Source organism: Shimia sp., assembly GCF_049116215.1.
Classification (GTDB): Bacteria; Pseudomonadota; Alphaproteobacteria; order Rhodobacterales; family Rhodobacteraceae; genus Shimia.
Window position 1 is genome coordinate 163235 of sequence record NZ_JAGDZB010000006.1, and the last position, 54336, is coordinate 217570.

At 58.5% G+C, this 54336-nt stretch carries 59 protein-coding genes (2 of these 59 only partly in view); 38 read left to right on the top strand and 21 right to left on the bottom strand.

The genetic code is table 11. The features are described from left to right. The 3 genes from JXR15_RS17350 to JXR15_RS17360 form a co-directional block, all read left to right on the top strand. Nucleotides 1–44 carry the 3' portion of a F0F1 ATP synthase subunit epsilon gene (locus JXR15_RS17350; RefSeq protein ID WP_422054457.1) on the top strand. It extends 352 nt beyond the left edge of the window, so only the last 44 of its 396 coding nucleotides appear in the window; the start codon falls outside the window, past its left edge; its stop codon occupies nt 42–44. Nucleotides 45–159: 115 nt separating this feature from the next. Beyond that, nucleotides 160–513 carry an H-type lectin domain-containing protein gene (locus tag JXR15_RS17355; protein WP_422054458.1) on the top strand — a complete coding sequence of 118 codons (354 nt, stop codon included), beginning with the start codon at nt 160–162 and terminating at the stop codon, nt 511–513. An 80-nt stretch (nt 514–593) separates the two neighbouring features. After that, complete coding sequence (locus JXR15_RS17360) at nt 594–986, top strand: hypothetical protein (RefSeq protein WP_422054459.1); 393 nt, start codon at nt 594–596, stop codon at nt 984–986. A 68-nt stretch (nt 987–1054) separates the two neighbouring features. On the opposite strand, the gene JXR15_RS17365 is transcribed toward JXR15_RS17360, so the two are convergent. Both JXR15_RS17365 and JXR15_RS17370 read right to left on the bottom strand, forming a co-directional pair. Continuing rightward, on the bottom strand, nt 1055–2113 hold the full coding sequence (locus tag JXR15_RS17365; RefSeq protein WP_422054460.1) for an ABC transporter ATP-binding protein: 1059 nt from the start codon (nt 2111–2113) through the stop codon (nt 1055–1057). Continuing rightward, nucleotides 2110–2904, bottom strand: coding sequence for an IclR family transcriptional regulator (locus JXR15_RS17370; protein ID WP_422054461.1), 795 nt, complete (start codon nt 2902–2904; stop codon nt 2110–2112). Before JXR15_RS17370 ends, JXR15_RS17365 begins: the two co-directional genes overlap by 4 nt. A gap of 147 nt (nt 2905–3051) precedes the next feature. Here JXR15_RS17370 and JXR15_RS17375 point away from each other — a divergent pair, with 147 nt between their 5' ends. The 13 genes from JXR15_RS17375 to JXR15_RS17435 all read left to right on the top strand — a co-directional run bounded on the left by JXR15_RS17375 (nt 3052) and on the right by JXR15_RS17435 (nt 17165). Further along, nucleotides 3052–4308: an ABC transporter substrate-binding protein gene (locus JXR15_RS17375; protein WP_422054462.1), complete on the top strand. Its 1257-nt coding sequence runs from the start codon at nt 3052–3054 to the stop codon at nt 4306–4308. A 95-nt stretch (nt 4309–4403) separates the two neighbouring features. Further along, entirely contained in the window at nt 4404–5330 is a 927-nt protein-coding gene (locus tag JXR15_RS17380) for a carbohydrate ABC transporter permease (protein WP_422054463.1), read from the top strand. A gap of 1 nt (nt 5331) precedes the next feature. After that, nucleotides 5332–6180, top strand: coding sequence for a carbohydrate ABC transporter permease (locus tag JXR15_RS17385; RefSeq protein WP_422054464.1), 849 nt, complete (start codon nt 5332–5334; stop codon nt 6178–6180). 8 nt (nt 6181–6188) lie between these two features. Further along, nucleotides 6189–8243, top strand: coding sequence for an alpha-galactosidase (locus tag JXR15_RS17390; protein ID WP_422054722.1), 2055 nt, complete (start codon nt 6189–6191; stop codon nt 8241–8243). Continuing rightward, entirely contained in the window at nt 8240–9949 is a 1710-nt protein-coding gene (locus JXR15_RS17395; RefSeq protein ID WP_422054465.1) for an IlvD/Edd family dehydratase, read from the top strand. The genes JXR15_RS17390 and JXR15_RS17395 overlap by 4 nt, the downstream gene beginning before the upstream one ends. Beyond that, nucleotides 9949–10710, top strand: coding sequence for an SDR family NAD(P)-dependent oxidoreductase (locus JXR15_RS17400; protein ID WP_422054466.1), 762 nt, complete (start codon nt 9949–9951; stop codon nt 10708–10710). Before JXR15_RS17395 ends, JXR15_RS17400 begins: the two co-directional genes overlap by 1 nt. Nucleotides 10711–10713: 3 nt before the next feature. Next, nucleotides 10714–11604 carry a 2-dehydro-3-deoxygalactonokinase gene (locus tag JXR15_RS17405; protein WP_422054467.1) on the top strand — a complete coding sequence of 297 codons (891 nt, stop codon included), beginning with the start codon at nt 10714–10716 and terminating at the stop codon, nt 11602–11604. 4 nt (nt 11605–11608) lie between these two features. Then, nucleotides 11609–12214, top strand: coding sequence for a 2-dehydro-3-deoxy-6-phosphogalactonate aldolase (locus JXR15_RS17410; protein ID WP_422054468.1), 606 nt, complete (start codon nt 11609–11611; stop codon nt 12212–12214). Then, entirely contained in the window at nt 12211–13071 is an 861-nt protein-coding gene (locus tag JXR15_RS17415) for an SMP-30/gluconolactonase/LRE family protein (RefSeq protein ID WP_422054469.1), read from the top strand. The genes JXR15_RS17410 and JXR15_RS17415 overlap by 4 nt, the downstream gene beginning before the upstream one ends. Then, nucleotides 13068–15005 (top strand): beta-galactosidase, encoded by a 1938-nt coding sequence (locus tag JXR15_RS17420; protein WP_422054470.1) that lies wholly within the window; start codon nt 13068–13070, stop codon nt 15003–15005. Before JXR15_RS17415 ends, JXR15_RS17420 begins: the two co-directional genes overlap by 4 nt. 150 nt (nt 15006–15155) lie before the next feature. Further along, on the top strand, nt 15156–15617 hold the full coding sequence (locus JXR15_RS17425) for a MarR family winged helix-turn-helix transcriptional regulator (RefSeq protein WP_422054471.1): 462 nt from the start codon (nt 15156–15158) through the stop codon (nt 15615–15617). Beyond that, nucleotides 15617–16513, top strand: a complete 897-nt coding sequence (locus JXR15_RS17430; protein WP_422054472.1) for a serine aminopeptidase domain-containing protein — start codon at nt 15617–15619, stop codon at nt 16511–16513. Before JXR15_RS17425 ends, JXR15_RS17430 begins: the two co-directional genes overlap by 1 nt. Nucleotides 16514–16649: 136 nt before the next feature. Further along, complete coding sequence (locus tag JXR15_RS17435; RefSeq protein ID WP_422054473.1) at nt 16650–17165, top strand: hypothetical protein; 516 nt, start codon at nt 16650–16652, stop codon at nt 17163–17165. 113 nt (nt 17166–17278) lie between these two features. On the opposite strand, the gene JXR15_RS17440 is transcribed toward JXR15_RS17435, so the two are convergent. Both JXR15_RS17440 and JXR15_RS17445 read right to left on the bottom strand, forming a co-directional pair. Then, nucleotides 17279–18193: a manganese-dependent inorganic pyrophosphatase gene (locus tag JXR15_RS17440; protein ID WP_422054474.1), complete on the bottom strand. Its 915-nt coding sequence runs from the start codon at nt 18191–18193 to the stop codon at nt 17279–17281. 118 nt (nt 18194–18311) lie between these two features. Continuing rightward, the gene (locus tag JXR15_RS17445) at nt 18312–19322 is read right to left on the bottom strand and encodes a TraB/GumN family protein (protein ID WP_422054475.1); all 1011 of its coding nucleotides are present in this window, start codon (nt 19320–19322) and stop codon (nt 18312–18314) included. A gap of 101 nt (nt 19323–19423) precedes the next feature. Here JXR15_RS17445 and JXR15_RS17450 point away from each other — a divergent pair, with 101 nt between their 5' ends. Both JXR15_RS17450 and JXR15_RS17455 read left to right on the top strand, forming a co-directional pair. Next, nucleotides 19424–20104, top strand: coding sequence for a DUF2161 domain-containing phosphodiesterase (locus JXR15_RS17450; protein ID WP_422054476.1), 681 nt, complete (start codon nt 19424–19426; stop codon nt 20102–20104). Nucleotides 20105–20277: 173 nt separating this feature from the next. Further along, nucleotides 20278–21030 (top strand): NAD(P)H-dependent oxidoreductase, encoded by a 753-nt coding sequence (locus JXR15_RS17455; protein ID WP_422054477.1) that lies wholly within the window; start codon nt 20278–20280, stop codon nt 21028–21030. A gap of 37 nt (nt 21031–21067) precedes the next feature. On the opposite strand, the gene JXR15_RS17460 is transcribed toward JXR15_RS17455, so the two are convergent. The 4 genes from JXR15_RS17460 to JXR15_RS17475 all read right to left on the bottom strand — a co-directional run bounded on the left by JXR15_RS17460 (nt 21068) and on the right by JXR15_RS17475 (nt 25339). Then, entirely contained in the window at nt 21068–21379 is a 312-nt protein-coding gene (locus JXR15_RS17460; protein ID WP_422054478.1) for a phage tail protein, read from the bottom strand. 861 nt (nt 21380–22240) lie between these two features. Further along, nucleotides 22241–23893 carry a chaperonin GroEL gene (gene groL / locus JXR15_RS17465; RefSeq protein WP_422054723.1) on the bottom strand — a complete coding sequence of 551 codons (1653 nt, stop codon included), beginning with the start codon at nt 23891–23893 and terminating at the stop codon, nt 22241–22243. A 35-nt stretch (nt 23894–23928) separates the two neighbouring features. Further along, nucleotides 23929–24216: a co-chaperone GroES gene (locus tag JXR15_RS17470; protein ID WP_422054479.1), complete on the bottom strand. Its 288-nt coding sequence runs from the start codon at nt 24214–24216 to the stop codon at nt 23929–23931. Between the two features lie 199 nt (nt 24217–24415). Further along, entirely contained in the window at nt 24416–25339 is a 924-nt protein-coding gene (locus JXR15_RS17475; protein ID WP_422054480.1) for a homocysteine S-methyltransferase family protein, read from the bottom strand. A gap of 129 nt (nt 25340–25468) precedes the next feature. Here JXR15_RS17475 and JXR15_RS17480 point away from each other — a divergent pair, with 129 nt between their 5' ends. From JXR15_RS17480 to JXR15_RS17495, 4 genes are all read left to right on the top strand, one after another. Next, the gene (locus JXR15_RS17480; protein ID WP_422054481.1) at nt 25469–26353 is read left to right on the top strand and encodes an alpha/beta fold hydrolase; all 885 of its coding nucleotides are present in this window, start codon (nt 25469–25471) and stop codon (nt 26351–26353) included. A 239-nt stretch (nt 26354–26592) separates the two neighbouring features. After that, a complete protein-coding gene (gene rsgA / locus JXR15_RS17485) occupies nt 26593–27684 on the top strand; it encodes a ribosome small subunit-dependent GTPase A (RefSeq protein ID WP_422054482.1) in 1092 nt (363 codons plus the stop codon). A gap of 120 nt (nt 27685–27804) precedes the next feature. Next, entirely contained in the window at nt 27805–28362 is a 558-nt protein-coding gene (locus JXR15_RS17490) for a chalcone isomerase family protein (protein WP_422054483.1), read from the top strand. A gap of 184 nt (nt 28363–28546) precedes the next feature. Beyond that, on the top strand, nt 28547–29380 hold the full coding sequence (locus tag JXR15_RS17495) for a DMT family transporter (RefSeq protein WP_422054484.1): 834 nt from the start codon (nt 28547–28549) through the stop codon (nt 29378–29380). A gap of 31 nt (nt 29381–29411) precedes the next feature. On the opposite strand, the gene JXR15_RS17500 is transcribed toward JXR15_RS17495, so the two are convergent. Then, on the bottom strand, nt 29412–29879 hold the full coding sequence (locus JXR15_RS17500) for an NUDIX domain-containing protein (protein WP_422054485.1): 468 nt from the start codon (nt 29877–29879) through the stop codon (nt 29412–29414). 73 nt (nt 29880–29952) lie between these two features. Between JXR15_RS17500 and JXR15_RS17505 the strand changes: the two genes are divergently transcribed. The 3 genes from JXR15_RS17505 to JXR15_RS17515 all read left to right on the top strand — a co-directional run bounded on the left by JXR15_RS17505 (nt 29953) and on the right by JXR15_RS17515 (nt 32494). After that, nucleotides 29953–30825, top strand: coding sequence for an esterase/lipase family protein (locus JXR15_RS17505; protein WP_422054486.1), 873 nt, complete (start codon nt 29953–29955; stop codon nt 30823–30825). Next, nucleotides 30822–31961, top strand: a complete 1140-nt coding sequence (locus JXR15_RS17510) for an alpha-D-ribose 1-methylphosphonate 5-triphosphate diphosphatase (RefSeq protein WP_422054487.1) — start codon at nt 30822–30824, stop codon at nt 31959–31961. Before JXR15_RS17505 ends, JXR15_RS17510 begins: the two co-directional genes overlap by 4 nt. Nucleotides 31962–32029: 68 nt before the next feature. Further along, nucleotides 32030–32494 carry a GNAT family N-acetyltransferase gene (locus JXR15_RS17515; protein WP_422054488.1) on the top strand — a complete coding sequence of 155 codons (465 nt, stop codon included), beginning with the start codon at nt 32030–32032 and terminating at the stop codon, nt 32492–32494. Here the strand turns inward: JXR15_RS17515 and JXR15_RS17520 are convergent. From JXR15_RS17520 to lgt, 6 genes are all read right to left on the bottom strand, one after another. Continuing rightward, nucleotides 32491–33561 (bottom strand): 5-(carboxyamino)imidazole ribonucleotide synthase, encoded by a 1071-nt coding sequence (locus tag JXR15_RS17520; protein WP_422054489.1) that lies wholly within the window; start codon nt 33559–33561, stop codon nt 32491–32493. The two genes, JXR15_RS17515 and JXR15_RS17520, sit on opposite strands and share 4 nt — an antisense overlap. Then, nucleotides 33554–34045 (bottom strand): 5-(carboxyamino)imidazole ribonucleotide mutase, encoded by a 492-nt coding sequence (gene purE, locus JXR15_RS17525; RefSeq protein ID WP_422054490.1) that lies wholly within the window; start codon nt 34043–34045, stop codon nt 33554–33556. The genes JXR15_RS17520 and purE overlap by 8 nt, the downstream gene beginning before the upstream one ends. A gap of 220 nt (nt 34046–34265) precedes the next feature. Further along, nucleotides 34266–34406: a hypothetical protein gene (locus JXR15_RS17530; protein WP_422054491.1), complete on the bottom strand. Its 141-nt coding sequence runs from the start codon at nt 34404–34406 to the stop codon at nt 34266–34268. Between the two features lie 153 nt (nt 34407–34559). Further along, nucleotides 34560–35318 (bottom strand): peptidoglycan editing factor PgeF, encoded by a 759-nt coding sequence (gene pgeF / locus JXR15_RS17535; RefSeq protein ID WP_422054492.1) that lies wholly within the window; start codon nt 35316–35318, stop codon nt 34560–34562. Beyond that, nucleotides 35315–36373, bottom strand: coding sequence for a class I SAM-dependent methyltransferase (locus JXR15_RS17540; protein ID WP_422054493.1), 1059 nt, complete (start codon nt 36371–36373; stop codon nt 35315–35317). The genes pgeF and JXR15_RS17540 overlap by 4 nt, the downstream gene beginning before the upstream one ends. After that, entirely contained in the window at nt 36370–37275 is a 906-nt protein-coding gene (gene lgt, locus JXR15_RS17545; protein WP_422054494.1) for a prolipoprotein diacylglyceryl transferase, read from the bottom strand. Before lgt ends, JXR15_RS17540 begins: the two co-directional genes overlap by 4 nt. A gap of 90 nt (nt 37276–37365) precedes the next feature. Between lgt and JXR15_RS17550 the strand changes: the two genes are divergently transcribed. Further along, a complete protein-coding gene (locus tag JXR15_RS17550) occupies nt 37366–37611 on the top strand; it encodes an accessory factor UbiK family protein (RefSeq protein WP_299425247.1) in 246 nt (81 codons plus the stop codon). 67 nt (nt 37612–37678) lie between these two features. Here JXR15_RS17550 and JXR15_RS17555 read toward each other — a convergent pair whose 3' ends face one another. Next, nucleotides 37679–38512, bottom strand: a complete 834-nt coding sequence (locus JXR15_RS17555) for a PhzF family phenazine biosynthesis protein (protein WP_422054495.1) — start codon at nt 38510–38512, stop codon at nt 37679–37681. A 252-nt stretch (nt 38513–38764) separates the two neighbouring features. Between JXR15_RS17555 and JXR15_RS17560 the strand changes: the two genes are divergently transcribed. Genes JXR15_RS17560 through JXR15_RS17575 form a run of 4 tightly spaced genes read left to right on the top strand, consistent with a single transcriptional unit; the run spans nt 38765 to nt 41398 of the window. After that, complete coding sequence (locus tag JXR15_RS17560) at nt 38765–39265, top strand: YbjN domain-containing protein (protein WP_422054496.1); 501 nt, start codon at nt 38765–38767, stop codon at nt 39263–39265. A gap of 33 nt (nt 39266–39298) precedes the next feature. Further along, nucleotides 39299–40114 carry a pyrroline-5-carboxylate reductase gene (gene proC / locus JXR15_RS17565; protein ID WP_422054497.1) on the top strand — a complete coding sequence of 272 codons (816 nt, stop codon included), beginning with the start codon at nt 39299–39301 and terminating at the stop codon, nt 40112–40114. Beyond that, complete coding sequence (locus JXR15_RS17570; RefSeq protein ID WP_422054498.1) at nt 40107–40448, top strand: tRNA-binding protein; 342 nt, start codon at nt 40107–40109, stop codon at nt 40446–40448. Before proC ends, JXR15_RS17570 begins: the two co-directional genes overlap by 8 nt. Further along, the gene (locus JXR15_RS17575) at nt 40445–41398 is read left to right on the top strand and encodes a 2-hydroxyacid dehydrogenase (protein WP_422054499.1); all 954 of its coding nucleotides are present in this window, start codon (nt 40445–40447) and stop codon (nt 41396–41398) included. The genes JXR15_RS17570 and JXR15_RS17575 overlap by 4 nt, the downstream gene beginning before the upstream one ends. Nucleotides 41399–41469: 71 nt before the next feature. On the opposite strand, the gene JXR15_RS17580 is transcribed toward JXR15_RS17575, so the two are convergent. Beyond that, nucleotides 41470–42060, bottom strand: a complete 591-nt coding sequence (locus tag JXR15_RS17580; RefSeq protein ID WP_422054724.1) for a thymidine kinase — start codon at nt 42058–42060, stop codon at nt 41470–41472. Nucleotides 42061–42479: 419 nt separating this feature from the next. Here JXR15_RS17580 and JXR15_RS17585 point away from each other — a divergent pair, with 419 nt between their 5' ends. Both JXR15_RS17585 and JXR15_RS17590 read left to right on the top strand, forming a co-directional pair. Continuing rightward, nucleotides 42480–42938 (top strand): hypothetical protein, encoded by a 459-nt coding sequence (locus JXR15_RS17585; RefSeq protein WP_299425238.1) that lies wholly within the window; start codon nt 42480–42482, stop codon nt 42936–42938. A gap of 3 nt (nt 42939–42941) precedes the next feature. Next, a complete protein-coding gene (locus tag JXR15_RS17590; RefSeq protein ID WP_422054500.1) occupies nt 42942–43817 on the top strand; it encodes a helix-turn-helix transcriptional regulator in 876 nt (291 codons plus the stop codon). A 366-nt stretch (nt 43818–44183) separates the two neighbouring features. On the opposite strand, the gene JXR15_RS17595 is transcribed toward JXR15_RS17590, so the two are convergent. Both JXR15_RS17595 and JXR15_RS17600 read right to left on the bottom strand, forming a co-directional pair. Next, nucleotides 44184–45305 (bottom strand): beta-ketoacyl-ACP synthase III, encoded by a 1122-nt coding sequence (locus JXR15_RS17595; RefSeq protein WP_422054501.1) that lies wholly within the window; start codon nt 45303–45305, stop codon nt 44184–44186. Between the two features lie 186 nt (nt 45306–45491). Then, nucleotides 45492–46037 carry a TetR/AcrR family transcriptional regulator gene (locus JXR15_RS17600; RefSeq protein WP_422054502.1) on the bottom strand — a complete coding sequence of 182 codons (546 nt, stop codon included), beginning with the start codon at nt 46035–46037 and terminating at the stop codon, nt 45492–45494. Between the two features lie 161 nt (nt 46038–46198). Between JXR15_RS17600 and JXR15_RS17605 the strand changes: the two genes are divergently transcribed. Further along, a complete protein-coding gene (locus tag JXR15_RS17605; RefSeq protein WP_422054503.1) occupies nt 46199–46612 on the top strand; it encodes a hypothetical protein in 414 nt (137 codons plus the stop codon). Here the strand turns inward: JXR15_RS17605 and truA are convergent. Continuing rightward, nucleotides 46609–47373 (bottom strand): tRNA pseudouridine(38-40) synthase TruA, encoded by a 765-nt coding sequence (gene truA / locus JXR15_RS17610; protein WP_422054504.1) that lies wholly within the window; start codon nt 47371–47373, stop codon nt 46609–46611. The two genes, JXR15_RS17605 and truA, sit on opposite strands and share 4 nt — an antisense overlap. Before the next feature lie 109 nt (nt 47374–47482). On the opposite strand from truA, the gene JXR15_RS17615 reads away from it, so the two are divergent. From JXR15_RS17615 to JXR15_RS17625, 3 genes are read left to right on the top strand one after another with little or no spacing between them, the layout of a single operon-like run. Beyond that, the gene (locus JXR15_RS17615) at nt 47483–48895 is read left to right on the top strand and encodes a YcjX family protein (protein ID WP_422054505.1); all 1413 of its coding nucleotides are present in this window, start codon (nt 47483–47485) and stop codon (nt 48893–48895) included. Next, nucleotides 48892–49347: a GNAT family N-acetyltransferase gene (locus tag JXR15_RS17620; RefSeq protein ID WP_422054506.1), complete on the top strand. Its 456-nt coding sequence runs from the start codon at nt 48892–48894 to the stop codon at nt 49345–49347. Before JXR15_RS17615 ends, JXR15_RS17620 begins: the two co-directional genes overlap by 4 nt. Then, nucleotides 49344–50339: a YcjF family protein gene (locus JXR15_RS17625; protein WP_422054507.1), complete on the top strand. Its 996-nt coding sequence runs from the start codon at nt 49344–49346 to the stop codon at nt 50337–50339. Before JXR15_RS17620 ends, JXR15_RS17625 begins: the two co-directional genes overlap by 4 nt. A 6-nt stretch (nt 50340–50345) precedes the next feature. Here JXR15_RS17625 and JXR15_RS17630 read toward each other — a convergent pair whose 3' ends face one another. Then, a complete protein-coding gene (locus JXR15_RS17630) occupies nt 50346–50753 on the bottom strand; it encodes a group III truncated hemoglobin (protein WP_422054508.1) in 408 nt (135 codons plus the stop codon). Nucleotides 50754–51056: 303 nt separating this feature from the next. On the opposite strand from JXR15_RS17630, the gene JXR15_RS17635 reads away from it, so the two are divergent. Together JXR15_RS17635 and ileS are read left to right on the top strand one after the other, a co-directional pair. Continuing rightward, nucleotides 51057–51254 (top strand): hypothetical protein, encoded by a 198-nt coding sequence (locus JXR15_RS17635; RefSeq protein ID WP_422054509.1) that lies wholly within the window; start codon nt 51057–51059, stop codon nt 51252–51254. 312 nt (nt 51255–51566) lie between these two features. Then, on the top strand, nt 51567–54336 hold the 5' portion of the coding sequence (gene ileS / locus JXR15_RS17640; protein ID WP_422054510.1) for an isoleucine--tRNA ligase. The gene runs 137 nt beyond the window's last position; the window shows 2770 of its 2907 coding nt (coding positions 1–2770); its start codon is at nt 51567–51569; its stop codon lies beyond the right edge, outside the window.

The window sequence follows — 54336 nt, forward strand, 5'->3', positions numbered from 1 at the left end:
AATTTGTCGCAGACCTTGAGCAGCTGATGCACGACATGGTCTGATCCCGACACGGATCGCAAGGATAAAGAGGCCCCGCCGACACAGGCGGGGCCTTTTGCGTTTGAGGCGAAGAAAAGGCCTTGAAAGCGGCGTATTTGAATTACAGATTGGCCAGCGATGAAACGGATACGAAATAACTTTGTTGGTGTGGATCAGGGCGACGAAGCGCTGTTTTCGGACTTTGAAACAGACGGCGACATGTGGACCGGCAGCGGTACCCGGGAGCGCCGTAAGCTGGTCAAATTCTCTTCCAAATACCGCGTCCCCCCCACCGTTCAGGTGAGCCTGTCGCTGTGGGATATGGATCCGCAGGCCAATATTCGGGCTGAAGTGGTTGCCGAAGAGGTGACCAATCTTGGCTTTCATCTGGTGTTCCGCACCTGGGGTGACAGCCGCGTCGCGCGGGTGCGTATGTCCTGGCTTGCGATTGGCGAGCTGGCCTTTGCCGATGACTGGGTGATCGAGGACTAAGGCGTTTTACCAGTATCCCTTTGCGGCACAGATTGCGGCAGTTAGTCTTTCGGTTAACGGTTTCTCACATGGAGGGGCTTATGTCTGATCCGAAGGTTGGCACGTTTGAAGATCTCGTTGAGTTGACGCCAAAGTCAACGCGTCCCATCACAAATCGGTTAAATGAGCTGCTGTTGTCAGTGGATGAAAATGCTTGCTTCGTGGTGCGGTTGGGGGATCGCGCGGAGACTTATGGTGTTGGTCCTAAGAAAATGAGCGAAGGCTATTGTTATATCTTACTCCATTCGGACTGGGTTAATCTGGGGTTCTACAAGGGGGCTGAACTCCCGGATCCCACAGGCTTATTGCAAGGGACCGGCGCAAAAATGCGGCATATCAAAATGCGGGTCCTAGCGGACTGTCACAACCCACATGTGCACGACCTGATTGTGGTGGCTCTCAAAGAACGCAAGGCGGCCTTGGGTCAGTCGTAAGAAAAAGAACGCCCTGCGGGAAGACCGCAGGGCGTTATGTGTTTGATCTGGCGTGAGTGGTGATTGGATCAGCGCAAACGCAATCCGGTTTCAGGATCAAACAAATAAAGGCGTTCGGTGGGGATGGAGAGGCCAGCGCTGGTGCCTTCAGCGCTTCGGGAGTCCCCACGCTCTTCGACGATAAGGCGACTTCCGTCTGGCCCTGCGAGATAACAGTAGGACACGCCGCCCAGTGCTTCAGTGAGATCAATTGTGAGCTGATCTTGTGAGGGATCGAGCTCGATGTGTTCTGGTCGGGCACCTACGGTGACCTTTGTTAGGTCGGATGGCAGTGCAATTGGACAGTCTTGAGGTGCGGAAAACGCGGGGTGCGCCAACTTCCCATCGACGATGTCACATTCCAGGAAGTTCATGGCAGGGGAGCCGATGAATCCTGCAACAAAGCGGTTGTCCGGGTTGCGGTAGAGCTCCAGCGGGGCGCCAACTTGCTCGACGCGCCCATCTCGCAGCACCACAATCTTGTCCGCCATGGTCATCGCTTCAACCTGATCGTGGGTCACATAGATCATGGTCGCGCCAATTTCCTGATGCAGGCGGGCGATTTCGACCCGCATGTCAACGCGCAGTTCGGCATCGAGGTTGGAAAGTGGTTCGTCAAACAAGAAAACTTCTGGGCCACGGACAATGGCGCGGCCGATGGCGACACGCTGACGCTGGCCACCGGAGAGCGCTTTTGGTTTGCGCTTGAGATATTGGTCGAGCTTCAGAATCGAAGAAGCTTTTTGTACTTTCTCTTCGATCTCCGCTTTGGGGTGTCCGTTCATTCGCAGGCCAAAACCCATGTTCTCCGCCACAGTCATGTGCGGGTAAAGCGCATAGGTCTGAAACACCATCGCCACGCCACGTTTGGCGGGGTCCATATGGGTCACATCGCGTTGGCCGATGTTGATTTGCCCGTCGGTGGTTTCTTCAAGGCCTGCAATCATGCGCAACAGTGTGGATTTGCCGCAGCCCGAGGGGCCGACAAACACGCAAAATTCGCCGTCTTCGATCTCCAGGTCAATGCCATGAATGACCTGCGTTTCGCCGTATTTCTTGATGGCGCCTTGAAGGGTTACACCCGTCATGTTGTCTCTACCTTTTGTTGTCGCGTTTCCGGGAAGCGCCAGGCTTCCGCCTCTTCGCCGATGCGTTTTGAAGTTTCCAAAACGCGGGGGGCGAGGTGTTCAAGTTGGTCCAAGGATGTGCGGCTGGTTGGGCCGGTCACAGAGAGCGCACCGAGCATTCGGCCGCCGTTGGTCAGGATCGGCACCGCAATGCAAACGATCCCGGGTTCATGTTCTTCGCGGTCAAAAGCGTATCCGCGCGCACGAATGTTGGTCAGTTCTTTCCGTAGGCTTTCCGGCGAATCCAGCGTGCCGGGCGTAAAGCGGTGAAAGCTTTGCTGCGCGATGGCGCGGTCTAAAACGTCGCCATCGACAAAGGCCAGCATAGCTTTGCCAACGCCGGTACAATAGGCGGGGCCAACTTTGCCGGCTTGAGAGTACATCTCGACGGGCTTTTTGGCGTTGCGCTTGTCCACATAAAGAACCTGCGATGCATCCAGTTGAGCCAGGTGCACGGTTTCACCGGTTTCGGCAGACAGCTGATCCAAAAAGGGGCGTGCAATCGGGGCCAAAGAACTTGTTGTCCAAGCCGCGTGTGCCAGTCGAACTAAGCGCATGCCCATGGCGTAGGTTTGGCGCTCAGGTTCATAAGACAGCATGCCCTGATTGGTCAGTGTTTGTAGGAATCGGTACAGCGTTGCCTTGGGGTAAGGACTTTTTTCCTGCAGTTCGCCAAAGCGCACCGGCCGCTCAAATGCAGCAACTTGTTCAAGCACATCAAGGGCTTTGCCAACTGTTCCGTCTCCAGACATGTGGATTTCTTCTCCTCCATAGAGTCCGTCAGCCGTTAGGAATCTGTTGACAACCTAATCGACTCTGTGTGTAGATTTCAATATGTAAAACATGGTTTCAAATAATGGAACCGAAAATTGCATAATTTTGGAGACAGGGAGGAACAAATGCTTTCCAAAATGAAAACCACCGCCGCCGCCGCTGCGGTTGCCTCTGCGTTTGCTGTACCGGCTTCTGCGGAGCTGACTGGCGACCTGAGTATTTTTCTAGACACATCGAACCCGGCGCCACGCGCGACTATGGAAGCGATGATTGACCGCTTTAAAGCGGAGCACCCAGGGCTGAACGTTGAAACCACGGTGATCGACCGCGAAGCCTACAAAACCCAAATCCGCAACTTCCTGACCGCCAACGCGCCGGACGTGGCGACCTGGTATGCCGCAAACCGCATGCGCCCTTATGTGGAAGCCGGTCTGTTTGAGGATGTTTCCGATCTCTATGCAGAGCCAGAGATTGCTGAAGGCCTGGCCTCTACCAAAGGCGCGCTGACCATCGACGACAAACAGTGGGGCGTTGCCTACACGTACTACCAGTGGGGCGTGTACTACCGCAAAGACATCTTTGCTGAGCTGGGTCTGTCTGAGCCAACCACTTGGGAAGAAGAAAAAGCAAACTGTGGCAAGATCGTTGCATCCGGTCGCGCCTGCTACACCATCGGTACCAAGTACCTGTGGACCGCTGGCGGCTGGTTTGACTACCTGAACATGCGTACCAATGGCTTTGATTTCCACATGGATCTGGCCGCTGGCAACGTGTCCTGGGAAGACGACCGCGTGAAGCAGACGTTCATGAACTGGAAAGAGCTGGTCGACATGGGCGGCTTTATTGCTGACCACCAGACCTACAGCTGGCAGGAAGCGCTGCCGTTCATGGTAAATGGCGAAGCGGCCTCCTATCTGATGGGTAACTTTGCCGTGGCACCGCTGCGGGAAGCCGGTCTGACCGATGATCAGCTGGACTTCTACCAGTTCCCGAAGATCAACCCGGATGTTGCGCTGTCTGAAGACGCACCTACCGACACGTTCCACATCCCTGCAAACGCGAAGAACAAAGAAGCGGCTCGTGAATTCCTGCGCTTCGCAACTTCCGCAGAGGAGCAGACCATCATCAACAACGGCAAAAACCTCGGTCAGCTGCCTGTGAACGCGGGTTCCTCCGTGGATGATGACAAGTTCCTGCAGCAGGGCTTTGAGATGCTGTCCACCAACTCTACCGGCGGTGTGGCCCAGTTCTGGGACCGCGATGCACCGGCAGAGATGGCGAAAGTGTCCATGGAAGGCTTCCAGGAATTCATGGTCAAGCCAGACGAGCTGGACAAGATTCTTGCCAAGCTGGAACGCGCACGCGGCCGTATCTACAAGTGATGAGCCGTCAGGACCGCAAGCTGTCCTGAGCTTCATTCAATCGACAAGGCGGGGGAAGACTTCCGCCTTGTCAGTCTCAATTATCGGGTTTTCTTATGACCGTTTCCTCTGACATCCCTGAAACTGAAAGCTGGTTCCATCGCAACCAACAGCGTATTGCGCCGTGGTTGTTTCTGGCGCCTGGCATCCTGTTTTTTGCGGTCTACGTGATCGCGCCAGTGTTTCAGTCTTTCAATCTCTCGCTTTATGAATGGGATGGGTTGGGAGAAAAAACCTATGTGGGGATGCGGAACTACGAAGATCTCTATTGGGAGTACGTGGATCGAGACGCCTTTTTCACCTCGTTGAAAAACAACGTGATGTGGCTGTTTCTCTACTTGCTTGCCATTCCCGCCGGATTGTTCATCGCGCTGTTTTTGAACCAGACCGTGCGTGGCATTCGCCTTTACAAGTCGCTGTTTTTCTTTCCGTTTGTGATCTCTCAAGTGGTCGTTGGCCTGGTGTTTACGTGGTTCTACGATCCAAACTTTGGGTTGCTGAACACGATGCTTGGGTGGGTTGGCATGGGGCCGATCAATGTCTTGGGCAATGAACATCTGGTCACCTATGGCATCGTGGCGGCTGGGCTTTGGCCGCAGACCGCCTATTGCATGATCCTCTATCTCACCGGTTTAAACGCAGTCGACCCAGAGCAGATTGAGGCCGGGCGTTTGGATGGGGCCAAAGGCTGGTCGATGTTGTGGAACATCATCCTGCCACAGCTGCGTCCGGCAACGTTTATTGCTTTCGTGGTGACGATCATCGGCGCGTTGCGCTCCTTTGATTTGATTTCCATCATGACGCAGGGCGGCCCGTTTGGCAGCTCGCGCGTGTTGGCCTACTACATGTTCGAAGTGGCTCTGTCGGAATATGGCTTCCGCATGGGCTATGGCGCGGCCATCGCGGTGGTGCTGTTCCTGATTATGCTGTGCTTCATCACCTATTTCCTGTGGTCGATGTATCGCGAAGAGAAGGGGCACTGAGATGTTTCCGAAACCGATAGAAAAACAGTCTCAAGCCGCGCAAGTTGCTTACAAGTCTTTGCTGCCGGTAGCCTTGGCCTTCTGGTTGGCACCTTTGCTGGCGGTGGCTCTGTTCTCGGTGAAGCCCGGTGCGGATTTCACCTCGGGCAACTATTGGGGGCTGCCGTCGAGCTTTGAAGGCGCGGCCAACTATGGCCAGGTGTTCTTCAACTCTGACATGCCGCGCTATTTGCTCAACTCGTTCATGATCACGGTGCCCACGGTGATTGGAGCAGTGGCGCTCAGCGCAATGACGGGCTTTGCGCTCGGCATCTACAAATTCCGTGCCAATCTCTGGATTTTCTTCATGTTTGTGGCGGGCAACTTTGTGCCGTTCCAGATCCTGATGGTGCCGGTGCGCGACCTAACTTTGGAGTTGGGGCTCTACAATACTAAGACCGGCCTAGTACTGTTCCATGTGGCGTTCCAGACCGGATTCTGTACCTTGTTTATGCGTAACTTCATCCGGGCGTTGCCGTTTGAATTGATTGAGGCGGCGCGGGTGGAAGGTGTGAGCGAATGGCGTATCTTCTGGTATGTGGTGCTGCCGTTGATGAAGCCAGCTTTGGCCGCACTGTCTGTGCTGATCTTCACCTTCATCTGGAATGACTACTTCTGGGCGGTGGTGCTGACCCAAGGCATCGAAAGCCAGCCAGTGACCGCTGGCATCACCTCATTTAACGCGCAGTTCCGCGCGGCCTATCACCTGATGAGCGCAGGCTCGATTGTGGCAGCCCTACCGCCGGTGGCGATGTTCTTTCTGATGCAGCGGCACTTTATTGCTGGCCTGACGCTTGGAGCCGTGAAGTGACGCAAGAGATGCAAACCTGGCGCGTTGATGCGCCGGGTCAGACCTTGGTTCTGGCCTCGGACGGGGGCGTGCCCAGCGCGCTCTACTGGGGGGCGGCTTTGCCAGCGGAGCAAGACCTTTCGCAAATTGGCCTGATCGCCGCGCGGGATGTGACCGGCGGGATGATAGACCGTTTGCCGGATGTGTCGCTGTGTCCGGAGGTGGGACAGGGCTTTCAGGGACAGGCGGGGTTGGTGGCCTATCGTGACGGTCAGCCGCTGTATCCGCGTTTTAAGCTGATTGAGGCGGATGGCATGCGGTTTGCGTGTCGTGACGAGGTGCTTGGGCTGACGATCTCTTTTGAGTTTTCCATTGAAGGCGACGTGGTTGCGGCGCGGACAACGCTGGAGTCTGAGGCGGAGATCTCTGTGCACCATCTGGCCGCGCCGGTGATGCCGGGGCCGCAATATGGCGAAGAGATTTTGGATTTCTCTGGACGATGGATCGGCGAGTTCCAAATGGAGCGTGCCCCGTGGCGCGCTGGCATTCATATGCGGGAGGCGCGCGGTGGACGTTCCGGGCATGAGCATCCGCCGATTGCCTATTTCCCGGCACGTGGCGCGCAAAACACCGCTGGCATTGTGTATGCCATGCATTACGGCTGGTCTGGTGGACATGTGATGTATGTCGAGGAACTGCCGGATGGGCGGCGACAGATTCAGTTTGGTCACGCGACCGGCACCCGCGCCAGCGGGCAAGTCTTTGAAACGGCAAAGCTGTATTTTTCGTTCTCGGAGAGTGGCTTAAATGGCTGCGCCACCGCGTTCCAGCGGCATTTGCGGGATCAGGTTGTGACCTGGCCGCATCCGGAGCGGCCGCGGCCGGTGCACTACAATTGCTGGGAAGCGGTGTATTTTGATCATGATGTCGAAGTTCTGAAGGACATTGCAGAGCGGGCCGCAAAGCTGGGCGCGGAGCGGTTTGTTCTGGATGACGGCTGGTTTGGCAAGCGCGATGACGACACCAGCTCGCTGGGCGATTGGAATATTGATCCGCGCAAATGGCCCGCAGGTCTGACACCGATCATTGAGCACGTGAAAACGCTGGGCATGGTGTTTGGACTCTGGTTTGAGCCCGAGATGGTCAATAGGAACAGCGATCTGGCGCGCGCGCATCCGGACTGGATTTTGGGGCCGGTGGATCAGGTCGAAGGGCGGCAACAGCGGGTGCTGGATGTCAGCAATTCAGAGGTGCGTGACTATCTCTATGACAAGATCGCGGCCGTGTTGTCAGCGCATGACATTGACTACATCAAATGGGATCACAACCGGCTGCTGCCCGTCGCGGATGCAGCGCAGGCGGAAGGGGTCTACGCACTTATGGGGCGATTGCGGGCCGATTTTCCAGGGGTGGAAATTGAGAGCTGTGCCTCGGGTGGTGGACGTATTGACGCCGGTATTCTGGAGCACACGCAGCGGGTCTGGTTGAGTGACAGCAATGACGCGCTTGAGCGGTTGCGAATACAGCATGATGCGGCGTTGATGTTGCCGATGGCGATCACCGGTAGTCACGTTGGACCACGCCATTGCCACACGTCGGGGCGGGTGCATGACATCCGTTTCCGCGCCTGGGTCGCGGCGCAGCGGCACATGGGATTTGAAATGGACCCGCGTGAATTGACTGAAGACGAGGCAGCGGTGCTGTCTCAGGTCACGGCTTGGTGGAAAAGCAACCGGGATTGGCGGCGGACAGCGGATATCTTGCGGCTGGACGTTGCGGATCCAAGCGTTATTGCCGAGCAACAGCTATCCCAAGACAAACAGCGGTTTGTGGTATTTACAGGCAAGGCATCGACCGGCACACAAATCATGCCGCGCCCTTTGCGGCTGACCGGTTTGGAGCCGGATGCCACTTATGAAATTGAACTGATCAACCGGGATGAGGCGCATCCTTTGTCGCGTCGCGAGATGCCGTTGAAAGACGGTCCTGTGAACCTGAGTGGTCAGCTATTGATGCAACACGGTCTCATATTGCCGTGGTCCTTCCCGGACTGGATGTGGGTGATCGAAGGAAAGAAAAAATGAGCAAGAAGCGTCGTTCCCAGCATTGGTATGGCAAGCTAGACAAGGACGGGTTCATCCACCGCAGTTGGATGAAGAACCAGGGGTTTCCCGATCACGCGTTTGATGGGCGCCCAATCATTGGCATCTGTAACACCTGGTCTGAGCTGACGCCGTGCAACTCCGGTTTGCGGACCCTGGCGGAAGGTGTGAAGCGCGGTGTTTGGGAGGCTGGTGGTTTCCCCGTGGAATTCCCGGTGATGTCTCTGGGTGAGACCCAGATGAAGCCGACTGCGATGCTGTTCCGCAACTTGCTTGCGATGGATGTCGAAGAGAGCATCCGCGCTTATGGGATCGATGGTGTTGTGCTGCTGGGCGGCTGTGACAAAACTACGCCTGGTCAGTTGATGGGTGCCGCTTCGGTGGATCTGCCAACGATTGTTGTGAGCTCCGGTCCGATGTTGAACGGCAAGTTCAAGGGCAAGGACATTGGCTCTGGCACCGACGTTTGGAAGTTCTCGGAAGAGGTGCGCGCGGGGGAGATGACGCTGCAGGACTTCATGAACGCGGAAAGCGGCATGAGTCGCAGCGCGGGTGTGTGTATGACCATGGGTACGGCCTCCACTATGGCCTCGTTGGTGGAGGCGATGGGCATGGCGCTGCCAACCAATGCGGCGTTGCCTGCTGTAGATGCACGTCGGATGGCTTTGGCGCATCTGACCGGCAAACGGATTGTGGAGATGGTAGATGAGGATCTGAAACCGTCTGACATCTTGACCAAAGAGGCGTTTGAAAACGCAATTCTAGCCAATGCTGCCGTGGGCGGGTCCACCAATGCCGTTGTGCATTTGCTGGCGCTGGCTGGGCGCGTTGGCGTCGATTTGACACTAAAAGATTTTGAGATCGGCTCAGAGATCCCGCTTTTGGTGAACTGCATGCCGTCAGGCAAATACCTGATGGAAGATTTCTGCTATGCTGGTGGCGTGCCTGCTGTGCTGAGCCAGTTGAAAGAGCATGTGCGCCCAGCGAACACCGTATTGGGCAAGGACATTGCGGCCTATCACGATGGCGCGGAAATTTACAACGACGACGTCATTCGCCCGCTGGACAACCCTGTGAAACCGGCGGCAGGCCTGCGTGTGTTGCGCGGCAACCTTGCCCCCAATGGGGCGATTGTGAAGCCGTCTGCGGCTACTGATCACCTGCTGGAGCATGAAGGCGAGGCTTATGTCTTTGAGAACATCGAGGACCTGAAAGCCAACATCGATAAGCCTGATTTGCCGGTAACCGCCGATACCATTCTGGTGCTCAAAGGTTGTGGCCCTAAGGGCTATCCGGGCATGCCAGAGGTGGGCAACATGCCGATCCCGGGCAAGTTGGTGAAAGAAGGTGTGCGAGACATGATCCGCGTGTCGGACGCGCGGATGTCAGGCACGGCTTATGGCACGGTGATCTTGCACGTGAGCCCGGAGGCACAGGCCGGAGGCACTCTGGCGCTGGTGAAAACCGGGGACCGGATCAAGGTGTCTGCCTCGGGCGGCGTGCTGGAGTTACTGGTGGATGAGGCGGAGCTTGAGGCGCGTCGCACGGCTTGGGAACCTGATCCAGAGCACTACACCCGCGGATACGCGAAACTCTATTACGACCATGTGTTGCAGGCCGATCAGGGGGCCGATTTGGACTTCCTTGTGGGCAAAGACACGCGACTTGTTACACGGGAGAGCCACTAATGACCGGCACGATTTTTCCTGATCTGAAAGGCAAATCCGTTTACATCACCGGCGGGGCCAGCGGCATTGGTGCAGCCCTGACCGATGGGTTCATGGCGCAGGGGGCGAAGGTGGCGATCATCGGACGCTCTGCGGCGGAGGACTTTATCGCGGAGATGGAAACTAAACATGGTGCGACGCCTCTTTTTATGCAGGGAGACATCTCCGACATTCCGCGCCTGCGGGAAACCATCCAGCAAGCGGTGGGGGAGCATGGCGGCTTGGATGTGCTCGTGAACAACGCCGCCAACGACCAACGCCATTCACTGGATGAGGTGGATGAAGAGTTCTACGACTGGATGCAGGCGGTGAATCAAAAGGCCTATTTCTTTGCTTGTCAGGAAGCGGCTCGGCACATGGACGGCAGTGGCTCGATCATCAACTTCAGTTCGATCAGCTACATCATGGGCAACGCGGGATACCCGATTTACACGAGCGCCAATGCGGCGATCACCGGCATGACACGGTCGCTTGCTCGGGAGTTGGGGCCAAAGGGTATTTGCGTGAATGCACTGGCCCCCGGCTGGGTGCTGACGCAAAAGCAGCTGGATATGTGGGCCGATCCGGAGGCGTTGGCGGCGCATATGGAGCGGCAGTGTTTGAAAGAGCATTTGACGCCGGAAGATATGATTGACCCCACGCTTTATTTGGCGTCAAACGCCAGCCGAATGATGACTGGGCAATGCATGGCCGTTGATGGCGGCGTTGTGGTTTCGGGGTAAGATATGTCTGTGCAAGCACAATGGATTGGAGTGGATTGGGGCACGTCAAAGCTGCGTGCCTATGCCATGGAGGGCGACAGGCTTCTGGCAACGGCGCAGTCGGACAAAGGCATGGCGAAACTGGACGCCGGCGGGTTCGAAGCGGCTTTGTTGGAACTGGTTGAAGGCTGGCTTGGTGACGGGCCGACAGATGTGATTGCTTGCGGTATGGTGGGGGCGCGCCAAGGCTGGGTTGAGGCACCTTACACGGCGGTTCCTGCGCCCGCGCTGGCGCCGCAGCCGGTGCTGGTGCCCGATACGGATGCGCGTTTGCGGGTGCATGTGGTACCCGGATTGAAGCAGCCAAAGCCCGCGGATGTGATGCGGGGAGAAGAGACACAAATTGCGGGGTTCTTGTCGCACAACGCGAACTGGGATGGCGTCTTGTGCCTGCCAGGCACCCACACCAAATGGGCGCATGTCAGCGCGGATGAGGTGGTGAGTTTCCGAACCTTTATGACGGGCGAACTGTTTTCGCTCCTGAGCAAGCAGTCTGTGCTGCAGCACTCGGTTGGTGAGGGCTGGGACGCGGAGGCCTTTGGGGCGGGGATGGATGTGACCCTGTCGCGTCCAGAAAATCTGGCTTCGGAACTGTTTGGCATTCGCGCCAGTGATTTGTTGAATGCAACGCCCTCTGCGGCGTCGCGGTCGCGCTTGTCGGGACTACTGTTGGGAGCTGAACTGGCGGCGTCGCGGCCATACTGGCTGGGTCAGCAGATTGCGGTGATCGGAGAGCAGCAGCTGTCCGACGTTTATGCAGAGGCCTTGAAGGCCCAGGGCGGTTGGGTGACCGTTGTGGACTGTCAGGACATGACACTTGCGGGGCTGTCTGCCGCGCGCAACCTTTTGGGATAACAATATGAACCGGTCGATTATTGCCATCTTGCGCGGGGTGACCCCGGGCGAGATCGAAGCCATGGCGGATGCCATCATTGCAGCGGGTATCGATAAGATCGAGGTGCCGTTGAACTCGCCTGATCCATTGCAGAGCATAGAACTTTTGGCGAAAGGGTTTGGGGATCGCGCGCTTGTAGGGGCAGGCACGGTGCTCGAACTTGCTCAAGTGGATGCGGTTGCGGGGGTCGGGGGGAAGCTGATCGTTTCGCCCAATTGCGACACCGGGGTGATTGCGCACAGTGCCAAGCTTGGCTTGGAAAGCTGGCCGGGGGTATTTACGCCAACGGAAGCTTTTGCGGCATTGAAGGCCGGTGCAACTGGGTTGAAGCTGTTCCCTGGCAACATGGCGGGCCCGGGCGGGTTGAATGCCGTGCGGGCGGTGCTGCCAAAAGAGAGCAAGGTGTATGCTGTGGGTGGCGCAGGACCCGAGAACTTTGGCGAGTGGATTGCCGCCGGAGCGGACGGCTTTGGTATTGGCTCGGCGATTTACAAAGCCGGCATGAGCGTGGAGGATGTACGTCAACGGGCAGAGGCCATTGTGGCCGCCTATGACGAGGCATTTGCATGAGCACTATTTTTGATGATCGACCGTGCGCGTTGGGGGAAGGGCCGCTGTGGCACCCAGAACGCAAGCAGCTGTTCTGGTTTGATATTGTGGGCCAACGGATGCTGAGTCAGAAGGATGGTGTGGCGCTTGAGTGGCGGTTTGACGAGCACGTGTCGGCGGCCGGTTGGGTTGATGCCGACACGCTGATCCTGGCTTCGGAAACGGGGCTGTGGAAGTTCTACCTCGATAGCGAAGAGCAGGAGTATCTGTGTTCCTTAGAGGCGGACAATCCGGTGACGCGTTCCAATGATGGGCGGGCAGACCCCTGGGGTGGTTTCTGGATTGGGACCATGGGCAAAAATGCGGAACCCAAAGCCGGTGCGATCTATCGCTACTTCGATGGCGAACTGCACAAGCTGATGCGGGATGTGACAATTTCCAATGCAATTTGTTTCGATAAGTCGCGTGGCTTTGCCTACTACACCGACACGGTCACCAAATTGGTGATGTGTCAAACTTTGGATGCGGAAACAGGCTGGCCGGTTGGAAAAGCAGAGATTTACCTCGACCTCAATGAGGATGGATTGAACCCCGACGGCGCGGTTGTGGATGCGGAAGGCAATATCTGGATTGCGCAATGGGGCGCGGCGCGTGTGGCGGCTTATGATCCAGACGGTAACTTCCTGAAGGCGGTCCCGGTTGGTGGGCAACACAGCAGCTGTCCGGCCTTTGGCGGTGATGATCTTACCACGCTTTTGGTGACCTCAGCCCGCGAGGGCATTGACGAAAAGACATTGGCAGAGGCGCCGGAGAACGGCATGGTCTTTGCCATAGACAACGTTGCCCAAGGGGTGGCGGAACCACGGGTGATTTTATGAAGCAAGAACTGGGCGTTTGTTATTATCCGGAGCACTGGCCGGAAGACATGTGGGTCAAAGACGCGGCGGATATGGTTGCGGCCGGCATCCGCTGGGTGCGGATTGGCGAGTTTGCCTGGAGCCGCATGGAGGCCGTGCCGGGACAGGTGACTCTGGAGTGGCTGGATCGTGCGATAGAGGTTCTGGGTGCGGCTGGCCTTAAAGTGGTTCTGGGCACGCCAACCGCAACGCCACCACGCTGGATGGTCGACAAGCATCCCGACATGCTGGCGGTGGATGAGAATGGCGCGCCGCGCAAATTTGGCTCACGTCGGCACTATTGCTTCAGCCACCAAGGCTATCGCGATGAATGTGCGCGCATCACCCAGATTGTAGCCGAACGCTATGGCAAAAACCCGCATGTGGCCGCTTGGCAGACTGACAATGAATACGGCTGTCACGACACCACAATCAGCTATTCTGAACCGGCCAAAGCGGCGTTTCAAAACTGGTGTCAGGACCGCTATGGCACGGTCGAGGCACTCAATGATGCCTGGGGCAATGTGTTTTGGTCCATGGAGTATGCTTCTGTCGATCAGATCGATTTGCCGAACCTGACCGTGACTGATCCAAACCCTGCGCATGTGTTGGCGTTTCGCCGGTTCACCAGTGATCAAGTGGTGGCGTTTAATAAGGTGCAGGCGGATATTTTGAAGGCGTACACGGATGCGCCGCTGATCCACAATTACATGGGGCGTATTTTGGAATTTGACCACTTTGACGTGGGTGAAGACCTCGATATTGCAAGTTGGGATAGCTACCCAATTGGGTTCCTGTCAGATCGCCTGGAAGCCTCCGAAGAACACAAGGCGCGGTTCCTGCGGCAAGGCGATCCCGATTTTCAGGCGTTTCATCATGACCTTTACCGTGCGGTTGGCAAAGGCCGTTGGTGGGTCATGGAACAGCAGCCCGGTCCGGTAAACTGGGCGCCCTACAACCCGGCGCCACTGCCAGGCATGGTTGCTTTGTGGGCGCTGGAAGCCTTTGCCCATGGCGCGGAGGTGGTTAGCTACTTCCGTTGGCGGCAGGCGCCGTTTGCGCAGGAGCAGATGCACGCGGGCCTTCAAGCGCCGGACGGCGTCGACGCGCCGGGCATGGATGAGGCACGGGCCGTGGCCGGTGTGCTCGACATGTTGAAGGAGCAGGACACGCAACAGGCCGATGTGGCGCTTGTGTTTGACTATGCCTCTGATTGGGCATGGAAAACGCAGCCGCAGGGCGCTGGGTTTGACTACTTTCGACTGGTGTTCTCCGCCTATCGCGGGTTGCGCCGGGCGGGGCTGTCCGTCGATATCGTGAGCGCCGCGCATCGGGACTTCGCTGGTTACAAAGCAGTTTTTGCGCCGGGCCTCGCCACGCTGGACCCCGCTTTGGTTTTGGCGATTTCGGAGGCAGATGCGCTGGCCGTGATGGGGCCGCGGACCGGAGCCATCACCGAAGAGTTCATGATCCCGGCCAAAGGCCGTCCGGGGATGCCTAACCTAGACGTTCGGGTCGATCTGATTGAGAGCCTGCCACCACAAGCCGGTATGGATGTGTCCGGGGGCGGCAAGGTGGAGCATTGGCATGAGCGCTTGTCCGGCGCAGCTGAGGTTCTGTTAAAAACCCAAGACGGGGCGGCCGTGATGATGGGGCAGGACCATCGTTGGTACCTGGGCAGCTTCCCGGATGAGGCGCTGTGGGATCGTGTTGTGTCCATGGCTTGTGAGCAGGCTGGCGTCGCCATGTCGCCAATGCAGGACGGGGTGCGTCGGCGTCGGTTTGGCTCTTATGAGTTTGTGGTCAACTACAACAGCTTCTCCGCCAGTGTTTCTGGCCATCGCGTGCCAGCCTGTGGCGTGCTGGTGTTTGAAGGCAATACGCCGATTGTGGCCTGTGATCTGAGTTCCGGCTAACGGGAAGTCGGCACAAATGAATTGAAGCGGGCGGTGCGAGGGCAGCGCCCGTTTTGCTTTTCAGCCTCCCGTGACGTCATGCTGCGCGGGGATTGATTGCATGGAAAGTTCGTATACGAATTAGGTAAAGCAGTTCGGATGCGAACCAACATGGTCAAACCACCCAAGATATTCCTGCTGATGAACCGGGCCCATGCGGCAATCACCCGCGCGTCTGAACGAAAGACGCAAGCGCTGGCTGATCTGTCGATGCCGCAACACGGCGTTTTGGTGCTCCTGGCCAAGCAGGATGGCCAAACAGTCACGCAGCTCGCTAAAGCGCTCTCGATGCGCAAATCCAGCTTGAGTGGCTTGATTGATCGCATGGTGGAGCGCGGCTTTGTGCGGCGCGTGCGGGAAGACTCAGATGGCCGCGTTGTGAGAATTTATCTGGAACCAGCTGCGGAAAGCTTAGTGCAACGTACGGTGCCCTTTGTGCAGCACGTAAATGGGCTTCTGTTGGCGCCATTTGATGCGGCGGAGCAGGAGGTCATTGGCCGGTTTCTGACCCATTTGGCGGAGAACGCCGAGGATGTGATTGATCAAGCGGAATGGCGCGAGGGGCAAGAGTGATGTTGGATCAAGGTGATGTGACTGTTGAAGAGATCAAATTTCGTGCAGGGGACGGCTGGGAGCTGGCTGGCACGGTCTATCGTGGAGCCGCGCCGCAGGTGGCCATTCTGATCTCCGCCGGCACCGGCTTTCCGAGGCGGTTCTATCGCCACGTAGCCGCCTATTTGGCGGAACGCGGCGCGGTGGTCCTGACCTATGATTTTAGAGGTATCGGCGAGTCCGGGGCAGACAACCTCGCGGTCAGTGGGATCGATTATCCAGACTGGGGACGGTTGGATATGACGGCAGCGCTCGCGCATCTGGAGCACATTGCGCCGCGCCTTCCCCTCACAACTTTGGGTCATAGCATTGGCGGTCAATTTGTCGGGTTTATGCAGAACCATCACAAGGCAACGCGGCACGCCTTTGTGGCTGTGGGCAATGGGCATTGGGGTGTTCACAAGCTACGCAATATGCCGCTGGAGCTGTTTTTCTGGTGGGGCTTTGGCAGCTATTGCCTGGCGCGGCATGGCTATATTCCGGCGGGTGGCTTGTGGGGCGGCGAGGCCTTGCCACCGGATGTATTCCGCACCTGGCGGCGGTGGAGTGCGCGGCGCAGCTATCTTTTGCCGGAACTGGCTGAGGGGCGGTATCCGCATCACTTTGACGATCCGTGCAGCCCCATCCGTGCATGGGTGATGAGCGATGACCCGATTGCAACGGAGACTGCCTGCGGGGATACGCTGAGCCACTATAGCAAGGCTGAGAAGAACTTGGTGGTACGAACACCGAAGCAGCTTGGCACCAGGAAGGTGGGTCATGACGGGGCGTTTCGCAAAGGGCGGGAAACGCTTTGGGAGGAGCTTTGGGAGTGGCTGGCGGAGGGGCAATTGCCGGACGGGGCCAATTCGATGTGATGCTTTTAAAGTGGGTAAATTCGAGGGTTTTGTGGCAATCGAAAATTACCCTGAGTTGAACAAATTTTCACCACGAACTCGTGTGAGCCTGTGTTCCATCCTGTTTTTAGTAATTGGTAACGTAAGGATTGAGCCCATGCAGGACGACTTTCAGAAACGGCTTGAGCGCTTAGAAAAAAAGCGCATCGACGAAGGTGGCATGCAACGTCGCGAAGATGGGTCGGCACCTTGGGAACAATGGGAGAAACAGCCTCGGCCAATGCGACAGCGACGCACTCCGATGTTTGGTCCGATCGCATTGGTGATCAGCCTAGCTATCGCCGGTGGAAGCTATATCTTTTTAGCCAAGAGCGAGATCGGAGCCAACTTTCTCGCGAACCATTTGCCGGACGGGGGAGAGAGCCCGCTCGATGCCGTGTTGATGTCAGGAATCCCTCAAGAACATCTTGAAATGATGACGGATGAGCAAAAGAACATCCTCAAAAGCGCAGGGTCTATGGGCGGGATGATGACCAGCCAAAAATTATACGCGAAAATGGAACAGCAAATACGTGGTCAAATCACCAATGAGGAGCTGGTGGCGTGGATGGAAGCCAACCAAGACCACTACTTGGTGAAAATCGAGCTGGGACGGATGCGGACCGGACTGTAGCGCAAGGAAACTGTCGCCCTTTTGGGCGGCACAACCCAACCAACACCGTTGATTTGCAACAAAAAAGGCCGGCTCCTGAAGGAACCGACCTTTGAATTTGCATGAGATCAGGATCAGACCTTGAGATTTGGAATGATCTGCTTTTTGCGGCTCACAACACCTGGCAGCACAACGGTGTCGCCGGAAACTTCCACGTCAAAAGACTTGGCGGCCACGGTTTTCACCAGATCGTTTGGCACCAGCAAGGTGGACTGTTCGTTCAGGATATCGACCACAAACAGAAGCACCTGCTCGACACCGTCCTCAGATGCCACGGTGGTCATGGTCTCCATCAGGGATGCCTTGCGGTCCAGCACGGTGGCGGGGCTGGTGGTTTCCAGAACCGACACGCGGAACTTGGTGCCGTCCACAGCGTATTCTTTGGAGTCCATGCGCAGCAGCTCTGCGTCGGAGAAAGAAGACACGTCGGATTTTGCAGCAAACATTTCAGCGGCATAAGACGGGATGTCGATGCCCAGATCCGCGGCCAGTTTCTCACAAACTGCCTTGTCGTGGTCGGTGGTGGTTGGGGAGCGGAATTCCAGCGTGTCAGACAGAATGCAGGTCAGCATTGTGCCTTTGACCCAGTCTGGCATGTCGATGTCGCCCATCAGGTCAAACATGATGGTCGCGGTGCAGGCCACGGGACGGATGGTGATGTCGATTGGGCCTTTGGTTTCCAGACCGCCAACCAGCTTGTGGTGGTCGATGATCGCCTGAACATCTGCGCCGTTGATGTTGGCAGGTAGCTCGGCCGGGTTGTTGGTGTCCACGATCACAACAGCGGCGTCGTCTGCCACGTCTTCGATGATCGCCGGCTTTGGCAGGTCCCAGCGGTTCAGCAGCCATGCGGCTTCGGTGTTGGGCTCGCCCAGCAGCTTTGCTTCGGCTGGAGTGCCTTTGATTTCAGACAGATACCACGCCCAGATGATTGGGGAGCCGGTGGAATCGGTGTCGGGGGATTTGTGGCCAAAAACCTGAATTGTCATGTCGCGACGTCCTTAAAAACAAAGAAAACGGAGAAGTTGCGCGCCTTATAGAAGGGCGCGTTGCGTTTGTCACCTGCGGCTTTGGCCCTGCGACCTCGCGGCGCGGTGGGCTGTTGCATTAGGGCGATTTCAGAGGCAATCGGGTGACGGTGAATCCGGCGGTTTGCAGCAAGTTGAGCACACCCTGGTCCCCCGGCAGGTGCATGGCGCCAACGGCCACCAAAGAGGGCGTTGCGGAGAGGTCTTTGGTCAGCACCTCGGCCCAAGCCCTATTGCGGGCGATGATCAAGTCATCCTCGGCCTGTTTTAGCAGGGCGGCGAGGCGGGCTTTGTCTTCATTCTCACCGGCGTTCTTGAAGGTTTCTGCGGTGTTGAATTCCCAGATAAGCTGAATGGTTTCATCCAGATACATGGCGATCACCGAGCCAATCAGATCAGGCGCGGCGAGATCGGTGTCGAGTGACAGGCTCCAGCGCAGGTCGTCCATCTGTTCCTCGAGCGGATCGGAGGCCAGCATGGCGAGTAGACCGTCGATACTGTCGAGCGACGCGGTGGGCAGGTTGTCGGTTTTCGCCATGGCTGCGATCTGCTGGTCGAGGCCTTTTTTGCCTGACTTTACAACGTCAAAGGCGCAGGGCGGCAGCATAAGGGTCATGCCAAGGAACCAAGGTTGGTAGCGGGCCGCAAGGAAGGCGGGCATGCCGCGTTCTTGCAGCTGTACCGCCACGCGGTCCCAGAGATCAGGGCCGAGGCGGTCAATCAGGGACGGGCCGGATTGGATCAGGTAGCTGTCGGGATTTTCTGTCAGGTGACGCTGAAAACCGAGTTGGTCCTCGTCAGTGAGTTCGAGAAAAACCATTTCAGGCTTGGGGGTTAGCTCCTCCAGGCGGGCGACCATGGCGGCGTGTTCCGGCAAGTGCACATGGAAGGTGCCGATCAGATGGCTGACCACACCGTCTTTCTCTGCGCGCCAGAGCAGGCCTTCGGAAAAGGGGACGTCCGCGGCTTTGGCTTTCAGCGTTTGGCGTTCGCTTTCGGGCAAGGACGGATAGACGTTTGGTCCTGCGCAATTGGCCGAGGCGATGCTGCAAATTGACAATAAAAACAAAAGGGTGGTCAAAAAACGCATCGGAACCTCTTGGGTGACATTTGCGCCAAGGTAGCAGGGCAATTGGGAGGCTCAAGGGCGAATGCCGAAGGCGTGGCAAATGATGTGGGCAAGGTGACGGTTTGGCGTTACCAAAGGGCATGGGCAAGATGGCAGAAACCGATCTTTATGCGCCGGTGAAGGCGTGGCTGGAGGCGCGGGGCTTTGAGGTGAAAGCCGAAGTGGGCGCGGCAGATGTAGTGGCGATGAAAGATGGTGAAGAGCCTGTCATCATTGAGTTAAAGACCTCTTTCTCCCTCGTGTTGCTGCAACAGGCGGTCGCGCGTCAGGCGGTGACGGATGCGGTTTATGTGGCGGTGCCGCGCTGGAAAGGGCGCGCGGGTTGGAAGGCGTTTTCTGGCAACATTGGTCTGTGTAAACGGCTGGGGCTGGGGGTGCTGTCGGTGCGGCTCAAGGATGGCGCGGTGGAGGTGCATTGTGATCCTGTGCCGTTTCAGCCGCGCAAGTCGAAGGTGCGTAAGGCGCGGCTTTTGAAGGCTTTTTCCCGTCTTGAAGGCGATCCAAATACGGGCGGTATGCGGGGCGAGAAGGTCACCGTGTATCGTCAGGATGCCGAAAAATGTGCGGTGTTTCTCAATGAAAACGGGGCGTCACGCGGTCGGGATGTTGTCAAAGGCACGGGGGTGGAGAAGGCCACCACGATGATGCGGGACAATCATTATGGCTGGTTTGAGAAGGTTGATAAGGGCGTCTATATGCTGAGTGAGGCCGGTGCGTCTGCATTGGCGCAGGGTGGGGATTAACCGAGTCGTTTTGGGGCAAAAAGCACGTCGGTATTTTGTCGGTATCGCGACTGTTTTGCGGAGGTGCGTTTTTGGACGCAGTGAAGCGGCTTTGAGTGTTCATGCACCGCGCGGTGTTGCGCGGGTTGGCGCAACGGGTGTAGGCGGTTTGGGACCATTCTGAAAGACAGCCCATGACCACCACGCTCATCGTTTTGGCCCACCCCAGCCGACAGTCTTTTAACGGTGCCTGGGCGGAGGCGTCGGCAGCTGCTTGTGAAGCGGTGGGGCATGAGGTGCTGTGGAGTGACCTGTCGGCGCATCAGTTTGAGGCCGTCGAAGGCGCGCGCAATTTTGGGCAGAATGAGGCCGGGCCGTTTGATCCGCTCAAAGCGCATGAGGCTGCGGTGGCTGCGGGCAATGTTCCGGTAGATATGGCGGCAGAGGCCGAAAAGATCCGACGGGCGGATCAGATCATCTTTCATTTCCCACTGTGGTGGTTTGCGCCGCCCGCCGTGCTTAAAGGCTGGTTTGACCGCGCGCTGGTGCATGGCGATTTGCACACAGTGGAGGAGCGGTTTGACACAGGCCGCTGTCGCGGCAAGCGAGCGCTGTTTTGTGTGACCACCGGGGCAGGGGCTGCTGAGCGCGGGCCGGGTGGCAAAGAGGGGGATGTGACCCTGCTGCTGTGGCCGTCGGCCTATACGCTGCGGTATCTTGGGTTTGACGTGTATCAGCCGGAGGTCGTGCATGGGGTGCACGGGTATTTCGAGGGCGCCGAAGAAGCGGAGTTGCAGGTGCGCTTGCTGGGCGTGCTTGAGGGGCAGGTGGGGCTAGTGGATGGCTTAGATGAGCGCCCGTTGATGCGGTTTAATGCAGATGCCGATTTTGATGAGAGTGGCCGTTTGAAGGCCGGGGCGGAGAGTTTTTCGGCGTTTATCAGGTAGCGCGTCGGAGTGCCCGATCTGGACACTCCGGGCAAATTTAGCTGCGCGATGGATAGATGCCCTGATCGGCCACGCAATAGAGTATGCCCTCCGGTGCAAACCTCGTCAGATCAGGGACACCAAAGGTGGTGCGGCCATCGCCGCCATAGTTCGTGCCATACAGACTAAACAGGGCTTGGTTCGTTGCGATGGGAAGTATTTGACCATCTGCCTTGATGTAGCCGCGGGGACAGAACGTGCCACCAAACATCAGAATTTCTCCGATGAAGTCGCCATCGCCTGCCTGAGCGGGTGCGGTGGTGAAAAGTGCGGCGGCAGTGGTGGCGGCGAGGGTGAGGTGTTTGAGCATGAGTGGTCCTGTGGATGGTTGTAGATTGGGAGAGCTTAGAGTGGGATGTAGCGCATTGGGCGGTTTTGTGGGAAATGCAGGCTCTTTTGTCGGGCGTGGCCAGGCAGACTAGAAACGGACTCTTAGCGAGCGGTGAGGTAAATGTAACTTCTGTCATTGAGTATTCGGACGCCAACTTTGACGTTTTCTACGTCCCGACATCGAAAACGGCCATTCTGACCGCCCGATGACCAATTGTACCCAATACCTCTATAGGTGATGAGGTCAAAACCAATGAGTGATCCGCGTTCGGTCAAGTAAACGAAATAACCCTCAACTTCACTCACCGGGACAATGCCGAGGTTTGCAATCGTGGTTCTGTATTGTTCGGGGATAGAGACCTGCATTTCATAAGTGTAAGGCCCAAAGTTGCAAACCACGTCGACGGTGATTGGCAATAGGTCCGCGATAACTTGCTCGGTTCCGGGACTTGGCACAGGCTTCCCAATGGAGCCTCCCAGGAAAAGCGGGTCATCCCCCTTGCAGGAACTCACGCCCCAAATCAAAGCGATCAGTATTAGAAAGCGCTGCATCGATCTCACTCCGCAACCATTAGTTGAGACTCAAGATAGTTTTAGGTGCCAGACATTCAGCGTGGAAATTTTGGGGAGTGACAGTAGGGCAGCTCTTGACCGCGGGTGGGGGGTAAAGCCCCCGCCCATGGGGGCGGTCGGAAGCTGCCTGGCGTGGCCGGACGGACGTTTGACAAAAGAAAAAGGCCGCCCGGAGGCGACCCTTTAATACTTGTCTGGCGGAGGCTTTCGTGACCTTGGCCCGTAGGCCAAGGCACTGTCGCATCACACTTCGCGAAGCGAAGTATGATTACATCATGCCGCCCATGCCGCCCATGCCGCCCATGTCTGGCATGCCGCCGCCGGCTGCGCCGCCGTCTTTGGCTGGCTTATCAGCGACCATGGCTTCAGTGGTGATCAGCAGGCCCGCGATGGAGGCTGCGTCTTCCAGAGCTGTACGGGTCACTTTGGCTGGGTCAATCACACCAAAGGAGAACATGTCGCCATATTCTTCGGTCTGTGCGTTGAAGCCAAAGGTCACGTCTGCGGATTCACGGATCTTGCCCGCAACTACCGCACCGTCAACACCGGCGTTCTCAGCGATCTGACGCAGAGGCGCTTCGATGGCTTTGCGCACGATCACGATACCAGCGTTCTGGTCAGCGTTTGCGCCTTCCAGACCTTCGAGCGCTTTACCGGCCTGAACCAGAGCAACACCACCACCAACGATCACGCCTTCCTGTACGGCTGCGCGGGTCGCGTTCAGGGCGTCATCAACGCGGTCTTTGCGCTCTTTCACTTCCACTTCGGTCATGCCGCCAACGCGGATCACAGCAACACCGCCTGCCAGTTTGGCAACGCGCTCTTGCAGCTTCTCACGGTCGTAGTCGGAAGAGGTTTCTTCGATCTGAGTGCGGATCTGGCCAACACGTGCTTCGATCTCAGCTTTCGAACCGGCACCGTCAACGATGGTTGTTTCGTCTTTGGTGATTTCGATTTTCTTGGCAGTGCCCAGCATGTCCATGGTCACGGACTCAAGCTTCATGCCCAGATCTTCGGAGATCACCTGACCACCGGTCAGAATGGCGATGTCCTGCAGCATGGCTTTGCGACGGTCGCCGAAGCCAGGTGCTTTCACAGCAGCAATTTTCAGGCCGCCGCGCAGTTTGTTCACAACCAGTGTCGCCAGCGCTTCGCCTTCAACATCTTCCGCGATGATCAGCAGAGGCTTCTGGGACTGGATCACCTGCTCGAGCAGTGGCACCATGGACTGCAGGGAAGACAGTTTCTTCTCGTGCAGCAGCACCATGCAGTCGTCCAGATCAGCGATCATTTTGTCTGCGTTGGTCACGAAGTAAGGGGAGAGGTAGCCGCGGTCGAACTGCATGCCCTCGACAACATCGGTTTCTGTTTCCAGACCTTTGTTTTCCTCAACGGTGATCACACCTTCGTTGCCAACTTTCTGCATCGCGTCTGCGATCTGCTGGCCGATTTCTGCTTCGCCGTTGGCGGAGATGGTGCCAACCTGCGCAACTTCGTCGGAGTCTTTAACTTCGCGTGCGGAAGACACGATGCCTTCAACAACTTTGGACGTCGCGAGGTCGATGCCGCGCTTCAGATCCATTGGGTTCAGGCCAGCTGCAACCTGCTTCAGGCCTTCTTTGACGATGGCTTGTGCCAGTACAGTCGCGGTGGTTGTGCCGTCGCCTGCTTCGTCGTTGGTGCGGGAAGCAACTTCCTTCACCATCTGTGCGCCCATGTTCTCGAACTTGTCTTCCAGTTCGATCTCTTTGGCGACAGAAACACCATCTTTGGTGATGCGTGGTGCGCCGAAGGATTTCTCCAGAACAACGTTACGGCCTTTTGGGCCGAGGGTCACTTTAACGGCGTCTGCCAGTACGTTCACGCCGCGCAGCATTGCGTTGCGCGCATCGGTGTCAAATTTGACGTCTTTTGCCATGATATTGGCTCCTAAATTCGTAAATGTCGGTCAGACGATCAGGCAATGATGCCCATGATGTCGGATTCTTTCATGATCAGCAGCTCTTCACCGTCAACGGTGACTTCGGTGCCGGACCATTTGCCGAACAGGACTGTGTCGCCTGCTTTGACGTCGAGCTCAACGCGCTTGCCAGCGTCGTCACGCAGGCCTGCGCCTACGGAGACTACTTCGCCTTCGGCTGGTTTTTCTTTGGCGCTTTCTGGAATGATCAGACCGCCGGCGGTTTTTTCGTCGCTTTCAACGCGGCGTACAAGCACGCGGTCATGCAGAGGTGTAAAAGCCATGACTAGGTTTCCCTATCTAGAGTATCTCCCTGACTCCTCAGCGGAGTCGTTATCACTCCCCGTAGGCGAGTGCTAACGGCGAAAGAGGTAGGGGGCGTTTGGGGGGGAGTCAACGGCGTTGCGTGAAGTTTTTTGTGCGGAGTGGGCGTAGCGTTTAGCCGGAAGGGACAAAGGAGGCGGCTTGGAGGCCTGCAAGGCCTTAGCCTGACAGGTGTTTTGCCAGACTTTCCATGTGGCGCATATCGGTGCCGCAACAGCCGCCAAGCACACGGAGGTAGGGATGGTTGTGCTGCAGATCTGCCAAATTTTGACCAAATTCGGCTGGATCCCCCGCGTCGAGCTCTGTGGCGTGGTCCAGTTCCGCATGGCTGCACCGCGAGGCGTTTGCGACAATACCGCCAATGCGACGGGACCATGGCGCGTCGGTCAGGACATCCGCAAAATGATCCGGGTGGGCGCAATTGATCATAAAGTAAGCGGCATAGCAGTCCGTGGCGGCATCAACCTGTCTGATGGCGGCTTCCAAAGTGCCGCCGGTTGGCAGGTGGCCATTGGTTTCCACTGTGAAGGCAATCACGCAGGGCATGTAATAGTCACGGCACGCCTGCAAGATGCCAATCGCCTCGATTGGGTCCGCCATTGTGTAGGCGGTGATTAGATCGGTGTCGGTTGCGGCAAGCGTGGCGATTTGGCGGATATGATAGGCCGCCGACTCGTCAACGGTCATTTGGCTTGCTGGCGCATAGGCGTCAAAGCGCGGGCCGATGTTGGCGCTGATGAGGGTTGGGGCGCTGCCAAGCGTGCTGCGGAGGTCTGACAGAAGGGCGATGGCGGCGAGGTTGGCTGTTGCGATGGTGCGGGCATCATACCCCAGGGGTGCGGCACGGTCAGCGCTGGCCACCCAGGTGGCGCTTTCCAGGATCACGCCGAGGTTGGCGCGAGAGGCAATGGCCGCGAGGTCAGTGGCGTAGCGCGTGAGATGGGCGCGACCCTTTGGCGTCTCAAGCAAAGGGAAACTGGCGAAGCCGGGCAGGTCGACACCTTGGGTGAAAATCAGGTCGGTTTCCATACCAGTGTAGGTCAGATAAGCCTGAGTGCCTTGATGGGGAAGGGGGCGTGGCATGCGGGGCCTTGGTGAAGTGCAGTTAGGGCCAGCTTAACACGATGTGGCCGGCTTGTATCTTCATGGATTTACAAACCGCTTTTGCGCTCTAAGGTTCCGGAGACAGATGGCGAGGCAAGGAACTCCTGCATGCAGATCACCGCAAATGGTATTCAGATTGAAGTGGAGGCCTATGGGCCTGAAGACGGCGTGCCATTGGTGCTCATTCGCGGGCTGGGGTCGCAGCTGATCCATTGGCCGGTCGCGTTCTACGAAGGGCTTGCGGCCGCCGGCTATCGCGTGGTGCTGTTTGACAACCGCGATGTGGGCCTGTCGCAACGTTGTCCCAAAGACGGGGTGGTCAGCGGGGCCGATGAGATCATGGCCGCGGCTTTGGCGGGGGAGCCCGTGCCTGCGGCTTACCGGATAAACGACATGGCGAAAGACGTGGTTGGGGTGATGGATGCACTGCGCATTGAGAAGGCCCATGTGTTTGGCATGTCCATGGGCGGCGCGATCACGCAGCTGTTGTGTTTGGACCATGCGGAGCGCCTGTTGAGTGCCACGATTGTGATGGCCACCGCGCGGACGTTTTCAGAGCGGGGTGGCAATGCGGAATGGCTGGCAACCTTGTTGGCGCGGGATGTGGACCGCGAGACCCACATCGCAAATTGCATTGCCGAATATGATAATTGGGGCAGCCCGGCGTATCCAATGACCGAGGAGGAGGTCGCTGATCAGGCGGCGCAGGCCTATGATCGCGCGTTTGATCCGGAGGGCATCAACCGGCAGGTGCTGGCGGTGATTGCCTCCACCGATCGGCGTCAGGATCTCACTAAAGTGACCCTGCCGTGTCAGGTGATCCATGGCACTGAGGACACGCTGATCCCGCCGGAGGCCGGGGCGGAGATTGCCGGGTTGATCCCAAATTGCGACCACCATCAGATTGATGGCATGGGGCATGTGATCACGCCCAAGCAAGCGCCGATGTTGATTGAGATGATGCAGGATTTCATCACCCGTCGCGGCCGGTAACCCGGCAGGTTGTTGTGTCGCGGGCGCGGGCCTATGTTTAGAGCATCTTTGATGGAGGTTTTATGGCCCAGAAACTGGATGCCTGATTTTGGCGGGTGGCAGAGCGCCCACCCGGTGCACATTCAAAACAGCAAAACCGGCGCATTTGCGCAGGGCTGTTCGTTTGTGCCTCTTCTTTTTTCTGATACGTTATGGCCAAGCCAAGATAGGCGCGGCCAATCCATGAGAGTACCTCAACAATGACACGGGACTATTCCCAATTTTTGCCAACACCTGGCGCGTCTGAAACCAAAGCACCTAAGCGCGCACCGTTGGACATCCTTGGCTGGCAATCGTTTTTTGCCCAGCAAACCGATCTGGATATCTTGAACGCCACGCCGCCGGTGCGGGTGGTGGAAGTACACCGCAATGGCCTGCGCGTGCGGGGCGACGGCATCGACGCTTTGGTGCCGCCCGGGCCCGACGCCACTGTGGGTGACTGGCTGCTGTATGACGCCGAGTTGCCGATGCGCAGCGACGTGCTGGAACGCAAGAGCCTGTTCAAGCGACGGGCCGCCGGGCATGATCGCAGTATTCAAATGATTGCCGCCAATGTGGACACGGCTTTTGTGGTCACCAGCTGCAACAATGATTTTAACGTGGCGCGGCTTGAACGCTATCTGGCGTTGGCCTTTGAGGCAGATGTGACGCCGGTGATCCTGCTGACCAAGGCGGATTTGTGTGACGACACAGCGACCTATGTGGCGGAAGCGCAATCCATTTCGGATCGGGTGCCGGTGGTGCTTTTGAATGCCAAAAGCGAGGAACCGGCAGAGAAATTGGCCGATTGGTGCGCACCGGGACAAACCATTGCATTTCTGGGCACGTCCGGTGTTGGCAAATCCACCTTGGTGAACGCTCTGTTTGGCTCTGAGCAGACCGAAACTGGTGGCATCCGCGAAGATGACAGTCGGGGACGGCACACCACCACCAGCCGACAGCTGCATTTCACCGACGCTGGTTTGGCCATTCTGGACACGCCGGGCATGCGCGAATTGCAGTTGGCGGATGCGGGTGATGGTCTGGCGGATCTGTTTTCTGACGTTGTCGAATTGGCCACACAGTGCAAGTTTCGTGACTGTGCACATGAGAGTGAGCCGGGATGTGCGATACGGGGGGCCATCGAAGCAGGCACGTTGGATGCCGCGCGGTTGGAACGCTGGCGTAAGCTGGAAGCGGAAGAACGGCACAACACCGCCTCGCTGGCGGAAAAGCGGGCTTACGACAAAAACTTCGGCAAGATGATCAAGACCGTGACCAAGGCGCACAAAGGCCGCAAAGGACGGCGCTAGGCGCCGACTACACTGATGAGATCAAGCGATTGCGGCGTGCGGAGTGATCCGCGCGCCGTTTTGCTGCGTATCTTATGCAATTCATCCTGAAATGCGACGGGAGGCGCGGGCCGGATGCATATGAGATTGCCAATACGCGAACGGGTTCTGATGGCGTTGCTGAGTGGCGCCGTGATGTTGGGCTGGGCGGCAAGTGCGTCGGCCAATCCTGCAACTCCGGCCCCGGAAGTACGCAGCTTGCTGGGTCAGCCACAAGAATTGGGTGCGGGTCAATTCCGATGGCTGGGTTTCAAGGTTTATGATGCGCAAATGTTTGCACCACAGGGGCAGGGGTTTGACCGCAACGGGTCTTACGCGCTGGAGATCGAATACGCCCGAAAGATCAAACGCAAAATCCTGCTCAAGGCCAGCATGGACGAGATGGCTCGGATTGAAGGAAAGAGATCCGACCACGGGCAAATTCAACAAAAGTTGAACGCTTGCTATCGCGATATTCAGTCAGGCGACCGGATCGTAGCCTCGCCCAAAGGGGGAAATGCCCTGAAGTTTTGGGTGAATGGAAAGAGCACCTGCACGCTACAGCACAAGGGCATTCGGGATCGCTATATGGCGATCTGGTTGAGCGACAAGGCGCGGGATCGCGGCTTTGCGCAACAGGTTTTGGCCAGTCAGAAGTAACGCTTTTTCCGGATCTACCCTTATCCCCAGCACTGTGGTTCGCTTTTCGCAGTGCACGGAGTAGAGCGTGAATTATCTGACCGGCCAACCGTCTCCGCCTTAGAGTTTGGTCCTTCTCAGGCGGAGGCAAGCGTGTGACCCGGCTTGCTTGCTCCGCCGGGTCACACGTGTCACGTAAGACTTCATGAAATTGTTCTTATTGACCGCTGTGACGATGACGGCCTTTGCCGCGAACTCTGTCCTCAATCGCGCTGCCGTAAGTGGCGCGGGTATGGAGGCGGTGGACTTTGGCGTGGTGCGGCTGGTCAGCGGGGCGTTGGCCCTGACAGTTCTTGTGGCCTGGCAGAAGCGTGGCTTTGCGCTGGGCGGTGTGGGCCGCGGTGTCGCTGTGGCGGGGTTGCTGGCTTATATATTCGGCTTTTCTCTGGCGTATCGGGGCTTGGACGCGGGCTTGGGCGCTTTGGTGCTGTTTGGCGTGGTGCAGATCACCATGTTTGGCGGCGCAGTGGTGGCGCGCGAAGAGGTGCCGATGTCGCGATGGTTGGGCGCTGCCTTGGCGCTGGGCGGATTGGTCTGGCTGTTGGCGCCGACCGGTGGCCCCGCGATTTCGGGTGCGCATGTGGCGATGATGGCGGGCGCGGGGCTTGGCTGGGGCATCTATTCATTGCAAGGGCGCAAAGAGGTGGACGCGACGCAAGCCACGGCGATGAATTTCATTTTGGCGGCACCGGTGGCTTTGGTGCTGGGCGCAGCGCTAGGCGTGGACATGAAGATGCCAGCGGAGGGCGTAGCGTTGGCGGTAGTGTCTGGCGTGGTGACCTCGGGGCTGGGCTATGCGTTGTGGTATGCGATTCTGCCACGATTGGGCGCGAGTCGGGCAGCGGTGGCGCAATTGTCTGTGCCGGTGATCGCGATGGCCGGCGGCATGGCGTTTTTGAGTGAGCCGCTGACACTGCGCTTTATGGGCGCGGCGGTGCTGGTGATTGGCGGCGTGATGGTGTCGATGCGCAAGGTGTGAGGCATTTTGCCGGGGCGCGCAGGCCCGTTGTTTAGAACTTCAACAACGGTTCTAACGAGTCGTAGTGCACGCCGTCACCCCAGGCCGCGTCCGGCAGGCTGAGCGGGCGATAGGAAATCTGGTCCATGTCCGCGCGGCTAAAGAAACGGCGTTTGGAGACGATTTTTTCCGGGTCCTGCCAGCTTTCGTCCAGCGCTCCATCTGTGATGGTGCAGCGGAAGAACAGATCGACCTGATGAAAATCGCTCTCCTCATCGTGGAACTCGTTGATCAGGCAGGGAGCGCCAACCGAGACAGTGAGACCACATTCCTCGTGCACTTCGCGGATCAGGTTGTCGGCCAGGCTGCTGTGTTTTTCGACGCCACCACCGGGCGCACACCAGAGCGCGCCTTTGTGATCGGGGTAAGCGTTGACCAGCAAGAGGCGGTCCTCATGCAGGATCACGGCGCGGGCGGCGAGACGCAAGGGGCGCGACTTTGGTGGGCGAGGGGTTGCCATTGGGCCGCTTTCTGAAACGTTTTTGCTTTTGTAGGCCCCCCTTAGGCCCTATCTCAAGTCTATGGTTCGATTTTTGAAAATAGCAGCGGTGCTGGCTTTGGGGCTAGGCACGCAGAGTTTGGCAGAGCAACAGACGGCGGAGGCAGAGGCCGCGCCGCAGGACTGTGTGATCCTGCTGCACGGGTTGGCGCGTTCTGAGAGTTCCTTTGTTTTGATGGAACTGGCGCTGGAGCGCTATGGCTACAAAGTGGTGCGGCTGGGATATCCTTCGACAAAGAAAGAGATAGAAAGCCTTGCCGATATGACGCTGCCCAAGGCGGTGGCGCAATGTGGCTGGACCAAAGTGCATTTTGTCACCCACTCGATGGGCGGTATTCTGACCCGCGTATGGTTTGAGAACCACCGCCCGCCAGAGCTTGGCCGTGTGGTGATGTTGGGGCCACCCAACAAAGGCTCGGAATTGGTGGATGAATTTAGCTATCTGGAGCCGTTTGTCTGGCTCAACGGCCCGGCGGGGATGCAGCTTGGCACCGATGGGCTGCCTGCGAACCTGCCGCCGGTGGATTTTGAGCTGGGGGTGATTGCCGGAGACAAGTCGCTCAACCCCTATTACAGCAGCCTGATTGCCGGGCCGGATGACGGCAAGGTCTCGGTGGAAAGCACCAAGGTGGAGGGCATGGCGGACCACATTGTGCTGCCAGTGACTCATACGTTTATGATGAACAATCCGATGGTGATTGTGCAGGTGCGTGAGTTTTTGGAAAACGGTGCCTTTGACCATGATCTGGAGTGGGGGGACGCGGATGCCACGCTGCGGGAATTGCAGCGGATCATCGACGTGGATGGGGATCCGGAGGCGGAAAAAGAAGATGACTTGTGGGACCGGATTTGGAGCGAGATCCTGGGGCCAGGCAGTGCAGCACAGCATGGTGTGAGCGACAAATGACGGATTTGGTTTTGCAAGGCGCAGAGGTGCTGCGCCCCGATGGGTTTGCACAAGGACCGCTGGGAATTGTTGCTGGCAAGATTGGGGAGGCAAGCGGCGCGCGGGCGGTGGACCTGCGCGGGTATCACATTCTACCGGGTATCGTTGATCTGCATGGCGACGGGTTTGAGCGGCATCTGGCGCCACGGCGTGGGGCGATGAAAAACCTTGGTGACGGGCTGGTGTCTGTGGATGCGGAACTGGCGGCCAATGGGATCACCACAGCGGTGCTGGCGCAGTTCTGGAGCTGGGAAGGCGGGATGCGCTCGCCAGATTTTGCACGCCGGTTTTTAGAGGCTTTGTCGGCAACAGAAGGGCTGCGCACGGAGATGTTGGTGCAGCTGCGGTTTGAGAGCCATTTGCTGGAGGATTACACCGCGTTTGAGGCGGCGGTGGCCGCGTTTGACGTGCCCTATGTGGTGTTCAACGATCATTTGCCACATGGGGCTTTGGCCAAGGGAAAGAAGCCGCCACGTTTGACCGGTCAGGCGCTCAAAAGCGGGCGCAGTCCGGAGGCGCATCTGGCGTTGCTACAGGCGTTGCATGCGGTCACGGAGTCTGTGCCGGAAGCGGTGGCGCGGCTGGCGGCGCGGTTGACGGAGAAAGGCGTGAAGCTGGGCAGCCATGATGATGACAGCGCAGCGACGCGGGAGACCTGGCGGGGCTGTGGTTTGTCGATCAGTGAGTTCCCCGAGACTTTAGAGGCAGCTGAGGCGGCCAAGGCGGCGGGTGATCCGGTGGTGATGGGCGCGCCCAATGTGGTGCGCGGCGGCAGCCATTCCGGCAAGGTTTCGGCAGCGGAGATGGTTGCGGCGGGATTGGTGGATGGCTTGGCGTCTGATTACCACTATCCCGCGCCACGGCAGGCGGTGCTGCGACTGGTGGAGGATGGTGTCTGTGAGTTTGCAGAGGCCTGGGCCTTGGTGTCGGCCAAGCCTGCTGAGGTGTTGGGATTGTCGGATCGCGGCACATTGGACCCCGGCAAACGCGCGGACCTGGTGATTTTGGATGCGGAGAGTGGTCGTATCGGGGCCACTTTGGTTGGCGGTCACGTAAGCTTTATGGCGGGCGATGCGGCTGCACGGTTTATGGGGTAGGGGCTTTGCCCCGTCACCGCGGCGCGGTGACTCCCCAGGATATTTGGTGACTGTGAAGGTGGTATGCCATGCGAGATTTTGAGTTCGGGGATTTGCAAACGGTGCCGCGGGAGGTTTTAGCGGCGCAAATGGCGGATGCGCGGGTGGCGGAGCATTTGCCGCTGTTGGATGGCGCGTTTGACGTGGAGGCGTTTTTAAACGTCAAGGCGCAGCGCTGGGCGCAGGACAGGCTGGGCCATTGGGCGATTTGGCAAGGTGACACTTTTCTCGGCTGGGGTGGCTTTGAGAAAGAAGAGGATGTTTGGGATTTTGGGCTGGTGCTTGTGCCTGCGGCCTTTGGGCAAGGGCTGGCGATCACGCGGCAGGCGCTGGCCTTTGCGCGGGAGGATGCGCGGATTGAAACGGTGCAGTTTCTGCTGGCCCCAACCCGGCGGTCGGTGAAGGCTTTGACGCGGATGGGCGCAAAGGAGGTGGGGGAGGTCCACTATGGTGGGCAGACCTTCCGCCGGTTTTTGCTGGATATGCGGGATTAATCGCGTTTGATGCGGTTGACGTGGCCCATTTTACGGCCCGCTTTGGTGTCCGCTTTGCCATAGAGATGCACCGCGGTGTCGCGCTCTTGCAGCAGCGCGGGCAGTTGATCCATGTCGTCACCAATCAGGTTTTCCATGACCACATCGCTGTGCCGCTGACCATCGCCCAGCGGCAGGCCAGTGACGGCGCGGATGTGTTGTTCAAACTGATCGACAGCGCAGCCGTTTTGCGTCCAGTGGCCGGAGTTGTGCACCCGCGGGGCGACTTCGTTCACAATCAGGCCGTCTTTGGTGACAAAGAGCTCCACGCCCATCACACCAACATAATCCAGTTTGTTCAGGATGTTGGCGGCGAGCAGAACTGCGTCCATGCGCTGGCCTGCGGAGAGGCGGGCGGGCACAGTGGTGGTGGCCAAGATGCCGTCTTTGTGCACGTTTTCGCCTGGATCAAAGCAGGCTACCTGACCGTCCAGACCGCGGGCGGCAATCACGCTGACTTCGTGGGAGAACTCGACGAAGCCCTCCAGCAGGGCAGGAGAGCCTGCCATATCGGCCAGAGCCGCGTCGGCATCTGCAGCGGTTTTCAGGCGGGCTTGGCCCTTGCCGTCATAGCCGAAGCGACGGGTTTTTAGGATGGCTGGTGCGCCGATTTCAGCCACGGCCTGGGCCATGCTGTCGGCGTCACTCACGTCTGCGAATGGCGCAGTTTTCAGGCCAAGCTCTTGCAGGAAGGTCTTTTCCGTCAGACGGTCTTGGGACACCCGCAGTGCTTCGCGGTTGGGACGGATCGGCTTCTGGCTTTCCAGAATGTCCAGCGCGGCGGTGGGGATGTTTTCAAACTCGTAGGTGATGACATCCACAGAGGCCGCAAACGCGCGCAGGGCGTCGGTGTCCTCATAAGAGGCTGTGGTGACGGCATTGGCCACCTCACCTGCAGGTGGGTTGGCGCCGGGCTCAAAGATGTGGGTTTTGTAGCCGAGACGGGAGGCGGCGACGGACAGCATGCGGCCAAGTTGGCCACCGCCAAGGATGCCGATGGTGGAACCGGGTTTAAGCGCGTCAGTCATCTTGCGGTTCATCCGGAATGGAGGCGGAGAGGGCGTCGCGCCAGGCGTCCAGACGTTCGGCCAGATCGGCGTCTTGCAGCGCCAGAATGCCAGCGGCCATCAGGCCCGCGTTGGCGGCTCCAGCGGCGCCGATAGCCATGGTGGCAACCGGGAAGCCTTTGGGCATCTGCACAATGGAATAGAGGCTGTCGACACCGGAAAGTGCGCGGGTTTGCACCGGCACGCCCACCACCGGCACACGGGTTTTGGAGGCCATCATGCCGGGCAGATGGGCTGCGCCGCCCGCGCCTGCGATGATCACCTGAAGGCCCCGACCGGCGGCCTCTTTGCCATATGTCCAGAGGCGGTCTGGGGTGCGGTGGGCGGAGACAATCTTTTTCTCGTAAGAAATGCCCAGCTCTTCAAGGATGGTGGCTGCTTCTTTCATCGTGGGCCAGTCAGACTGGCTGCCCATAATGATTCCAACTTGAGGTGTGTCCGTCATATGCGCCTCTGAGATGAGAATTTGGATCGCGTTATAGACGGTTCATGGATTTAAGCAATGCGGCGGGTTGGATCCGCAAAATTGCCAAACGACCTGCCCGAAGTGCTTCAGGTTGCGGCATCGGTGCAAGTGCTAGCTGCTTAAAAAACGCAAAAGCACCCTGCCAAATTGTAAGATGCTTTGCGGAAATACGAGGTGTGGCGGGTGCTTTGGGGGGCTTTTAGGCCGCCTGCTTCAGCGTTACGCCTTTGCGCTTTGCGATGAAAGCGGCGCGGCGTGTGCCACGGGCCCATGGCATTTGTGGCGCGTTTTTTTGGGATGCTGCAACTACGGATTTAACGAAGCGGCTCTGGGATTTCATGTCTGCTCTCCTTGGCATGTCTTGGTCTCTTGGGGACCATTGTTTCCAACTTGAGATCAGTCTCGTGTCGAAATGGGGCAGAGATGCGGCAGGATTGGTCAGATTTGAGGAAAATAGAGAGACAAATCTGCGGTATTTCCGAAAACCTCTTATTTACAGGCAGATAGAAGCGATCAGGCGGCCGTAGTCGGCCTCTTTGTTGTGGGTTGTGCGCCGGTAAGAGTAGAATTTGTGCGGGTCAGAATAGGTGCAATGCCGCGTCCACTCGGCTTTGCCAATGTTTGCGGCGTGTAAACGATGCAGGCCGTAAGCGGGCAGGTCGAAGAGTTTACGGTCCCCTTCGCCATCTTGGAAGAATCGGCTGTTGCTGGCGTCTTTGCTGAGGAACGCATCCAGAAACTCCGGGCCAACTTGGTAGGCCTCTTGGCTGATGCAGGGGCCAATGACGGCGTGGGTGTTGGCACGAGAGGCGCCGAGGGCTTCCATGGCGTCTAGTGTGGCGTCGAGCACGCCATCCAATGCGCCGCGCCATCCGGCGTGGGCGGCGCCAATCACACCTGCGTTGGCGTCGGAAAATAGCACGGGTTGGCAATCTGCGGTGAGAATCGACAGGGCCAGGCCAGGTGTCGCGGTGACGATGGCGTCGGCGCGGGGGCGCTCGCCTTCGATCGGGGCGGAGATTGTGGCCACGTCGGCGGAGTGAATTTGATGCACGCCAGCGAGATGGGACAGCTCCACATCCATGGCGCTGGCGACACGCTGGCGGTTGATGGTGACAATCTCGGACTGATCGGAGCTGCCGATGCCGCAATTCAGCCCGGCAAAGACGCCAGATGAAGCGCCGCCGCGACGGGTGAAGAAACCGTGGCGCACGGGGGCAAGCAGGTCTGAGGTCAAAATCTCAAGCGTCATAGGGTGCATCCTGGTGGAGGGGTGCCGCTTTCCGGATAGAGCGCGAGCACTTTGAACAGGTTTCCCATTTCCTCGGGGTGCGTCAAGCGGCGATGGGCGGCAATGTGAGATTGTAAGGCGTCGCCCGTGAGGCGGGAGGCCAGGGCCTGGGCGCGGGGGGTGATGCCGAGGGTTTCGAGAAATACGCCTTGGGGAGTGAGTTGACTGTGGGCGCAGGGAGCGGCTTCGGCGAGCGCTTCAAAGTCCACATGGGCGGTGATGTCGGCGTCGCCGGGGGCGGCGAGCGGGTTTGAGTATTCGTGGTTTTGCAGGGCCTGCAGGGTGTCGCCCTTTGAGCGCCAGTCGCCGTAGTCGATCAGGAGCGCCGTGCCGCCATGATCGCGGATGCGGGTGCCGATCTCTGACGCCACTGAGAAAGCAGGCGCGCAAGTTTCGACAATCATGTCCTGCGTTGTGTCGGCAAGACGATGCTCGAGCTGTGGCTGCGGCAGTTCGGGACCAAATGCAAAAGTCAGGGCGCCGTCGCGCATGGCAATCAGGCGTTCGTGCCAGCCGTTCGGGCCGCGTTGGAATTGACGGATGGGCAGTGCGTCGAAGAATTCGTTGGCCACTAGAAAGAGCGGCTGCAGTGGCAAGGTATCCACTGTATCGTGGTGCGTTAGGTCAACCGCGATGGTCTCGCATTGTTTGGCGCGTAGGGTTGGGGAGGCTTCCACAAGGTGGATCTGAGCGGCGGCATGGAAGCCAGGCACGGCACGGGTGGCGCGTAGGATGTCGGCCATAAGTGTGCCGCGACCGGGGCCAAGTTCGGCCAGTGTGAAAGGCGCGGGGGCGCCTTGGTCGAGCCAGCTTTGCGCCAGCGCGAGGCCGACAAGTTCGCCAAACATCTGGCTGATCTCCGGCGCAGTGGTGAAGTCGCCCTCGGTGCCCAGCGGATCACGTGTGGTGTAGTAGCCCAACGTGGGGTGCAGCAGGGCGTCACTCATGAAATCAGCAACGGTCATGGGGCCGTGGGCTTCGATGCGCGCCAATAGATGTTGGGTCAGGTCACTCATGGGTGGCGTTTGGCGCGCAGGATCAGATAGGCGCCAAGGGCGATCATCGGCAGGGATAGCAGTTGACCCATGGTGAAGCCGTAGCCGCCAAATTGCAGAGCGAGGCCGAGCGGATTGCCCTCAGAGATGAACTGCGCGTCCGGCTGGCGGAAGAACTCGACGATGAAGCGGGCCAAGCCATAGCCGACAAAGAAGGTGCCGGTGATGGTGCCGGGGGCTTTCAAGGTGCCACGACGGTAGGCGAGGTAGAGCATCACCACGCCGAGGATCAGGCCTTCCATCAGGGCTTCATAAAGTTGCGAGGGATGACGGGCACAGAGGGCGAGCAGCTGGCCGCAGTCTTGTGCGGCATGGCCAGGGAAGACCACGCCCCACGGCAAGTCAGTTGGGCGGCCCCAAAGCTCAGCGTTGATGAAGTTTGCAATGCGACCGAGGAAGAGGCCGATCGGCACGCCAAGCGCCATGGCGTCGCCAACTTGTAATTTGATCAGGTCATGTTTCCGGCAATAGAGCCAGCCCGCCACGATGACACCCAACATGCCGCCGTGGAACGACATGCCGCCGTCCCAAATGCGGATGATGTCGCCAGGATTGGCGAGGTAGAAGGCGGGTTTGTAAAACAGCACGTAGCCAAGGCGGCCGCCGGCGATCACGCCAAGAATGACCCAAGTGAGCAGGTCTTCGATCTGGCGCACGGTGATGGGGGCGGTGTCCTTGGGCCAAAGCGCGGGACGGTTCACGGTGGCAACCACAATGCGCCAGCCGATCAGGATGCCGACGATATAAGCCAAGGCGTACCAGCGCAGGGCAAATTCCATGCCAAAGGCGGAGATGGTGAAGATTTCCGGCGAGATGTTTGGGAACTGAATGGGACTGCTCCATTGCGCGAGTGTTTGCGCCACAAGTGGCCTTTCCCTTGCGACAAAGTCAACCTTGTGTCTGGGCGGGATGGTGCCCATATAGGCAGTCAGGATCACAAAGCGGAGAGAGCGATGCAAACCCGGAACAAATTCATGGACGACATGTCTCAGTTGATGACCAACGCCATGGGTGTGGCTCAGGGCGCCAAAGACGAGGCCGACAACGCGATGAAGTCGTTGATGGATCGTTGGTTGGCGGATCGTGACTTTGTCACCCGCGAAGAATTTGATGCGGTGCGTGGCATGGCACAGAAAGCCCGCGAGGAAAACGAAGCCCTGAAAGCGCGGATTGAGGCGCTGGAAGGCAAAGCGGGCTGAGGCACGCTGACAGGATGATGTGAGGAAAGGCTGACCCTGGGGTTGGCCTTTTTTGTTGTTATGGGGCTTATAGTTTTAGGGCACCGGTGATGCCGTCCTGAACCGCGCCACCAACCCAAATCTCACCGCTGTCTTGCTGCACATGCACCCGACCTTTGCGGCCCAAGAGCGTGCCTTGCGCGGTGATATAATCACCTGTTGCAATGCCGTCCCCCAGCAGCCACTGGGCGATGCCAGCATTGAGGCTACCTGTGACGGGATCTTCAAAGCCGCCTGCCGAGAAGGCACGGACTTCGAAGTCAAATCCATGGCCGTCTTCTCCCACCGGGGCGACCAAGCCGACGCGCATACCTTTGAGGGCGACGTAGTCTGGTTTGGCCTGAAGCAGTGTTTGACGATCCTTGAGCAACAACGCGGCCCAGCCGGGGCCGTTGTCGACCCAAGCGGCGGCTTCAACGTCCGAAGGTGATAAATCAAGCGCAGCTGCGACGCGTTCGCTTAGGTCGTTCTCAAGCGGCCCACTGCGCCGCAAAGGCGGGGCGCAGAAAAACAGGCGTCCCTTGTCGCGGCGGATGTGGATCAAGCCGGCGCCACATTGTTGCATCACGTCGTCGCCTTGTGGCTGCCCGCCTTGGGCCAGCCAGACGTGGCAGGCGCCCAGCGTTGGATGCCCCGCAAAAGGCAATTCTTGCAGCGGGGTGAAGATCCGCACGCGGTAGTCGGCCTGTTCTTCGGTGGGATGCAACAGAAAGCAGGTCTCGCTGAGATTGGTCCAATGGCTCAACTGCGCCATCTGCGTTTGATTGAGCCGCTCGGCATCGGCCACTACAGCGAGCGGGTTGCCGTAACTGGCCTGCTCGGAAAACACATCAACCTGGGCAAAAGGGAAAACGTTGGTCATGGAAAAATCATAGGAAAAGGGGAGGGGAGGGCAAGTCTCTCCTTGGGCCTGCGACCAAAGGACGAAGACTTGTGCTTAACACAGTTTAATCCACAACTTATTGCGTTATCCACAGATATTTTGCTTTACAGGCGACTCCTTGCCCACCACCATATGTTGTAATGAACGTGGAGTTATCCACAGGTCTTAGAGCAGACACCAAGCGTTAGGGAGCTGCCACTCCCTAAACGCGATAACAAATGAGGTGGCGCCATGGCATTATCAGAGCAGTTTCTCGAGGAAGATCTGCATCCAATCGACATTGTTGAGCATATTGCGGGCGTGCGGGATTGGACCTTTGAGCGCATTGCGGACGATCAGATCGCGATGGAAGTGGAAGGTCAGTGGAAAACCTACTCCATCACTTTGGCCTGGTCGGCATATGATGAGACCTTGAAGCTTGTGTGCTCTCACGAGGCAGAGCCGCCAAAAGAGCGTCTGCCCGCGCTATACGAGACGCTGAATGCGGTCAACGATGAGTGCTGGGCGGGGGCGTTTACCTTTTGGGAAAAACAGCAGTTGATGATTTATCGCTATGGTTTGGTGTTGACCGGTGGTCAAGTTGCCAGCCCGGATCAGATCGACACATTGATCCGAGAGGCCATTCAAAATTCTGAACGGTTTTACCCAGCGTTCCAGCTTGTGGTCTGGGGCGAACGAACTGTGAAAGATGCGATGCAAGTTGCCATTGCAGAGGCCTACGGGCGGGCGTAACACTTGCCCCCAAAAGGATCGGAGGGGGCATTCATGACCATTAAAGATGTGGCCAAACGTGGCTTGGTACTCTTGGGCTGTGGCAAGATGGGGTCCGCCATGCTGCAAGGCTGGTTGGCGGATGGATTGCCCGCCAGCAGCGTGTGGGTGCAAGACCCGTTTCCGAGCGACTGGGTGCAAGGCAGCGGCGTGCATGTGAACGCGGATTTGCCAGCGGCGCCAGCGGTGGTGTTGATTGCCGTGAAACCTCAGATGATGGCGGAGGCATTGCCGGTTCTGGCGGCCATGGGCAATGGTGAGACCTTATTTGTGTCGGTCGCGGCAGGTGTTTCGATCGCGACCTATGAAGACATGCTGGGCGCGCAGACACCAATTGTGCGCGCCATGCCGAACACGCCTGCGGCGGTGGGCAAAGGCATCACCGCGATTGTTGGCAACGGACCTGCCGGTCAGGCTGGATTGGACGCCTCTGAAGGCTTGTTAAAAGCGGTGGGGCAAGTGGTGCGTTTGGAAAACGAAGGCCAGATGGATGCGGTCACTGGGCTGAGCGGTTCGGGACCGGCCTATGTCTTCCACATGATTGAATGCATGGCGGCGGCTGGAGAAGCACAAGGCCTGTCGCCGGAGTTGTCGATGGCCTTGGCCAAAGCCACCGTGGCGGGGGCAGGGGCGCTGGCAGAGACTGCTGAGGACACACCGGAGCAATTGCGGGTGAATGTGACCAGCCCAAATGGCACCACGCAGGCCGGGCTTGAGGTGTTGATGGACACCTCCGATGGCCTGCCGCCGCTGATGATCAAAACTGTGGGGGCCGCAGCGGAGCGCAGCCGGGAGTTGGGCAATGGCTGACACCATTGATTTTGATGACTTTCTGAAAGTCGACGTGCGTGTTGGCACGGTTGTGCAGGCGGAGCCTTATCCGGAGGCCCGCAAGCCGGCGATCAAGCTTTGGGTGGATTTTGGCGAAGAGCTTGGCACACGCAAAACCTCTGCCCAGATCACCGCGCACTACGATCCGGCCAGTTTGGTGGGCAAACAAGTGCTAGCGGTTGTGAATTTCCCGCCCCGTCAAATCGGAAAGTTCATGTCCGAGGTGCTGGTCCTTGGCCTGCCGGATGAGACCGGCGAGATCACATTGATAGGCCCGGATGGGTCGGTCCCAAATGGAGGACGTCTACATTGAAAAGCCTTTTGATCACGCGCCCGTTGCCAGATGCGGTTTTGGAAAAAGCTCGTGCGTCGTTCCAGACCACGGTGCGGCTCAACAACATGCCGATGCAAAGTGATGAGTTGCGCGATGCTTTGCGCAATTTTGATTTGGTGTTGCCGTCCCTGGGCGATGCGTTTGATGCGCAGGTGTTTGCCGATGTATCCGCGCCGCGCTGCAAACTGCTGGCCAACTTTGGGGTGGGCTACAATCACATTGATGTGGAGGCCGCCGCCAAAGCCAATGTGCTGGTGAGCAACACACCCGGGGCCGTGACCGAGGCCACGGCGGATGTGGCCATGACCTTGATCCTGATGAGCGCACGGCGGGCTGGCGAAGGCGAGCGGCTGGTGCGCGCGGGGCAGTGGAAAGGCTGGCACCCGACGCAGATGTTGGGCATGCATGTTAGCGGCAAGACCGTTGGCATCGCCGGCATGGGCCGCATTGGTCAGGCCATTGCGCAACGCTGTCACTATGGTTTTGGCATGGCCGTGAAATATTGGAACCGCTCAGAAAAGGCGCTGCCCTTCGCGGCGGAGCGGGTTGAGGATCTGATGGCGCTGGCGGCGCAGGTGGATGTGCTGGTTGCGGCGGTGCCGGGCGGTGCGGAGACCCAGCATTTGTTTGATGGGGAGATCTTTGGCGTGATGCAAAGCCACGCGCATTTCGTCAATATTTCGCGCGGCGAAGTGGTGAAAGAAAGCGCCCTCATCACAGCGCTGCAAAACAATGAAATTGGTGGCGCTGGGCTGGATGTGTACGAATTTGAGCCGCGGGTGCCGGATGCCCTGCGCAAACTCGACAACGCCACGTTGCTGCCGCACCTCGGCACGGCGGCGTTGGAAGTGCGCACAGATATGGGCCTGATGGCGGTGGACAATCTCTTGGCCTATGAGCAGGGTGAAACCCCGCCCAATCTGGTCTAACCCCCCCTTCATTTGACCAGAAATATCTCGGGGGAGTCCCGGCGGGACGGGGGCAGCGCCCCCATACACCCTTAGTCTTCGGCGCTGCCGCCCATGGCTTTGCGCCAATGGCGACGGCAGAGCGAGACATAGCTTTCGTTGCCGCCAATCTGCACCTGCGCGCCGTCGTGGAGCACATTGCCGTGCTCATCTTGGCGCACCACCATGGTGGCCTTTTTGCCGCAATGGCATATGGTGCGCACTTCGCGCATTTCATCGGCCAGGGCCAGAAGCGCAGCGGATCCAGGGAAGAGTTTGCCTTGGAAATCGACTCGCAGCCCGTAACACATCACTGGAACGTTTAGATCGTCAACGGCGCGCGCCAATTGCCAGACTTGATCCTCGCTTAGGAACTGTGCCTCATCGATAAAGATACAGGCAAGCGGCCCTGCGTTCAGGCGCGTTTGAATGGTCGCGAACAGATCTGTGACTTTGTCAAAGGTATCTGCTTTGTCAGAAATGCCGATGCGGGAGGCAATGCGGCCTTCTCCGGCGCGGTGATCGAGCTGTGCGGTGAGCAGGTAGGTTTGCATGCCGCGTTCGCGATAGTTGTGGGATGCCTGCAAAAGCACGGTGGATTTGCCGGCGTTCATGGTGGAGTAGTTGAAGTAGAGCTTGGCCATGGCGGCGTGATAGGCCGCAAAGGGCGCGGGGATCAAGAACGCGTTGCGCGGATTGATGCGGAAAATTTGAAACGTCGTATTGGTGCCGCGGCGCGGGGCGCTTAGATGTGAAACGCGACCCGTCGCATCGTGGCATTGCCATGGGGATGATGAGGCCGGGTCGCGTGGCCGAGGGGCCAACGGTACGTGGGTGACAGACCACAGACCGCTTTCCAGGGTCCGGCTCAACAGCCGGAAACTAATACGTTCGGATAAGTACCCGATTCACTCACAGTCGGATGTAATGCATCCGGTCTTTCTCAAATGCCAAATTCAGGTTAAGCGATATATGGGAAAAGAAAGACTGCTTTCCCCCTCGGGCGTCAGACCGCGCATTTTGAGGGGGAGGTCACTGAATGTACGGTTTGGGAATAAAGCACATGAGCGTGGTGCACAGCTATCTAAAGAAACACTCCGAGGCTTTGGTAAAGGACGTTGGAATCGAAGCCGCCTGTGAGTTGACCGGGAAATCAAAAGCCACATTGGGGCGGTATTATTCTTCGCACGACGAGCACGCGGATCGGTTTATGCCCATTGATGCCGTGGCGGCGTTGGAAGAGGCCGCGTCATATCCGCATGTCACGTCAGCATTGGCTGAGTTGAAGGGCAATTCGCTGAACCATGAACAAGGGCGGCGTAATTCCGACGACAAAGGTGGAGTCAACTCTGATGTGATCGCGCTGAGCCAGCGGTTTGCCATGTTGATGGCAGAATACAACCAATCCATCGAAGACGGGATCATCACCATGACCGAAGCCAAACGGCTTCTGCGGGAGACCGTGGCTTTGCAGCAGGTGTTGGTGGATATGAAGCTGCATTTGGAAGAGGAATCCGTCTAAGCCATGCGCGACCCCGCCGGGCGTCGTCCGCTGTTGCAGGCGGAGCGCCACATTCCGGATTTATTGCAAGGGTTTCTGGTGGATCTGGAAACCACGCAAAGCTCGGCGGAGGTTTGGGCGCTGATTGTCGAGGTCGGGCGGACGTTGAATCTGCCCTTCATCGACTTTATCAGCGCGAGCAATTTCGAGGACTGGAAGAAGACGCTTTTTATTCGCACGTCGTATGACAGCACCTGGCTTAACACCTTCAACAAAGATCCGGATGTGGCCAAGTGGAGCTACTTCCGAATGCACGCGTTGCATCACCTGACACCAATTGCGGTGGGGGTGGAGTTTCTGGATGAATACCACCACATGCCCCAAGCCCGCCATGAGGTGCTGGAAGAGGCGGCGCAGCGCGGGATGCGGGCGGGGTTTTCCATTCCGTTGCGCTCACACGCGCCGCCCCAGGCGGCGCTGATCACCTTTTGCGGCGATCACAGCAAGCGCGAGATGAAGCATATCATTCAGACACATGGCTGGGTTTTGCAGGCGGTGGCGATGATGGGGCATCAGACCTATCTGGGGCATTTTGCGGCGGAATTTACCGAGCGGAACAAGATTTCCGACAAACAGCGCGAGCTGTTGGAGATGATTGGAGGGGGCTTGCAAGACAAGGTGATTGCCGAGCGTTTAGGGGTGTCTGTGTCTGCGGTGCGTCAACGTATGAACAACATCCTGAGCAAGACCGGCCTGTCCAATCGGGCGGATCTTGCAGCGCTGGCGATGAGCGCGGGACTGGTGGAAGACCCGCTGCACCGGATGAGTGATGACGATGGCAGCATTCTTGTGGAGATGGGGGTGCCGACGACCACAAAGGCGCGGTATTGGCACCGTTAGGCCGCGTCCGTCAACGAAATAGGGTGGCCCAAATCCTCGGACCACCCTTCGTCATAAAAAGACCTATAGGAAAAATGTGCACGGGTGTGCATGTAAACCTCCGCACGGGACAGCGCAGAGTGGAAGGGGATCAGCAGACAATCACCTCACGAACCCATTGTCTCAGAATGCCTGGGGAAGCATCACGACGAGACAACGGCTCCCTCCAAGGTCTATGCTAGCGCAAATTGGTCTTACTGTCTCTTGTTCACGATTGAGCAACCATTGTTACCACACCTGCCAATTGTGATAGGTTTTGCGTTTTTCCCTGTCAAAAACAACAGGCTGAATACCGTGGTATACCAAGGCTTGCGAATCGTTGGTATGTTAATGACGCTTCACAAGCACTGATCCCACCGAGTATCCGGCGCCAAAAGAGCAGATCACGCCGTGGTCTCCGGGCTGTAAGTCATCTGAATATTTCGAGAAAGCGATGATCGAGCCTGCGGAGGAGGTGTTGGCGTAGTCTTGCAGGATATTGGGCTGTTCGTCTGTCTCCGGCGTGCGACCCAAAACCTTTTTGCCGATGAAGTCGTTCATCGATTTGTTGGCCTGATGCAGCCAGAGGCGGCGCAGGGCGTCTGGTGCCATGCCCTCGGCCTCGATATGCGCCAGCATATGGGCGGCGACCATCGGCACCACCTCTTTGAAAACCTTGCGGCCGTTTTGCATAAACTGCATGTCGCGACGATCCTCGACACCGTCCGGACGGGAGCGGCGCAGGAAGCCATTGTTGTTGCGGATGTTGTTGGAGAATTGCGTGGCGCAGCGGGTTGAGATGATTTCGAAATAGGCACCTGTGGCGTCTTCGTCGCGTTCGATCACCGTAGCGGTGCAGACGTCGCCAAAGATGAAGTGGCAGTCACGGTCGCGCCATTCCAGGTGGCCAGAGCAAATTTCCGGGTTCACCACGATGGCTTTGCGCACAGAGCCGGAGCGGATCATGTCGGCCGCAGCTTGCAGGCCAAAGGTGGCAGAGGAACAGGCGACGTTCATGTCAAAAGCGAAGCCTCCGGCGCCCAGTTCTTTTTGAATTTCAATCGCCACAGCTGGGTAGGCGCGTTCCATATTGGAGGCGGCACAGATCACCAGATCGATCTCGGATGCGTCCGCACCGGCCTGCGCCAAAGCCTTGGTGCAGGCATCCAGCGCCATTTCGGTCATCACGCCCGGTTCATCGTCGCTGCGTTGGCGCAGCAGCGGGTGCATTACGTCGGGGTTCAGCACGCCTTCCTTGTCCAGCACATGGCGTTGCTCGATGCCGGAGGCTTTGAAAATGAACTCGCTGGAGGAATGTTGCAGCGGCTCCATCTCGCCCGCGGCAATCGCCTTGGCGTTCTGGGCGTTCATCTTGTCGGCGTAGGCGTTGAAGGCCTCCACAAGCTCGTCATTGGTGATGATCTGCTCTGGGGTGAAAACACCGGTGCCGGTGATGGCAGGCTGAAACATACTGGGCCTCACTAAGTTCTGGTGGGGCGCAGCTAGGCGTTATTTGCGCCAAAAGGTCAAGAGTTTCCCCTGGGGCAGGTTGGGCGTCGGCCTTGTTTTGCTGATCGGCGGAAGGAAGAGGGGGTCAGCCCCCGCGCTTGCGATGGCAAGCGCTCCCCCGGGATATTTGGGGAATGAGAAAGCGGGTTAAGGCAACGCCTTGCTGACCTGATCCGCGAGACGGGCTTTGAGGGTGGCAGGTGCTGTGGCTGCACGGGTTTCGATATGGTCTCGGATAACCGCGAAGGCACCGCCGATGCAGAAGGTCACGGTTGTGGCCGGGGCAGCCTTGCCGATGGCACTGAGTTCGTGGGCCAACAGGCCTTCGAGGGCTTTGGTGAAGCGGGAAAACAGCACGACGTCAGACTGGCAGCGCGACACACGCATAAAAAATCCGGGGTTTTCCAGGATGTGGTCCACCATCCAGTTTGTGGTGACAAATGTGCCCGACGCGGTGGTGTTGGTCTCTGCCAGTGGAAGCAGGTCAGCGAGCACCGTCGAGAAACCAAGGTCGAGCAGGTCGAGCTTGGTGTCAAAATGCGCGTAAAACGATGAACGGGCCACGTCGCCGCGCGCGCAGATCATCTTGATGGTGATGTCATCCCAGCTGTGTGTTTGCAGCAGGCCTTGCAGCGCGGTCCACAGGGCGGTCTGGGTGCGGGCGATGCGGCGATCTGGCGATTTTTCGGACACGGTTGGCTCTTGGTGTTGGATAACGGTCAACGCGTCGGGGGCGTGTCGTTCTTTTGAGTTTAGCTGCGGGCTAGTGGCGGGTGTGAGTTCAATACAGAAGCCTGCGGATGCTGGCCACCGGAAGGTGATGCCTAGGCAGGCGAATGACAGGATAAAGAGACATGACACCCAGCCGATATGTGACCCTGCAAAAAGCCGTGTGCGGCTATGATATTCTGGCGCTGTTGCCGTTTGCGCTGCCGTTTGTGAATGTGCAGCATTTGGCGACCATGGGGCAGGTCAATGCGCTGCTGGGCGGGGATGTCTGGCCGGTGTTTGACCCGATCCAGTTGATGATGGTGCAGCTGTTGGGCGTGATTGGCACCGGGTGGACGGTGTGGCGCTGGCGCAATGTCTCACGTGAGATTGGGGTGTTCGAAGGCGGCTTGCGCCTTTTGGTGGCGGCCACGCTGCTGTGGGCGTTTGCCCAAACCGGACAGCCGCTGTTGTTGGTGTTTGCCGGTATCGACGTGGTGTTTGGTGCTGCGCTTTTGATGGGATTGCGTCTACAAGAGGCCAGCCCGGCAACCGCTTAAAACGGCGCGTCCGGGTAGGTGACGCCCGCCAGATACAGCCCTTGCGGTGGGCAGACCGGGCCGCAGGCAGCGCGGTCTTTGGCTTCCAGCGCAGCGGTGACGTCGTCGGGTGTCCAGGCCCCGGCGCCCACCCGTTCCAAGGTGCCTACAAAGCTGCGCACTTGGTTGTGCAGAAATGAGCGGGCGCGGACGTGGAAGTGGATTTCCGGCCCACCTATGGTGTCGACCTGTTCGATGCGTAACGCGTCGAGTGTTTTCTGCGGGCTGGCGGCCTGACAGATCGAGCTGCGGAAGGTGGTGAAGTCGTGGTTGCCAATCAGACGAGCCGCCCCGGCCTGCATGGCCTCGGGGTCCAGATCATGTTTGACCTGCCAGACCAACCCCGCTTGGTGGGTCGCTGGGGCGCGGCGCATTAGGATACGGAACAGGTAGCGGCGTTCGGTTGCAGAAAACCGCGCGTGCCAGTCATCTGCCACTTTGGCGCAGTTGGTGATTGCCACCGGGGCCGGTTTGAGCTGGAAGTTCAGCGCCTCGGATAGGCGGAAGGGATTCCAGTCTTTTTCCATGTCGCAATGGGCCACTTGGGCGAGCCCATGTACGCCCGCATCGGTGCGGCCAGCGGCGGCGATGGTGTGTTCGCGCGGCTCCAGCTTGGCCAAGGCAGCCTCTATGGCGCCTTGCACAGAAGGCTGGTCTGTCTGCCTTTGCCAACCGGCAAAAGGGGCTCCGTGGTATTCAACTTGCAAGGCGTATCTGGGCATGGCGCGTGCGATAGCCCATTGGGCGGGGAAATTGAAGCCTTTCTGCCCACTGGAAATGACCTTAGGCCGCGCTTAGGTTGGGTGCGAACCATGTAAAGGGTCCAAAAGCTTGGTCATTTCCTCACTTGCGGACGGCGTCGCCCGTCAGATTGAAGCAGCCTCTGATGCTGTTACGGGCGTGTTTGAGCCGGTTGTCCGGTTGGGCGTCACCGGATTGGCGCGGTCGGGCAAGACGGTGTTTATCACCTCGCTGGTGGCGAATTTGCTCGACCGCGGGCGTATGCCGCAGCTGGTGGCCAATGCCGAAGGGCGCATTGAGGCGGCGTTTTTGCAGCCGCAGCCGGATGATCTTGTGCCGCGCTTTGATTTTGAGACCCATTTGGCGGCGATGACGGGGTCTGTGCCGCGTTGGCCAGAGAGCACGCGGGCGATAAGCGAGTTGCGGGTGTCGTTGCGGGTGCGGCCAAACGGGCTGTTGTCGGGTTTTCAGGGCGCGCGGACGGTGCATCTGGATATTGTCGATTATCCGGGCGAGTGGCTGCTGGACCTTGGCCTGATGGACAAGAGCTTTGCACAGTGGAGTGCTGAGGTCTTGGAGCGCATCGCAGGGCGCGACGAGGCGGCGGAGTATCTTGGCCTGGTGTCGGCGATGGACGGCGGCGCTGATTTGGATGAGCCGAAGGCGCAGGCCTTGGCGGCGGCGTTTACCGAGTATCTGCACGCGGCGCGCGGCGCTGGGTTTTCGGATTGCACACCAGGGCGGTTTTTGCTGCCCGGAGATTTGGCGGGCTCGCCGGTCCTGACCTTTGCGCCGCTGTCAAAGATTGAAAAGGCAGCGCGGCGCTCGATGTGGCGCACGTTCGAGAAGCGGTTTGAGGCTTATAAGGCGCAGGTTGTAAAACCGTTTTTTCGAGATCATTTTGCGCGGATCGACCGGCAAGTTGTGTTGGTCGATGTCTTGGGCGCGATCCATGCAGGACCACGCGCAGTTGAGGATATGCGCGGCGGTCTGGCGGATACGCTGGCGGCGTTCCGACCTGGACGGAACGCGTTTCTGAAACGGTTGTTGATGGGCAAACGGGTGGAGAAAATCCTGTTTGCTGCGACCAAGGCGGATCACTTGCATCACAGCCAACACCCGCAGCTGACCAACATCATGCAGGCGCTGACCCGCGAGGCGGCGGATCGGGCGCAGTTTGCTGGAGCCAGCACGGAGGCGCTGTCCTTGGCGTCGTTGCGGGCAACGGTGGAAGAAGCGGTGACACATGAAGGGCGCAAGCTCGACTGTGTGCGTGGGCGCTTGTTGGAAGATGGCCGGCAGGCGGCGTTTTATCCCGGCGCCTTGCCGCAGGATGCCAGCGCGTTGCTCAACCCGGCCAAAGACGGCGCTGAACGTTGGCTTGAGCAGGATTATCAGGTGATGAAGTTTGCGCCCGCCGCCAACACGTTGCGGCCCGGCGACGGCCCGCCGCATATCCGCATGGATCGCGCGGCGCAGTTTTTGATTGGGGATATTTTGTGAGCGGTGTGGCGCGCAAAGCTGAACAGGGGGATGCCAAAGCCATGGCGGCAATCCTGCATGGCTGGATCGTAGACACGCCCTGGATGCCTGTGCTGCATACATTGGCTGACACTGAGGCGTTCTGTGGCCACCTCACCAAGGCAGCGGAGTGTTGGGTGGCTGAGAAGGCGGGGCGCGTGTCCGGTTTTCTGGTGCGTGACAAGGATTGGGTCACAGCCTTGTATTTGGCGCCCGAGGCGCGGGGTCGTGGAATGGGCGCGACATTGTTGGCGCAGGCCAAGGCGGGATGTGATGCGCTTCAGCTTTGGTGTTTTCAAAGTAACGAGCGCGCGCGCCGGTTTTATGAGCGTCATGGCTTTGTGGCTGAAGAATTTACTGATGGTGCGGGCAACGATGAGAAGCTGCCGGATGTCCGGCTTGTGTGGCGCAGAGCGCAGGAGATGAGCCAATGACCAACGGGCCGGTTTTAATTGAGCTTGAGGACCAGGCGACACCAGAGGTGGCGGAGGCCACACCTGTGCCGGACCTGCATGCGCCAGCGCCCAGTGGGCAGGCAATGCAGGTGGCGGCACAGTTGGCAGCACGCAAGCCAAGCCGGTTGACGCGGTGGTTCTGGGCGCTGGTGGGCATGTTCTTGAGCGCGGCAGTGTCCATGGCGGCCTGGGACTTCGCCACAGGTATGGTGGCGCGCAATCAGTACCTTGGTTGGGCCGTGACCGCGATTGGCGGGATGGCGCTTTTGCTCGCGTTGCTGATCATTCTAAAGGAATTGGCTGGTCTGGCGCGGCTAAAGCGCGTGGACGGCTTAAAAGCCCGCGCGGATACGGCGGCGCAGAGCCACGAGATGGGGCAGGCGCGGGACATTGTTGACGAGCTGTTGCGGTTCTATCGGGGTCGCGAAGATCTCGCCTGGGGGCGGGACAGCCTGGCCAAGCAACGCAATGACGTGTTGGATGCAGATGCCCTGATGACGCTTGCGGAGAGCGAGCTGATGTTGCCTTTGGATCAGGCGGCGCAGCGCGAGGTCGAGGCGGCGGCGCGACAGGTGGCAGCAGTGACGGCGTTGGTGCCATTGGCATTGGCGGATGTTGTGGCGGCGCTCACATCCAACATTCGCATGATCCGACGGATTGCGGAGATTTATGGTGGGCGCTCAGGCACATTGGGCAGCTGGCGCTTGTTCCGGGCGGTGATGACCCATCTGGTGGCCACCGGAGCGGTGGCGGCGGGGGATGATCTGATTGGGACCATCGCGGGTGGCGGGGCTTTGGCAAAGCTGAGCCGTCGGTTTGGGGAGGGGCTGGTCAATGGCGCCTTGACGGCGCGGGTGGGCGTGGCTGCGATGGAAGTCTGCCGGCCCCTGCCGTTTGGCGCGGGGCGACGCCCAAGCGTTGCCGGGCTGGTGAAGCGTGCGTTGACTGGGTTGTTTTCCAAAGAGAGCTAAGCGCGATTAGCGCAGGATCGGCACGCCGCCGGGGCCTTTCATCTTTTCAACCACACCGGCGCGCAGGCTGCGGCCAATGCGATGGGCCAGCGCGGACCAGGCCGCGGCCTGATCCTCACGCAGCTCTTCGCGTAGGGTGAGGTCAAACAGCGCCAGCCAGCTCTCAAACATGCCAGGGCGCACATTGCCCGCGTCGCGATGCACCTTGAGGGGATTCGCATCATAGGAGCGCTCATGCAGAATCGCATTGGCCCAGAAGTCGACAATTTTCGCTTCATGTTTTGGCCAGTCGTCGACATGCACCGCAAAAACGGGCCCCAATCCAGGGTGTTGACGCACAAGGGCGTAGAATGCAGCCACAACGCGAGTGATGTCGTCGCGGGTCACATCAAATTTGGGAGGCAAGGTGGCCATGGGCAAAGCTCCTTTTTTTCTTAGGTAAAATTCGGTCAGCGGAGTTGCAACTGCCACGCGGTCGCAGGTGAGTGTTTCTGTCAGTTTTTGCAGAAGTAAAATGCTCGGATTTGAAGGCTGAGTAATTCAGTCAAGTAGCTGAAATTAAACAAAAAAATACTTGAAAAGTGAAGTGGAGATTCTTAAGTATTAGGCATCAACAAGATACCGGGACACAAGGTTTCCGGAAGCCGCAAGATCAGCGACGCAGCCAGCCAGACGCCAGCCACGCAGCCAGATCCTTTATCCAAAATGGAGAGAGCCATGACTGACAAAGCTTGCAACGTATGCGCGTTTTTTGACAATGAAGCTGTGAAAGAAACCGCTGCAAATGAAACCGGCGGACTGTGCCGTTTCAATGCGCCAACCTTCCTCACCGAAGAGGAAAAGGCAGGCGCGGCCCATTGGCCACTTGTGAAAACCACAGACTGGTGCGGCAGCTTTGAAGGTCAAGCCGCGTAATTGGTTTGAGCGCGCCAGGTCCAGCCACGCAGCCAGCAGAATTGCCAGCACCGTCGCCAGGTCCAGCCAGCCATGTTAAGACATCAAGAGGGTGCGCGGTGCGTGCCCTCCTTTGCGTTGCCGGCTGAGGCGACTATGGCTTTACCCCACAGGTCCAGCGGCCTATAAGGCGGCCATGACGCAGATATTCGCAATTATTATTCGAATTATCAGCCCGGCGCTCTAAGTGATCGAGCCGCCGGGACAAGGCGTATGGAAGACCGCGCCGCCCCTTGACCATTCCAGATACGACGCCTGAAAAGGACCGGACACATGTGTGCCGATACACCCGAATACAAAGATACGCTGAACCTTCCGAAAACCGATTTCCCGATGCGCGCGGGGCTGCCCAAGCGTGAGCCTGCGTGGCTGGAGCGTTGGGAGAAGATGGGCGTCTATGACCGTCTGCGCGAGAAAGAGGGCCGCGAGCCGTTTATCCTGCATGACGGCCCGCCCTATGCCAACGGCCACCTGCACATCGGCCACGCGCTGAACAAAACCATCAAAGACATGATCGTGCGCTCCCATCAGATGATGGGCCGCGATGCACGTTATGTGCCGGGCTGGGATTGCCACGGGCTTCCGATCGAGTGGAAGATTGAAGAGCAGTACCGCAAAAAAGGCAAAGACAAAGACGCAGTCGATGTTGTCGAGTTCCGTCAGGAATGCCGCAAGTTTGCCGAGGGCTGGATCGATATCCAGCGTGAGGAATTTAAACGTCTGGGCATCACCGGTAACTGGCCGGATCCCTACATCACTATGGACTATCACGCCGAGGCTGTGATTGCCGATGAGTTCATGAAGTTCCTGATGAACGGCACGCTGTATCAGGGCTCCAAGCCTGTGATGTGGTCGCCGGTTGAGAAAACCGCGCTGGCTGAGGCTGAGGTCGAATACCACGACAAAGAGAGCTTCACGATCTGGGTGAAGTTCAAGGTCGCCAACGAAGACAGTGACCTGAAAAATGCGCAAGTTGTCATCTGGACCACCACGCCTTGGACGATCCCATCCAACAAGGCGGTCGTGTTTGGTCAAGACATTGCCTATGGCCTGTATGAAGTGACCGACACGCCGGAAGAAAGCTGGGCCAATGTTGGCGATCGCTTCTTGCTGGCTGACAACTTGGCCGGTGACGTGATGACCCGCGCCCGTCTGGATGATGGCATGTGGACCCGCGTGCGCGACGTGCCTGCGGATGAACTGTCTGGTTTGAGCCTGCAACACCCGCTGCATGGCGCAGAAGGTTCCAACGGTGAATGGGATCAGCCTCGCGACTTCCGCGCGGCGCCGTTTGTGACCGACACCGAAGGCACCGGCTTTGTGCACTGTGCGCCGTCCCACGGTATGGAGGAATTTGAGCTGTACCGTGACCTCGGCATGCTGGAGCAGATGATCACCTACAACGTCATGGACGATGGTGGCTTCCGTGCCGACCTGCCGTTCTTTGGTGGCACCTACATCCTGAACCGCAAGGGCAAGGAAGGCGACGCCAACAAGAAGATCATCGAAAAACTGGTTGAGGTTGGTGGTCTGCTGGCGCGTGGCAAGATCAAGCACAGCTATCCGCACAGCTGGCGCTCCAAAGCGCCAATCATCTATCGCAACACACCGCAGTGGTTTGCCTCCGTGGATCGCAAGCTGGATGACGGTATGGGCGAGATGGGTGAAAGCATTCGCGAACGTGCGCTGCGCTCCATCGATGAGCTGGTGAAATGGACCCCGCAAAAGGGCCGCAACCGTCTGTTCTCGATGATCGAGGACCGCCCGGATTGGGTGCTGTCTCGCCAGCGCGCCTGGGGCGTGCCGCTGACGTGTTTTGTCAAAAAGGGCCTGCTGCCAACCGACGAAGGCTTCCTGCTGCGGGATCCAGAGGTGAACGCGCGGGTGAAGGCGGCGTTTGAGGAAGAAGGCGCGGATTGCTGGTACTTGGACGGCGCAAAAGAGCGCTTCCTTGGTGACAAGTACAACGCGGATGAGTGGGAGCAGGTGTTTGACGTGCTCGACGTGTGGTTTGACTCCGGCTCGACCCACGCCTTTGTGCTGCGCGACCGTGAGGATGGCGTGGCCGACGGCATTGCCGACGTCTACATGGAAGGCACCGACCAGCACCGTGGCTGGTTCCACAGCTCGCTGCTGCAGGCCTGTGGCACTAAGGGCCGCGCGCCATACCGAAATGTGGTGACCCATGGTTTCACACTGGATGCCAAAGGCAACAAGATGTCCAAGTCTTTGGGCAACACCATTGTGCCTGAGAAAGTTGTGCAGCAGTACGGTGCGGATATCCTGCGCCTGTGGGTGGCTCAAACCGACTACACCGCGGATCAGCGCATTGGTCCGGAGATCCTGAAAGGTGTGGCGGACAGCTATCGCCGTCTGCGTAATACCATGCGCTTTATGCTGGGCTCCTTGTCTGAGTTCACCGAGGCGGATCGTGTAGATGTGGCGGACATGCCGGAGCTGGAGCGTTGGGTGCTGCACCGTTTGGCGGAGCTCGATCACCAGGTGCGCAAAGGCTATGCGGAGTTCAACTTCCAGGGCGTTGTCTCCGCGGTGTTCAACTTTGCCACTGTGGAGCTGTCTGCGTTCTACTTCGATGTGCGCAAAGACGCGCTTTATTGTGATGGTGACACGCTGAACCGTCGTGCCACGCGCACCGTTCTCGACATCCTGTTCCACCGCCTGACCACTTGGCTGGCACCGGTGATGGTGTTCACAATGGAAGAGGTCTGGCTGGAGCGCTTCCCGGGGGATGACAGCTCTGTGCACCTGATTGATTTCCCAGAGACGCCTGCGGATTGGCTCAACGAGCCATTGGCGGCAAAATGGGCCGGTGTGCGCGACGTGCGCCGCGTGGTGACCGCCGCGTTGGAAATCCAGCGGACCGACAAGGTGATTGGCGCGTCGCTGGAAGCGGCACCTGTGGTGCATGTGCGCGATGCGGATGTGGTTGCGGCGCTGAAATCGGTGAACTTTGCCGATATCTGCATCACCTCTACAATCGAAGTGAGCAACGACCCGATGCCCGCCGAAGCCTTCCGCTTGC

What these genes read in the sequence shown, in the direction of transcription:
- JXR15_RS17560 (WP_422054496.1), top strand. Translation starts at nt 38,765, where the DNA reads ATGGCATTATCAGAGCAGTTTCTCGAGGAAGATCTGCATCCAATCGAC.
- JXR15_RS17510 (WP_422054487.1), top strand. Translation starts at nt 30,822, where the DNA reads ATGACGGATTTGGTTTTGCAAGGCGCAGAGGTGCTGCGCCCCGATGGG.
- JXR15_RS17540 (WP_422054493.1), bottom strand. Translation starts at nt 36,373, where the DNA reads ATGAGTGACCTGACCCAACATCTATTGGCGCGCATCGAAGCCCACGGC.
- JXR15_RS17390 (WP_422054722.1), top strand. Translation starts at nt 6,189, where the DNA reads ATGCAAACCTGGCGCGTTGATGCGCCGGGTCAGACCTTGGTTCTGGCC.
- JXR15_RS17555 (WP_422054495.1), bottom strand. Translation starts at nt 38,512, where the DNA reads ATGACCAACGTTTTCCCTTTTGCCCAGGTTGATGTGTTTTCCGAGCAG.
- purE (WP_422054490.1), bottom strand. Translation starts at nt 34,045, where the DNA reads ATGACGGACACACCTCAAGTTGGAATCATTATGGGCAGCCAGTCTGAC.
- JXR15_RS17595 (WP_422054501.1), bottom strand. Translation starts at nt 45,305, where the DNA reads ATGTTTCAGCCTGCCATCACCGGCACCGGTGTTTTCACCCCAGAGCAG.
- JXR15_RS17585 (WP_299425238.1), top strand. Translation starts at nt 42,480, where the DNA reads ATGAGCGTGGTGCACAGCTATCTAAAGAAACACTCCGAGGCTTTGGTA.
- JXR15_RS17375 (WP_422054462.1), top strand. Translation starts at nt 3,052, where the DNA reads ATGCTTTCCAAAATGAAAACCACCGCCGCCGCCGCTGCGGTTGCCTCT.
- JXR15_RS17550 (WP_299425247.1), top strand. Translation starts at nt 37,366, where the DNA reads ATGCAAACCCGGAACAAATTCATGGACGACATGTCTCAGTTGATGACC.
- JXR15_RS17490 (WP_422054483.1), top strand. Translation starts at nt 27,805, where the DNA reads ATGAGATTGCCAATACGCGAACGGGTTCTGATGGCGTTGCTGAGTGGC.
- JXR15_RS17455 (WP_422054477.1), top strand. Translation starts at nt 20,278, where the DNA reads ATGACCACCACGCTCATCGTTTTGGCCCACCCCAGCCGACAGTCTTTT.
- JXR15_RS17460 (WP_422054478.1), bottom strand. Translation starts at nt 21,379, where the DNA reads ATGCTCAAACACCTCACCCTCGCCGCCACCACTGCCGCCGCACTTTTC.
- JXR15_RS17355 (WP_422054458.1), top strand. Translation starts at nt 160, where the DNA reads ATGAAACGGATACGAAATAACTTTGTTGGTGTGGATCAGGGCGACGAA.
- JXR15_RS17365 (WP_422054460.1), bottom strand. Translation starts at nt 2,113, where the DNA reads ATGACGGGTGTAACCCTTCAAGGCGCCATCAAGAAATACGGCGAAACG.
- JXR15_RS17440 (WP_422054474.1), bottom strand. Translation starts at nt 18,193, where the DNA reads ATGACAATTCAGGTTTTTGGCCACAAATCCCCCGACACCGATTCCACC.
- JXR15_RS17405 (WP_422054467.1), top strand. Translation starts at nt 10,714, where the DNA reads ATGTCTGTGCAAGCACAATGGATTGGAGTGGATTGGGGCACGTCAAAG.
- JXR15_RS17625 (WP_422054507.1), top strand. Translation starts at nt 49,344, where the DNA reads ATGACCAACGGGCCGGTTTTAATTGAGCTTGAGGACCAGGCGACACCA.
- JXR15_RS17385 (WP_422054464.1), top strand. Translation starts at nt 5,332, where the DNA reads ATGTTTCCGAAACCGATAGAAAAACAGTCTCAAGCCGCGCAAGTTGCT.
- pgeF (WP_422054492.1), bottom strand. Translation starts at nt 35,318, where the DNA reads ATGACGCTTGAGATTTTGACCTCAGACCTGCTTGCCCCCGTGCGCCAC.
- JXR15_RS17480 (WP_422054481.1), top strand. Translation starts at nt 25,469, where the DNA reads ATGCAGATCACCGCAAATGGTATTCAGATTGAAGTGGAGGCCTATGGG.
- proC (WP_422054497.1), top strand. Translation starts at nt 39,299, where the DNA reads ATGACCATTAAAGATGTGGCCAAACGTGGCTTGGTACTCTTGGGCTGT.
- JXR15_RS17370 (WP_422054461.1), bottom strand. Translation starts at nt 2,904, where the DNA reads ATGTCTGGAGACGGAACAGTTGGCAAAGCCCTTGATGTGCTTGAACAA.
- JXR15_RS17420 (WP_422054470.1), top strand. Translation starts at nt 13,068, where the DNA reads ATGAAGCAAGAACTGGGCGTTTGTTATTATCCGGAGCACTGGCCGGAA.
- rsgA (WP_422054482.1), top strand. Translation starts at nt 26,593, where the DNA reads ATGACACGGGACTATTCCCAATTTTTGCCAACACCTGGCGCGTCTGAA.
- JXR15_RS17605 (WP_422054503.1), top strand. Translation starts at nt 46,199, where the DNA reads ATGACACCCAGCCGATATGTGACCCTGCAAAAAGCCGTGTGCGGCTAT.
- JXR15_RS17445 (WP_422054475.1), bottom strand. Translation starts at nt 19,322, where the DNA reads ATGCGTTTTTTGACCACCCTTTTGTTTTTATTGTCAATTTGCAGCATC.
- JXR15_RS17630 (WP_422054508.1), bottom strand. Translation starts at nt 50,753, where the DNA reads ATGGCCACCTTGCCTCCCAAATTTGATGTGACCCGCGACGACATCACT.
- JXR15_RS17580 (WP_422054724.1), bottom strand. Translation starts at nt 42,060, where the DNA reads ATGGCCAAGCTCTACTTCAACTACTCCACCATGAACGCCGGCAAATCC.
- JXR15_RS17500 (WP_422054485.1), bottom strand. Translation starts at nt 29,879, where the DNA reads ATGGCAACCCCTCGCCCACCAAAGTCGCGCCCCTTGCGTCTCGCCGCC.
- JXR15_RS17415 (WP_422054469.1), top strand. Translation starts at nt 12,211, where the DNA reads ATGAGCACTATTTTTGATGATCGACCGTGCGCGTTGGGGGAAGGGCCG.
- JXR15_RS17495 (WP_422054484.1), top strand. Translation starts at nt 28,547, where the DNA reads ATGAAATTGTTCTTATTGACCGCTGTGACGATGACGGCCTTTGCCGCG.
- JXR15_RS17590 (WP_422054500.1), top strand. Translation starts at nt 42,942, where the DNA reads ATGCGCGACCCCGCCGGGCGTCGTCCGCTGTTGCAGGCGGAGCGCCAC.
- truA (WP_422054504.1), bottom strand. Translation starts at nt 47,373, where the DNA reads ATGCCCAGATACGCCTTGCAAGTTGAATACCACGGAGCCCCTTTTGCC.
- JXR15_RS17475 (WP_422054480.1), bottom strand. Translation starts at nt 25,339, where the DNA reads ATGCCACGCCCCCTTCCCCATCAAGGCACTCAGGCTTATCTGACCTAC.
- JXR15_RS17515 (WP_422054488.1), top strand. Translation starts at nt 32,030, where the DNA reads ATGCGAGATTTTGAGTTCGGGGATTTGCAAACGGTGCCGCGGGAGGTT.
- JXR15_RS17570 (WP_422054498.1), top strand. Translation starts at nt 40,107, where the DNA reads ATGGCTGACACCATTGATTTTGATGACTTTCTGAAAGTCGACGTGCGT.
- JXR15_RS17470 (WP_422054479.1), bottom strand. Translation starts at nt 24,216, where the DNA reads ATGGCTTTTACACCTCTGCATGACCGCGTGCTTGTACGCCGCGTTGAA.
- JXR15_RS17400 (WP_422054466.1), top strand. Translation starts at nt 9,949, where the DNA reads ATGACCGGCACGATTTTTCCTGATCTGAAAGGCAAATCCGTTTACATC.
- JXR15_RS17635 (WP_422054509.1), top strand. Translation starts at nt 51,057, where the DNA reads ATGACTGACAAAGCTTGCAACGTATGCGCGTTTTTTGACAATGAAGCT.
- JXR15_RS17435 (WP_422054473.1), top strand. Translation starts at nt 16,650, where the DNA reads ATGCAGGACGACTTTCAGAAACGGCTTGAGCGCTTAGAAAAAAAGCGC.
- JXR15_RS17530 (WP_422054491.1), bottom strand. Translation starts at nt 34,406, where the DNA reads ATGAAATCCCAGAGCCGCTTCGTTAAATCCGTAGTTGCAGCATCCCAA.
- JXR15_RS17360 (WP_422054459.1), top strand. Translation starts at nt 594, where the DNA reads ATGTCTGATCCGAAGGTTGGCACGTTTGAAGATCTCGTTGAGTTGACG.
- JXR15_RS17430 (WP_422054472.1), top strand. Translation starts at nt 15,617, where the DNA reads ATGTTGGATCAAGGTGATGTGACTGTTGAAGAGATCAAATTTCGTGCA.
- JXR15_RS17425 (WP_422054471.1), top strand. Translation starts at nt 15,156, where the DNA reads ATGGTCAAACCACCCAAGATATTCCTGCTGATGAACCGGGCCCATGCG.
- JXR15_RS17520 (WP_422054489.1), bottom strand. Translation starts at nt 33,561, where the DNA reads ATGACTGACGCGCTTAAACCCGGTTCCACCATCGGCATCCTTGGCGGT.
- JXR15_RS17410 (WP_422054468.1), top strand. Translation starts at nt 11,609, where the DNA reads ATGAACCGGTCGATTATTGCCATCTTGCGCGGGGTGACCCCGGGCGAG.
- JXR15_RS17395 (WP_422054465.1), top strand. Translation starts at nt 8,240, where the DNA reads ATGAGCAAGAAGCGTCGTTCCCAGCATTGGTATGGCAAGCTAGACAAG.
- JXR15_RS17380 (WP_422054463.1), top strand. Translation starts at nt 4,404, where the DNA reads ATGACCGTTTCCTCTGACATCCCTGAAACTGAAAGCTGGTTCCATCGC.